Consider the following 57,671-nt stretch of genomic DNA (forward strand, 5'->3'; position numbering starts at 1 on the left):
TTCTTCTTTTGTACTTTTTTGTTCCTTATGTGCAAAAAACGATGCTCGATTCAACAGAAAAAATAATTGAAAATAATTTAAATAATGTAAGAAAAATACAACAAAACACCATAAGCCCACCGCAAGAACAACTCAAGACAAAACATTCGCAACCCTCTGGATGTGTGATTTTTAAAGAAAGCTGCAATTGCTACAATAAATTTAGTAGCCGCCTAGAAACTACGCAAGAAGAATGCCGAAAATATGTAAAAGATGGAATTTACTAAGGAGGATGAAATGAGATTTCCAAACTTAAGATACGGCAATAATTTTGAACTCCAATATTACTGCCAAGGAAAGTCAATTAAAGTAATCGCTAAAAGACTGCGCCGAACTGAAAGAACCATCAGTGATTGGTTGAATTGCAAAAAGAAAATGCCTTGGTGGGTCTGTGAGGTTTTGCGATTACAAGACAAAGAGCATGAAGAAATGATGCGGCAAATGTTTTGGGCTACTCACAAAACTAGGGCTAAATTAGGCGTGGTATCGACAGATGCAAAAATAATACCCTTTATAAAAAAAGAAAAGAAGGAATTAACTGAGGAAGAAAAACTATTTACATTAAATCGTGAGCCGCTTTCGGCACCTGCTCCTGGCGGTCAAGCCGCTGCGTCGCATATACCAAAAGCGAAGGTACTATAATGTTCCGCTGAAAAAAGAGATATATGTATTAACGAAAAAGCGGTTATTTAGTATGGGAGCAGTTGTTCAGCTTTAACATCCCTGCCCTTCGCATACTACCGCGGCATCAACCGCTTTTCGATTTCCTATGCTGGCCATGAGAGGCCGCAACCACTGAGCCATGCATCACCTCTATAGGATGCCTTCGGCCATGTCCCAAAAACGACGGAAATACGAACCCTATGGGACAGCTTGACGAATCGTTACCAATGCTCAGGTTTCAAAATTGGTTTTTTATTAGTAGACACCATACTTGGCAATTGCGCCAAACTTAATTGATCGTCTGTAAGATGCGTAATAGCCCAGTCAGAATGATTGCTCAGTGAGCCGCTTGCTCGACGGTTTACTGTTGATCCTGGCTTTGGGGGATGAATTGGCATAACCACACCGATCATAATATGCGGAAAGTCTTGACGAATTACCTGTAGCGCTGGTTCTGCATCGCTATCATTAGACACTAAAATAATGCGGTCATAAAGACCCTTGGTAGCATCACGATACATAGAGAGGGCTAAATTAACATCGGTTTTCTTTTCTTCCAACTTCCAGACTCTAACTCGATTCGTTCTGTTATAGGGTTGGCCGGAAGTAAATGCAGGTAGTAATGTGCCCTTACTATCAAAAGTATGTGTACCGTTGGTTATTTCGAGGCGATCACCATGTAGTTTTTTTAATGCTCGATGGTATGCAGATTGTGCATTTACGGAGGCGACGCCATGAGTAGCAAAATTGGCCAATGCAGGAGCAGTAAAAAAATTAACTTTTTCCAAATGTTCGTTTTGACTGCGTTGAATAAGCAGTGCCTGAAATAATTGAACTATATCAAGCCATTTAAAAGAGGTTCCACGCAATCTACCGTAATACAAGTTGTATCCATCAATGTAAATGGCGGTCTTTATTGGGATATTTTCTGTTGTTGGCACGATATTTTTGATCTTCCAGATGTGAAAAAGCCGCCCAAAAGAGCGGCTATTTCGTCTCAAGTAGAAGCCAACTTAATGACATCACGAGAGATGAGTGGTGAACAGATTGTACATTAAATTGAATCAATTCACAAAAATTTTCTTAAGTCACCCATAAAATTTGGCAGCCCCTAAGATCGACGCGCTTACGGCGCCTTTAGGGTATCGCGATTTGCTCAGGATTTACCTGCCTGACTACATTAGGCCAAATACACATCATTAAGTCAATAGTAGTATTTCAAGAATTAATGTGACATGTCACGAAAATTAACGCTTACGTAAAAGCTGAGAGCGAATCAAGCGCTCGATCACAACATCTTTAGACAGCCCTTTGAACTGGACAAACTTGTCCAGTCCGTCGATGAGCTCAACAGGTAAAATCACAGTAAGAGAGCTCTTGCCGGAATTACGCAGACGCTCACGTCGTTGTGCCTGACGTTGAGCAGCAGTTAAAGCGTTAACTTTAGGAGGCCGACCACGAGAGGCAGTTAAAAAATCTAAAGTAAACTTATCGCAAGCTTGTTTCATACGTACTCCTGATTTTTAGTGACAAATCACGACTATTCTAAATGGGGCTAAATACAATCCCCGCTACCAATGATTATTTGTGACGAATCACAATAAATCATTTTTTGATACTTGATTATTTTGTTGATTACTATCTTTTTGCTGCTGGCCGTTAACATCAAAATCCTGAAAAAATCCGTTTTGAACGATATTCAGGCACATATTGGCAGAAACGTTTATTGGGGTTCCCTGCTGACTAAAACAGCGGCATGTATTTTTAGTTTCGACACAGCCGACAGGAGTTGGTGCAATTGTTGGTTTGGTTAATTCGTCATATTTTGGCGCAGTGTGCGGTAAATCTTGGAAGCGTGGAGTGCTCAAATAAATATATTGTTTTGCTTCTTCCATTCCATTTTTGTAGCTTAGGACAGTAGCTTGAGAAGCTCCTGGAGCTATTCCATTTAAGGATGCAAGTTCTGTCGTTGGATTTGATTGTTTTTGCGTGTAACCGTACATATACCAAACGCCAAATGCGATCGCTATTGGCGCAGCAATTACCAAATAAATCCGAAATGGGACAGAAGTTTTTCCGGTGTGTAGTTCGGCAGACTTATAGTAGTCATAAACTTTTTTATCAAATCGCCACTTTGTTTTATTTGAATCAAGCCTACCGCTTGTTTTATCGCAGGAATCTTTTACAGAGCCCCACTGGTGAATCGTAGCGTTTGCAGTGCCCCATATTCGAATGATGTGACGATGATCACCAGTTAGCCGTCGAATCGATGAATCAGCTAATAATGGATGCTGAGTGATTAAAACTAAATCAATACCTAAATGCCGATGCGTTTCTAATTTTGAGACGTATTCAGGAATTTCTTTTGAAATTGTTCTTGGTCTGAAAACGCGCTGACATTCATCGATTACGACGATTGAACCTGTCGGGCATTTATGCCAATCTTCGGCTTCGATTTTTGTCCAGGGCAGTAACTCTTCATTTAATTCAATCCCACTATAAAACACTGGGCGACTGTCTTTTTCAGACCATTCCTTAACGTGGGAAATGGCGTAAAGAGTTTTGCCGTTACCTGGCAGTCCGGTAAATAGAGAGATCATTTGGCTTTAAATACCATTTTAGTAAGTGAGCCTTGCGCTGTTTTGATGGCTAGTGAAGCGGTGAAGCTAGAAAACATTAGCGCAAGTGCTTTATCGACCCAGCACCACGCAAGAAAGCTTGTGATATCTGATGGCATACCCGATAAATTATTTTTGATTAAATTCATTAAAAAATCAGTGCCGATATTGAAGCCTTTATAGGTTACAAAACCAATACCAAGCGCAAGCAAAACTCGGCCAACCAATGAAGGCAAAACAATCGCCAAGCCACCCCAAATAAATCTAACTAAAATAGCTAATATTGGCATATTAAATCCTTAAAATTGTACCGCTCATCATTTTGTAACTCTGAATTCCAGCTAAAACCATAATCAGGTAGCGCAGTGCTATGAGATATTGAGCCATGTCAGAAAATGGAATTTTGATTGAGTGACCATTGATGCTGATGTATTTATCGGAAAAAAACGCGCCGCCACCCATAAAGCCAGTTTGATCTAACTGCCCTGTCGATAAATCTAAAACTTGGGCATTATTGGGGGATGGATAAGTTTGCGAATCACCTTTCATTAATTCGTCGCCCAACGCGTAGGCTTTATCTTTTTTGTCGGTTAATTCACAGTACTGTTTTTGCGAAGTTTTCAGGATGGCGCATTGAATCGCGTCACCATCACAGGTGGTTGATGCACAGGTACCAGAAACGGAGGAATTCATGCATGCGGTGAGATCTGGATGCAACTTGCAAATATCCTCTCCATCTTTCCCATCTTTTCCGTCTGCTCCAGCTTTACCAGCGGTTCCCGTGCCACCGGCAACACCGGCGGCACCGGTTTGACCTGAAGAACCCGTTGCGCCAGTAGCGCCCGTTGCTCCGACTGCCCCATCTGATCCGTTTATACCGTTCTGACCAGCCTGCCCCGTCACTCCTTGCATGCCAGTGTCGCCTTTAACTCCTTGCTGGCCTTGAGTGCCTTGCAGCCCTTTATCTCCTTTATCTCCTTTGTCACCTTGCTGACCTTGAATTCCTTGATTGCCTTGTAATCCCTTATCGCCTTTGTCGCCCTTATCGCCTTTGTCGCCCTTATCGCCTTTGTCGCCCTTATCGCCTTTGTCGCCCTTATCGCCTTTGTCGCCCTTATCGCCTTTGTCACCCTTATCGCCTTTGTCGCCCTTATCGCCTTTGTCACCCTTATCGCCTAGCCCGTTGTCATGACCACATAGACCGTCTGAATTTAATTTTGATGGGGGTGGGCAAATTTTTGCAGAGCAAATACGATCACCATTTGCATCGATGCCGCCATTTACTGTGCCTGTCGGACAATCTGGAGGAGGAGGTTTTGGAATGCAGTTAAAATTTTTATCACGTACTTGACCAGGTGGGCACGAAGGCATTACACAAACATTTTGATAATTAAGTGCTTGACCAGGTGGGCATATTTTTATACTGCAAGATGCTTTTATGAAAGTAGTGTAATAATAAACAGGGGCAATTTTAGTGAAACTACATCTGCCCTGATCCGGATAATATTTAACAATAATTTCTCCTCGGTAGTTGTGGACAGATGAAAGAAAATTTTCAGAATAAGCATCGCATGCACCTTGAAACGATGCTGATTGACTACTCCCTGATGTCGAATAAGTAGGCTTTTCACCAGCAGCACAATCAGCAGAAAAAGTAGGTGTCGACAGTAAAACCAAGGCTAATCCGAAAATAAAATGTAGAAGCCGACGAGCGTAACCACAAGAATAAAGAGTCCCATTTTTGCACCTTGAATTCATAATTAGACCTAAAAATGAAGGGGGAAATAATCCCCCCTCAAAAATCAAAAATTACAAAGCGCGAGCGATAAACTTATACGCCTTGATTGCTACCTGAACGGTCAACACGATAGCGCCAACAATTGCTACAGCGGCAGCAGCATCTGTCAATGCCGAAACAACCGCACCAGTATCAATCGCAGCATGGGCCGATTGAGCCAGCACAAGCGTCGAGGCTGCCACTGTTGATAAAACAGCTTTTTTAGTGAACAAAGTTTTAATCTGAAACATGGGTATCACCTTTAATAAAATTAGCCAATTGCTTAAATCCCCAAGCAGTTCCCCAAACAAGTAAAACGAAGCTTGAGATGTGGCTTGCTTCGGCTGGCGTGAGTTGCAAGAATTGGCTATTAATCACCTCACTACCACTCATCACAGCAAACTGACACTGTGATAAATCCGGTTGTGTGGGCATAAGCACTAGGCTTAGAGACCCATCAGAATTGCTGACTTGATTGGCGCACGTTGCCATTACTAATCTTCGATTACATCAAGTGTGTGATCGACTGGAACGACGGTTTTGATTTCGCCAGATTCTTTATCTTTGGCTTGATACGCCTTGCGTTGGTAACCGCCGAGCGTGCAACGCAGAGTCACTAAATCGCCGTTTTCGCCAAGCCGATTTTTGCTGCGAACTTCCAGAATTTGTGGCCGCGAATATTCGTCGGCCGCTGGCGTCATTATTTTGGTGGCGCGTTTGCCTTCGTAACTGCTAGAACTTTCAATCCGGCCCTTCACTGCTACTTGCATGAATCCGATTTTTGAATTGCTGCTTTGTGTTGCTGTCGCTGGTTCTGCCATGATTTTTCCTTAGGCGGCTTGCCGCATTGTTTCCCTGCTTACGTTGTACATTTCACGATTGCGAGCAGGTAGGTAGCACAACCGTTTATCCGAACGAATCGGCGAAAAATCGTGTGGAATTAATTTGTCATTGGCGATGATTTGAATATCTGTGCCGCGCCAGCTCACGCCGGCATCTTCGAGTTGTTTACGGTTGCGATAAAAAACCGTTTTAGGAAATTGCTCTTTGGTGACTTCATCGCCAAGGGTGCAGAGCGACGACCAGAAGCCATACAAGCGCGTTCCGGATGATTTACCGTAATTCATCTGTAATCTGCGCATAACGGCCCTAGTCTCTTTTACTGTGTCCATTCCTTGTTTTCCTTCACGTAGCAGCTTTTCGACTTCCTTGTCGTAAACTTGCGCTAGATATGAATCGGTTACTTCGTCGACCCGTGGGTTTTTCTCATAATCGTATTGCAGTTTGTCGGAATGAATTTCCACTTCTACGCGCAGTCGATTGTCTGCGAGACGTTGAAGTGCTTGAATTTTGCGTTCGACCCGTTGCTTATTTTTGGGGTCGTCTACGCCATGAAGGTGATTGAATAAATTGAAGAAGAAATTGCGAAGACGTGCTTTTTCGTGGACGGCAAATTCACTGCCTTTGTGGTAGAACTTGACTGTGGTGGTTTTGCCAGCGAAGTAGACCGCCATTGCATATTTTGCGGAACCTTTTTTCCGTCTTGGGAAGCTGATTAATTGCATTCCGTCGAAAAATTCCTTGCATGCTGGCTTTGATAATTTGTAGACGAGTGCAACATCAACGCGGTGTACTGTCCACATTCGTGCATTTGGTAGCTCTACATTTAACAGTGTGGCGATTAATTTTATGAATTTGGCGCACACGTCTTGAAAATCTGTTGGACCGCCGTAGACGTTGTGCCCTGTGAAAATTTTATGTACTGATGCTTCAATGACGAGGTAAGGCTCGCACGGTACTAGAACTGGACGCCCCGCTGAGTTCAAAACAAAATCTTCGTATTTTGGAATGACGGAAATTCTGGCGTCCCAGGAGCCCAACAGCTCGCCGGCGAATATTTCATAACGAACATCACCAGTTTGCATTTCCACGCCAGTGCGGAGGAAGCATTGATTTTGCACGTGATCTACGACGTATTTTAATAAAGCTGGGCTTTTTAATTTGATCGTGTCGTAAGCCATATTATTTTTTAAGAAAAAATAAAAGTGCTTTATCGAATGCAAAATCAAAAGCATCCAATTCAGGAGAGCCAAGAAGTAGATCTTTCCAACCGGATGTAATGAATTTTTGGTGAATGATTTTTTCAGCGGCATTTACTACGCCAAGTTGAAAAAAACTGCTTCTGTCTTTATAAGAAAATGGAAGTTGATTTAACAGCGATTCGACGGTTTCCATAATGGCCCCTAAAAACGAGTAAATTCCCTAAATCGGGACTGTCAGGCGGTGCTACCACGCTCGCCTGACTAAAAAAATTTCGCCGACTGGGGCGAAAATGCAACTTAAAAACTAGAAATACAGATAACAAAAAGAAACAAATTAAAAGCATTAGCAGTTTTATGCTAATGTTCATCTATAAACCGAATGGATATTATCCAATCGGTTAATAATGTATAACCGTTTGGTTAATAAGGCAATGGAGAAAATACTATGTCATATGCAGAAATGATAAAAACTGCTCTTAAAGGTAGGAGTGTTTACGCGGTGTCAAAATTGTGGGGGGTTAATAATATGACACTAAATAGGTATATACGCGGTGAGCGAATGCCTGATTTTGTAACGGCAAAAAAAATGGCTGAAGAGGCGGGAATTGACCTTGCAGATGCCTTTAAATTATTGGCAGAAGAAGAGCAAAAAAGACGTGGTAAATTAGCAAAAATTTCAGAGGGTTTTAAGAAACTGTTATGCGCAGCAAACGTAAGCTGGGCAATGGCTCCAGCAACGGCATAACAGATTAATTTGCAGAAAACGCAATATAAATTATGCGAAAATTGTAGTAGGTAAAAAGATCGAATTAAACCGCTTTTAAGCACCTTCATTAACTCTAGGTAATTGTCCAAGCACCTCTTGGACAATTACCTTAGCTGGCCAGGCGTTGGCAAATGCGCGCATATACATTAGATTACTACGCGACAAACCTTTCATATCGGGGAGCTCCTGTTTTAGATCTTTGGTTAATCGATCTATCACTTTTAGCCGTGAAAACAATCCGAGTTTGTGTTTCACGGATGCGAGTTTTAAGCTTTGCAAACCAATCTCTATATTAGGTTATTTTGGTATTTTTTCATTTCCGACCTTCCTAAAGTAACGTTGTTTTACGTCACCTTCAGGGAGCGCTCATTATCCTTAACGATAAATTTCGCGTCTTGCCGATTGCCAACGAGTCCCTGTGGTTGCCCGACTCAGTTCTCTTTTATTCCACATCTGCTGATCTGCGCACGACCTTTTGCGCCGGAATGAAAACAGAAAAACAGCTGCCGCGCCCCGCGATAGAACGAATTCTAAGTTGATAGCCGCATTGCTGGCATAGATTTTTTACGATGAATAATCCCAGTCCGTAGCCCTCGCCTTCGACTCCTTGTCGGAAAGGCTGCAGCAGGACTTCTTCGATTTCTTTAGTAATGCCTGGACCACTGTCGCAAACCATAATCTCGATTCCATCAGCGCGGCGTCGCGCGCCCAGTACGACCCGCCCTTTTTGCGTGTAACGCAGTGCATTGGCGAGCAGATTCGTCAGCATGCGATATAAAAGTATCGGGGAACCTTCATAGCACAGGCTGCTTTTCTGAACCGACAAACGTAGTCCCTTATGTGCGGCGATGCCAGCAAATGCCTGCTTCAACTGCATGAATGTTGCGTTGAGCTCGATCTGCTCTGGCGGCAGATGTTCATTGCGCGCTTTTTCAAGCAGGTCCTTCAGCAAGGTCTGCGCGTACCGCACCGTATTATCCATATGGTCGGTCAGCGTATTTGTTTTGGCCTGCTGACTTAACGCTGTGATGGCAAAACTGAGTGATGCCAGCGGTTGGGCAATGTCGTGACTGACTGAGGCTAGGTGCAGTTGCTGCTCGCTAGCTTTTTTCATGGCACACGTTTTGTCGCGCTCTGCCTGCAGCAACTGCTCGATTTCGGCGATGCGCACTATGCGTTGATCAGATTGATGCTGATTGAATTGGCGCATCTGGCTGATTACGGCAGCGCCGAACATCACGGTTTCAAGCAGATATACCAGTTTGGGATAAGCCAGGATCGATAGTTCCGGAAACGGATTGAGCTGCGTGACCGTTACGATAGCAAGCATCAATGGAAAAAAGAGCAGTAATAACGCACCAAAAAAATAAAAAGATGCGGCACCGATGCCTTGACGAATGCCCTGTAGTGCGCTGTAACAGGCAATCATAGGATAAAAAAGCATAACCACATCAGCTGCATAATCGAGATTGAACATGAGATGTAGTGCAATGACCAGGCTCACCAGTCCAAGCAAAAACTGGTGCAGCCGGTACAGGTGCGGCATGCCTGATTTCATGCGCAAAAAATTCATCGCAAACAGAATGTGCGCCATCGTCGACAATAAACCGAACACGCCGGGCGAGAGCATGGTCCATCTAGGAGAATTGGGCCAGATAAAGGCAAACAGATATCCTTCAATGTCGGCGATAAATAAAAAATTTGCCAGCACCATTAAACCGTAAAGCCGAAAACTGATTTGCCGTGACGTTGAAAATCCCAATGTCAGAACCGGTATCAACGTCAGCATGATGCCGTATATGATGCCGTTGAACAGATTGGAGATCGTATCGTTGAAGATGAATTGCCGTTCATTGGACAATCGCGCAAACAACATGATGTCGCCGTGCGAGTGATCGTAAACATAGACGGTAGCGGGCCCAGCGCTCAATTGTAGTGGAGCAAACAGTTCACGGTGCTGTACCGGTCTGTCGCTAAAACTACTGGCTTCGTCGAGATTCAGCACAGTCTGCACCTGGCCGTTTTGCACCAGATAAACCTGTACTTTATAGGAATCGGGTATGCCAAGACTAAGTTTTAGTCGCTCGTTCTGGCTGGCCAGCAGATCTATCTGGAACCATTTTCCGTTGTCGGTCGTTCTGTCCTGCAATCCTGGAAGCACTTTGTCAATTTCAACCGGGTTGATGCGATGCACGCAATCTGCCAGATGGACGGGCAACTGAGTGCCGTCAAGGACATTGACTTCGCAGGGGGCCGAATTCGCTTTGTGAAGACACCCGTATAACAACAGCGTCGCCGATGCAAAACCTATTATGCGGATTAGACGTTGACGACTCTGGGGCATGCTTTAGGTGTGTGGCTGTCAGAAAAATTCAGTTGATAATGGGTGTATTTGTTGTGCCACGATGTCAGACAAGTCCAAGCAGCTTCGCTTTGTGTATGAGTTGGGCGATGTTGCTCACCTGGAGTTTGCGCATCAGATTTTCTCGATGTTTGTCTATCGTCTTGGCGGATAGGTTGAGTCGCTTCGCCATATCGGTATTGGTCAATCCGTCATTGATCATGTTCACCGTTTGGAGTTCGCGCGGAGTCAGGTTGGTGATACTTTCGGCGATACGTTCCTGGACATCTGCCGATACCACGACCTGCCCGGCCATAACTTTTGTGATGCACAGAAGCAGTTCGGAACCGCTTACATCTTTGCGGAGCACGGCATCGGCACTGGCGTCCTGTAATTGTTTTAGCACGATGCCTGATTCTGAACCGGTTAGCGCAATCACTTTCAGATCGGCATAGCGATGCTTGCAATAAGACAGCACCGCCGTCGAGTCGCCCCCCGGCATGTTGTAATCCAAAATCATCAGGTCAATCGGATGTTGTTGCAGTAGTGACGACACAACATCTAAGCTGGCCGCTTCTGCTACGACCTGATAACCACACTGACTGTCCAGTAAAAGTTTGAGCCCGTGCCGGAAAATCGTGTGGTCGTCAGCGAGCAGTATGTTCATCGATGCCTTCTTATCCATGCATTGTTGTAAGCTATTTTCGTTTTCTTCCTGATTTCCATGACATTTATCTAGCATTTTCGACAATTTTTTGCCGTAATGTGAAATAGATTTGTCAGTACTTTATCACGAGACATGTAAATTTTTAAAATTACGGTAATCACCGTATCTACATCTGTGTTGAAGCAGATTAATGTTCAGTATGTTGGATTAATAGTAATGATCTAGCACGTTCATTGAATAACTAACCTGGAAATTAATATGGCTGACACATCTTTCCCCATTGGCACCATTGTTTCAATATTTGGCGCAGACCCAAATAATCCACCAGAGGGTTGGTTACCTTGCATTGGTGGAACGTTTTCATCAGATCAATATGAACAACTTTCCATTTTGTTGGGTGGAACCACATTGCCCAATTTTGCTGGGATGACGTTAATTGGCGCAGGTACTAACTCGGCGAACGTTGCCTGGCCGACTTCTAATACCAAAGGCGCTACCAATCAAAATAGTGACGGCACCTACGGCGCGAGTACTCATCAGCTTTCTTTGGCTGAAATACCACCACATCAACATAATGGGGTTGGCGATAGTACCCAAAATGGTTGGCCATACGGGTTTGATAGTGCTGGCAACAACAACCGTGGCTTATCGGGCACTGATACTGACAACGGTTTCTACCCGTCGGGTTGGGCCGGTGGTCAGGGTACAACTGCGAGTTCGCCTGGAACAACTAATTCCTTCAAATTAATGCAACCATCCTACGCGCTGTATTTTTACATCTATGCAGGTACATCAGATGAAAGCACCGTTTCAGGAAAGGATGTTGATCATGTTTAAAAAACAGGACCCTTATTCCTTTACCCAATACGTCCTTCTTTACGGTGTCATTAACGGGACGCAAGAAGCAATTGGAACTCTCGCAACGGAATATCGGGTGGCCTTATACAACGATGTACTGGGGTAAAAGATTTATATGCCCAACGATCTTTGTACCTATGCAATCAATTCCTTATCAAATTAATTTTCATGATCCAATCCGTCTGGTCTTTACGCAGTAGAGCAAAAATAGACTAAAGCGTGTTGACCTTCATTTTGGTTATGCAAAAAATGAAGCTCAACACGCCCTCGCCCAACTATACTATTTATTGTTGAGTAACTATCCACTGATTGATCACATTGTTTAATATTTCCAATGGAAGTCCGCCATGATCAACAACCTGGTTATTAAATTTGCGGATATCAAACTTTGCCCCCAATGTCTTTTCCGCTTTATTACGCAACGCAATGATTTCCAATTGTCCTAGCTTGTAACCAGTTGCCTGCCCTGGCCACACTATGTAGCGATCAACTTCCGCAACGGCAAAATCATGCGTTACTGCCGCATGCGTTATCAGGTAGTCGATGGCTTCTTCACGCGTCATACCAAAAGCATGTATGCCGGTATCAACCACCAGGCGGCAGGCACGGAAAATTTGCGAACTTAAATAACCGTAACGTGTGTATGGACTGGTATACATGCCCAGATCGTACCCCAGTGATTCCGCGTAAAGTGCCCAACCTTCGCCATAGCCGGAATTAAAATAGGCACGGCGAAATGTAGGGAATCCGGTTAATTCCCCGGCACGTGCGATTTGAAGATGATGCCCAGGTACAGCTTCATGCAATACCAGGTCTTCCATACTCCAGTTGGCGCGTCGCTTTAGATTATTGACGTTGGCTTCAAAATAACCGGCCCGGCTGCCATCCAGAGCGCCCGTCGTGTAATGTTCCGGCCCATCTCCTTCCGAGGGCATCATGGCACGTATTCCATAAGGCAAACGCGGCAGTGTTTCAAATTGCTCGGGTAAGCGTGCATCGATACGTTTTGCAATATCCCGGTAGGAAGCAAGCATTGCTTCTGGATTGGAAAAGAAAAATTGCGGATCCGTATTCATAAACAAATTGAACTCGGCCGGAGTGCCTTTAAAACCCGTTTCTTTCATTACATCCAGCATGGCTTTTTCAATCTTATCCACTTCACTCAAACCGATTTGATGAATTTCTTCCGGGGTCTTGAGCGTAGTATTACTGGAAACGAGCATAGCCTGATAAAAAGCTAGTTTGCCTGGAAGCTGTGAAGCTGCAATATGCTCACTTGCCGCTGGCAGATATTCTGTCGCAAGGAATGTTTGCAGTTTGCCCAGCGCAGGAAGTGCGTGTTGCAAAATGACTTCTTTGGCTTCTTTACGTAATTTATCCTGATCCGCTACTGATATGCCGTTCGGTAATTTGATAAATGGCTGAAACATGGGATTATTTTCCAACGCGGTGGTCAGCAATGGATCAAACTGGCTGGGCACTTTTTTCAGCGTAATTGCAGCAGGCATCCAGCCGCTTTTCACGCCTGCGCGCAGTACATAGGTCAGTTGGTCTATGTAGACTGGCAAGGCGTCCAGCCTTTTTATCAGCATTTCGACGTCCTTAGTTGTTTTGAGCGAGGTAGCTCGCAACAACTGGGGAATTCCAAGCTGGAGACCATTCATTTGCGTAATGGCAAACGGCAAATCATCCGCTGAAAACGGTAAATCTCCAAAAATGGCATCTAACACGATGTTTTTATGGGTTTGATAACGCAAGATAGAAAGGGAAATTTGATCTTCCGCATTCAGACCTTGCGTATCGATGCCATTTAATCTTTTTTCAAAACTGAGGCGATCACTCTTACGCTTGGCTGTAGCTTTAGGTGACAGATCGTGTAGACGGTCTGAATAGCGATTGTCTCCTAAAAGCGTGGCACGTTCGGGGTTGTCGATCAGTTGATCTTGCCAATATTCTTCAAATACGGATTTCACTGAGGCAGTCGCTGCGCTGTCAGTTCCGGCATAACTTTGCATTGGCGACAATGCGAATGTAATCAATAGTGCGGATACTACTTTAAAAGACTGCTTAATCATTGAATCTCCTTTTTTAGAAAATAATTGATCACTATAGTAAAAGTTTTTACTGAGGTAATTCAATAATTCGCTGCTGCGCGGACTTCCTGAACTGGTTTATTCAAGTCCTGCAACAGCTCCGGACCAACAACCGCAAATGGAGTTGTTCCATAAGACAGCAAGCGGTCATGAAAATCATGTAGCGAACCGTTAGCACCCGTGCGCAACATATATTCACCCAACAAAGTCTGTAGCTGCAAGCGCCCTACCGTATAAGCAATCATATAACCCGGATTTTTGGCAATGCCGGCGACGGCGGCCTTGGCGGCATCAAGAGTAAAGCCTGACTGTTTGGAATAGAACTCAGCAGCTAGTTCATAGCTCCATTCACCGGTAATGAATTTATAGTCGACAATGGCACGCGCACCACGCACCCGCTCCCATCGTGCAGTGAATAAACGCCCGTCTAAATTGTCGCCATACATACCTAACCGCACGAACATTTCCTCGCCATAAAATGCCCAGCCTTCGGCAAATACACCGCTTTCCTGGATGCGCCGGATGTAATTTGAATGACGCTTGGCTATCGACAATTGCATGAAGTGTCCTGGCATAGCTTCGTGCGCGGCGGTGGACATAATGCGGTCACTGTCGAAATCCTGATTCATATCCAGCCGTTCGGCAGCCTCTTTCAGCGATTTGGGTGGCGTGATGAAGTAAAAGCCAGTGGTGGATGTGGAAAATAGTCGTGGTGAATTCATCGAAGCGCCGGGTGAAACAGATTGCAGGAACGACGGCGTTTCGATGATTTTCATTGATCCTAACCAGGCAGGCACAGTAACAACATCATTGTCGACGACAAATTTGCGCAGGTCGGCAATGCGGTCGCGATAATAATCGATCAGCGCAGCACCATCAGGTGCAATGCCACCGCCGCTTAATGGTCCGAACGGCAGCCCCGATTTCACCGAACGTGATTTCAACCAGGCTTCTTCTGCCCATCCATGGGAAAGTTCGTCCCAACCCATGCGTTGCACGTCCACGCTTTTAAAGGGCAGTAACTGTTCGTCACGCAACATCATGTCGTACGTTTCTGGAGTGATGGTGTGATTCTCTGGCCAGCTTTTTAAATGCGCATCGATATACGATTTAGTGACAGATAGAGTTTGTAAAACTTGATCACGAGCCTGAACGAAGCGACGATATTCTGCCGACTGTTCTCCTAGCTGACTTTTGGCGGCTCCAGTTAATGCCTCATTTAAAAATTCAGGCGCACCACCAAGCTGTTCGCTACTAATCACACCAAACAAATGACCTGGCGTGGTAGACAACCGCTGACCCCGGACAATATAGTCGGATGCCTTACTCATGCGGGCAATGATGTCGTTCCATGCGCTGGTAACATCAGCATTGCTCGCACCTTCCACACCATTGACGGGCAAATGTAAAAATTGGTCATAAATTACACCGACTATATTTAACGCCCATGACCCGTAGTCCTTGCGATCTTGTCGGTAAATAGTCAACTGATTCAGCTCCCTGGCAATTTTGGATTGCAACAGTTTGGCGTCGTCCTGATCAACTAGTGACATCGTTTTACCTGCCCCGGCAACAATCGTTTTTAATTGTTTTTGCCACAGGTTCATCTGACCAATATAGTGTTGCCGATACGCTTCGCTGGGTTGTTCGAGTTCGCCATCATGCCCGGTTATACCCATCATGGTCGCTGAAATTGGATACAGTTTGGCCGTGGTTTGCGTCATATCCTGGGCTAATTGCACCAGTTGAACGTGGGTTTGAGTCTCCTGAGCGGCAGAGACGCAAGTTACAAATCCCATCAGGCATGTCGCTAGGAATAGTTTGGATTGAAACATGAGTTATTTTCCTTAAGAGTTACGCAAATTGCAATATGGCCCTGCTCGTCTGTGAATGCATCGTCCCAACACGAAAATATGGTTACGAAATATCTCGAAGGATGTTGAAATCTACATCAAGGTGAACGCGCAGCAAAGCTTATTCAACTTTCTGTTGTATCTATTCCACGACCAAGGCCTGCAAGTCCCGCGCCCGTCCCGCCCTTGTACCAGAGGCTCATACCTCGGCGACGTCTAGCACCGTAGGCTAGGTGTTATTCGTCGAGTTCAGCACACAAATTAGCTGGAGTTATGTGTGTTGGCGTACTGATTCAGAAAATTAAAAAGATTATCGTGACGTTGGCATCACACAAGCTGATTCCTAATTAGTCGCTTAGATGATTTGTGGCAAGATTTTATTTTAAAATTGAAGGAGAACTAAAATGAATGCAGACAGTGATATCGTCCGTACACATGTTGTCGATGAACGCTCAGATATGGAAACTGAATTAGCTGTAAATCGCGGTTTAGCAGTTGCTTTATTGGATGGCGTTCGGGAAGGAGTGAAAATAATGCAAGATGAAGGAGTTCCAATAGAAATTTGCTCAAGGGTGCTCAAGAATAAAGCGAATCGACGAGCTTCTGACTGGAAATAGTGTAATTGAAATTTAATCCTCAAATTACTTCCGATATTATCATCAGCACAATTCAAAACTTCTTCCTGAATTTTTGCTAAGGAACAAGGCAGTATCAAAACGCATGCTCGCGCTGGCATGGATTTCTGTCTTATAAAAACACGATCAATACATTTAATCTCAATTTACTGTGCGATTTTTACCTATTTTTTAGTCAAATTTTTCAAATAATTCCAATTTAATTAATGAGGGCTAAGGCCTACATAAGGGCAACACACGCCGAATTCTTACGTGTTGTAAGGAAAGTAAAAGTCAGGATTAATTTAATGCGTCACCAATCGTCATCATTTTTATTTCCACCAAATGCTCCAAAGCGTCGTTATTAAGATGAATAACGCAATCAGGTTGATCAATGCCATCCACCGTCACACTTTGTTTTGCAACATCAGAAGCGATTTGCACAACCGTAATACGATATGTCGTATCTCGATAACGATACTTCAATGTGAATGATGTCCAGTCAGCAGGAATACAGGGCTTGAATGTCAGCGTATTGACCTCTAAATGTAATCCGAGCAAGGATTCGATAATCAAGCGATACATCCAACCAGCTGATCCGGTATACCAAGTCCATCCACCCCTTCCGATATGCGGCGACACTGCATAGACATCCGCAGCGAGGACATAGGGCTCGACCTTGTAAGTTTCAACAGCGTGAGCAGTTTTGGCATGATTGATTGGATTAATCATGTCCATTAATTCCCAAGCACGTTTGTTATCCCCCATTTTTGCAAATGCCATGATCGTCCACACCGCAGCATGTGTATATTGGCCACCATTTTCACGGACACCTGGCGCGTAACCTTTGATATAACCCGGGTTCAGATCCGATGAATCAAAAGGCGGCTCAAGTAATTGAATCAGCCCTGATTCACGTTGAACTAAACGTTGGCTGACTTCATACATCGCCGTTTGAGTTCTGCTTATTTCTCCAGCACCGGATAAAACTGCCCAGCTTTGCGATATCGAATCAATCTGACATTCTGCATTGCTAATTGAACCTAACGGCGTGCCGTCATCGAAATACGCGCGGCGGTACCAATTCCCGTCCCATGCATTGGCTTCAATTTTTTGTTGCAGTTGCATGGCTTGATCGACACATTGTCCCGCAAACGAGAAATCGCCATGTAATTTCGCCACCTCAGTAAACCGCATCAATACGTCGTAGAGGAAAAAGCCGAGCCAAACACTCTCGCCTTTGCCTTCCGCCCCTACCTTGTCCATACCGTCGTTCCAGTCACAAGAACCAATCAGCGGTAAGCCATGAACGCCAAACCGCAGGGCTCTTAAAATAGCGCGTACGCAATGTTCGTAGAGGGTTCCTGATGTAGTCGAGATAGTTGGTAAATCATAATAAGAATCTTCTTCAGCATTCACTGCCCGGCCTTCTAGAAAATGTGCATGTTCATCGAGAATGCCCGTATCTCCGGTACTTTGTACATAGCGGCAAGTTGCCAGCGGCAGCCAAAGATAGTCGTCAGAACAATGGGTACGTACGCCGCGATCTGTTGGTGGATGCCACCAATGCAAGACATCACCTTCAACAAACTGGTGAGCAGCAGACAGTAAAAGATGTTCGCGTACCAGATGCGGCTCTGTATGGATCAAGGCCATCACATCCTGCAATTGATCACGGAATCCAAATGCGCCACCCGATTGATAAAATCCACTCCGCGCCCACAACCGGCAAGCAATGGTTTGGTACATTAACCATCCATTCGCAAGCAGGTTCAGGGCAATATCCGGTGTTTCTACCTGAACCGCGCCAAGTGTATTCTGCCAATACGCCTTCACTGCTTCCAAGGCTTTGCGAGCCGCCGTAGCACCACGATAACGATACACCAGGCTACTGACATCAGCGCTTCGACGGCCAGCAACGCCCAACATAAAGACAATTTCTCGCTCTTGTCCTGCTGATAGTTCGAATGGTACCTGGATTGCTGCACACGGATCCAAACCTGCTCCTACCCGGCCTGTTAAACGGGTACGGCTTAACGCGGCGGGATTGTAAAGCGCGCCATTTCGTCCAAGAAATTCGGCACGATCACCGCTCACCGTACGGTTCATGGCATCGACATCGAAAAACGCAATCCGATCGGCGAACTCGGTGTTGTACGAATTATGTGCAAATATCGCACCGCTGATCGGATCCGACTCCGTCACAATATGCATGGCCGATTTTGAGCGCAGGTCGCCAAGTAATAATTCAACATAACCTACGGCGGATAATTTGCGTTCCGTTTTCGAGTCATTGCGTATCTTTAGTACAGAATATTTAATTGACGCATCGATAGCGACATAAACCCAAAGTTCAGAATGTATTCCATCTTCGGTATGTTCAAAAACACTATAGCCATGCCCATGCCGGCTTACATATGGCCCCTGCCCTCGGCAAGGTAATGGGGTTGGCGACCAAAAATGTCCACTCTCTTCATCGCGCAGATAAAAGGCTTCGCCGCAGCTATCGGATACCGAATCGTTATTCCAAGGCGTCAATCTGAATTCATGTGCATTCTCGCCCCAGGTGTAGGCTTGTCCGCTTTCAGATATCACCGAGCCAAACCGCGGATTTGCCAGAATGTTCACCCAAGGTGCAGGTGTTGTATTACCCGTTTCGGTCGTAATGATGTATTCCTTACCATCCGGCGAAAAGCCGCCCAAGCCATTAAAAAATTGAAGATTATTTTCTTCGGCTTGAATAGCATTTTGTATGCTAATCGCTCGCGGATGTGTTGGATTAAGTTGTGGCATACGCAGCTCCGGAATACTGCGTCGATTCAGTTGCTCAGCGAGTGTGCCTCGACTATCGCAAAGTACGACACGTGCCACGGTTTGCAGCAAAATACGATCTTCGCTCGACATCTGGTCTGCTAGCCGCACAAAAATCCCGCCAGGACGATCAATAGAATGCGCTTCAATTCCGGAAGCGATCATTCCCATTATTTGATCCTGTAAAATTTGTCGATAACCGGCATGATCTTCATTCCAGATCACTAAATCGACAGCCAACCCTTTTAAGCGCCAATAAGAATGCGCTTGCACCATCTGTCGCACTAAATCAATATTTTCTAAATTTTTAACTTGTAATAACACAATCGGTAAATCGCCGGAAATGGCGTAACTCCAGAGACCGGATTGGCCCCGGCGATTTTTCAATAATATGCTTGCCTCTGCACGCAATTGATCGTTTGCGTAGATGATAGAACTGGCCAAACGTGCGTAGAGTTGGGCATCTGCTTCGGTCGCATTCAGCTGACGTAGCACAACCTGGCTATGCGTCCACGCCAGTTCAAATACCCGATCAGCCAGAAAGCGATCCTGGTATTTCGCAATTAATTGCAACGCATCTTCACGGGATTCCGCCGCGCCGATCACCATATCAATCACCGCTATTTGCTGTGGGGCGAGATCAATTTGAAAACGAATTGAGGCAATTGGATCAAGTACCGAACCTTGACTTCCAGAGAGCTTGCCGCAAACACGCATCGCCGCCGGTGCTACTGTTGAGTTACCGCGCCCAAGAAATTTAGCCCGATCTGTTTCAAAAGAAATTTGTTTTATTTCTTCACCATGCGCCACAATCAAATTCAACATCCACGGCATTTTTTCATCACCGGAACGCGGTCTACGGCTGGACAAAATGGCATTTTGCGATTCCAAAATTTCAGTTTGCACGAACAAGTTGCTGAAGGCCGGATGTGCGTTGTCGGCGGCCGCTGGGGCAAGCACAATTTCCGAATAACTGGTCACTTCGATTGTTCTGCGTACCCGTGAACGATTCGTAATATGAGTGCGGCGCATTTCAATATCATCTTCCGGCGACACGACTATTTCCGTATGCATTTCAATATCATGATCGCGACGGCGATATTCAGCCCTTCCTTCCGAAAAAATCACCTCGTAAAAATCGGGTTTAACTAACGTCGGTTGATACGTCGTGGACCAAAATTCCCCGGATTCGCAATCACGGACATAACAAAATGAACCCCAATTATCGCTAGTGCCATCTTCACGCCAGCGGGTCAACGCAAGATCTTTCCAATGGCTGTTATTACCACCCGCATTCGTCACCATTAAGTTATAACGGCCGTTGGACAAAAGCTGCACTTCAGGAACCCGTGTTTCATGTCGATTAATAATACGCATCGGCATGCTTTGCTCCTCGCTATTGGTGCGTATATCAGCAAGTTCAATCGTATTGGCATAAAACGCCGATGCTTTAGGAATTTTTTCTTGCAATAGCAACATCGTTGCCTGAAATAATGGATCAGATTCAAAGCGTTTTTGCATCGGCCGATCACGCAGGTAATATGCCAGGGACAACAACCCCATACCTTGATGATGTGCCATGAACGATTGAATTAATGCATAGGATTGGCCGCGCTGCAAACGCGACGTAGTGTAATCAATGGCTTCGTAAAGGCCGTATTTCCCTTCAAATCCTTCTTTAGCAAGTCGCTGTAAATTGCTACATGCTTGTTCTGGGTCGACCATAATGGCCAACATACTTGCGTAGGGGGCAATCACTAAATCGTCACCCAAGCCACGTTTCAAACCCAGCCCTGGCACACCGAAGGCGCGATATTGGTAGTTCAGACTGGCGTCGAAAGTATGGAAGCCTGATTCAGAGACTCCCCACGGCACATCCCGTTGGGCACCATATTCAATTTGGCGTTGAACGACTGAATGATATGTTTGATCAAGCAAGGTATTTTCAAACGTCGGCATGATCAATAATGGCATCAAATATTCAAACATGGAGCCACTCCACGACATGAGAATCGGATCACCGCCCGCTACCGTGAGTTGTCTTCCCAGGGCGAACCAGCTTTCCTGCGGCAATTGGCCTTGTGCAATCATCACAAAAGTACATAACCGGGCTTCTGAAGCCAGTAAGTCGTAGTAACTGCTATCGCAGCGTTGCTCTGCAACGGCATAGCCTATCGTCATCAGGTGCGTTGCTTTGTCATAGAGAAAACTGCAATCCATTTGCGCGAATTCAGAAGCTTGGAGTGCCAGACTTTCTATTTCCTTAATCCGCGTGGCGGCTCGAAGGCTTCCTAAAGCCAGCAGCTCACCGATACCCCGAATTTCTTCATTGCTATTTGCTTCATTGTGATTTTGCTTTGGAATTATATTTCCGCTCAGCCAAAGCGCCTCTAACCCAGCTAATTCACGTAATGTCGGAATAAAATCAATTTTGGAAAACATGATATTTTTCTCAAGCGAATTGATCCAGCTACTCCAAGGTGCAAGAAACAATAATTCATCGTACATAGCACGACATTGCCGTAATAATGCCGAAACCCACCAAGTCAACTGATCATCTTCTTTACCGCCGAATACGGCGACCAAATCTTCTGCGCCAATAGTCAGTTTCTGCAGCATTACCTGACAATTACTCAATGTCATCATGGACGCATCGGAAGTAAAATCTAACAGCGTCTTAAATTGCATCAATTCAATTTGTGAACTTGCGCCTGATAGACTTTGAAAAATCTTGAACGTATCTTCTATGCCACCGATCAGGCGTTGATTGACGATAGGTTGATCAATCAACATCAGCAAGCCGGGCCGTAATGTTAAAAGATGACCGGCTAAGTTCCCGCTGTCCACGCTAGAAATGTACATAGGCAACAGCGGTTTCAGGCTTTGGGTATCGTACCAATTATAAAAATGCCCGCGATAGCGCTCCATCCTACGCATGCTGAGTAAGGTATTACTTGAGCGTTCGAGTAATTGACCGACTGAAATGTAAGCAAAGTCGTAGGCTGTCAGATTAGCGAGTAAAGCTAGCCCGATATTCGTTGGCGAGGTGCGATGTGCTACAACGGCAACCGGTCGCTCCTGGATGTTATCCGGCGGTAGCCAGTTATCTTCAGGCCCGACCAATATTTCGTAATAAGACCAAATTTTACGTGCAAGGCGATACAAGAAAACCGTTTGATCGTCTTGCAATTGCGCTTCTGAACGTGCATGCGGCTCGCTGATATACCACGCAATGGCCGGTGCTATTAACCATGCAAGTAAGAATCCCGCGGCGGCGAATAATGACGCGGGGTGAATTAAGAGCAAGACAATAATCAGGAAAATTGACAACGTGGACGTGAACCACATGATGCGAAATGAGCTGGTCAAGCTAAGGTCGGAATTCGAATTGCTTTGATTTGATGGAGTCCATTCGAGCAAATGTCGACGACTGATCAGCAGGCGCCAAAGCGTCCGTAAGATGGCATCTAAACTGAAAAACGCGTCATAAGGCAAAAATATTAACGTGAGCGCGGCATGGAAAAGATGCTGCTTAGTCGATCGTAGAGACGCACTCAAATGTTGTAGCACGAGGATGTCGTTTGACTTTCGCAGCAAATCTAGCAAAGAAGTCGTTAACGGTGGAATCAACAAAATGCTTAAAACGATGCCGCTCCAAAACCACGGCGACGGTGACATTATCCATCCGCACACTAACAATAAGACCAGGCTGGTTGAAACCAAGCTACGGCGTAAATTATCAAATAACTTCCACCGGGATAATGCTGAAAGTGGGTTGTGTTTACTCAGCTCTTCCGCATTGACTTTCGGGGCGTGAGGCAACAACCAGCCAATTAATTGCCAATCACCGCGTATCCATCGATGCCGACGTTGTACATCGTTGCTATACCGTTTGGGGTAATCTTCAATGACATGTACATCCGTCAGTAAACCAGAACGAGCATAGCAGCCCTCTAATAAATCATGGCTCAAAATCTGGTTATCTGGGCAGCACCCGGCCAGCGATTGTTCGAACGCATCAACGTTATATATACCTTTACCAATAAATGAACCTTCGTCAAAAATATCTTGGTAAACATCCGATGCAGCTTGGGTATAGGGATCAATGCCAGAATCACCGCTACATAGGCGTTGGTAAAGGGATGCATTAGCAGATGGCAAACTAGCCGAAACCCGCGGTTGTAAAATACCGTAACCCGCAGCGACACGTTGCTGACCGGGATTGAAGCGCGCCTGATTGAGAGGATGTGCGATAGTCGCAATCAACTGCCGCGCTGAATCGCGTGGTAACTGGGTGTCCGTGTCCAAGGTGATGATGTACTTAACCGAGGATAAATTATCTGAATTACCCACCACACAGAAAAATGGATTGAACCCGGTGTTGCGTAAAAAAGCATTCAAATCGGCTAATTTTCCGCGTTTTCGTTCACGACCCATCCAAATTTTTTCTTGCGCATTCCAGCTACGTGCACGATGCAAAAGTAAAAATCTCCCCTCGCCGCCACTCGTATACTTTTCATTCAACTGCTCTATTTTGTGCCCTAATTGCAGCAGAAGCGAAGCATCCTCCTCTGTCGTTTCCGTTGCCGCATCAAGAAAATCCGTCAAAAGACAATAATAAATATGTTCATCCTGATTCGCGAGAAACCTGACTTCCAACGCTTCACAAAGACTATTGATATTTTCCACGGAAATAAGCATCGTCGGCACCACAACCAAGGTCTTGCACTCAGCAGTAATGCCTTTAGAAAAATCCAAACGTGGAAGTTGGTGCGGTGTGACGATGATAGTGACAAACCAGTTAACCAAACCAATTGCTAACTGACTTACGCCTAATAGAGAAAGTATGGCGACTACGACTAATTGCCAATCCTGCATCGCTTCGAGATGGGCTTTTACAAGAATACCGATGATGATCAATGACGACAATAAGGAAATAGCACCTAAATAAGTGAGCAATGGTGATTTGCTACATGATCGACATAGCAGCCCATAGAGCGAAAACTTCATTGGGACAGCAAGCTCCAAGAGCGGCACCCCATCACCGATTAAAAAATAACCGATATGTGCGGTGACGGCATCCTTACCATACGTCATTGCTGCTTGCTCAGCCAGAAACAGCGCTTGCTCTGCAATTTGAATTTCGCTTAACTCACTACGCCGGCTAATGCTTTCAATGACATGCCGATAGCGATCGCGGGTAGCGAAATCCATTAAGCGGTATACGTCATTCGGATCACGCAAAAGAACTTGTTCAACCACACTCATTGTTTCAACAAATTCACGCCAATCCATTTTCCCTAATAAGCGCAAACTACCGATGCTATTACTGATCGTCACCTGATCAGCGGCCATTTGTTGGCCCTCTATTTGAATTAACTGTTCGACTGTCAGGCCAATTTCAGAAAGGCGCGGCGCAATCCAGGTGAGCGGTAACGTTAATGCCGGGCCCTGACCTTGCAGGCGGCGCGCCAATTCAGCGACAAATGAACCAACCATCGGTGGATCTGAACGCGCCATATCGGCAACTAATAAAATAAGACTACTAGGGTCTTTCTCAACGGTTTCCACCATTTGATCGGCCCATGTATCCGCTAAATTGCAATTAATTCTATTGGCAACCAGACGTGCAGCCACCCGCCTGAGATTTTCAATCAGGGCCAGCCGCAACATAATTGGAATCGCCCATAATTCGCCTAAGGTCAGCGGAGTGATCTGTTGATAGGATGCGACGAAACGGGATAAACCTTCCGGATCAATCCGACCATCACCATGCGATATGGTTTGTAACGCGATGTCGTAGACACGTGGATGTGAATCTGAAGTACCACTGATGAGGCGCGGTAATTCTTTGCTATAACCTTTCGGCAAATGCCTTTTCGCAGTACGAATTTGCTCTTCAATCAGGTAAAAATTATCTAGCAACCATTCTGCAGCCGGGCTAATTTGACGGCCCTCTTTCAGTGCCACGGTCAAAACATTACAGGCTTCGCTGAGAACGATTTCATTATCTGCTAAGCGAGCTAACAACAAATCTTTCGATTTTCCTTTGCTGACTTTATGTAGCCTGGCCAATACCTTGCCGTGCTCTTCCATCTGGACAATCCCAAACAGCTCGGCGCGCAAAGGTAATTCCCCCTCGTCAGATATTCCTTGCCAATCGCTATGACGTGTAATGCCAACCAGCCTCAGCAGATTGGAGAGAGAATTTTTATCGATAATCTTCAATGAGTGCTCCTCTTTCTTTTAAGCCTGAAATCTCAAACAAGTCTAATACGTCAATAACAACGACTCCGTTCGTTACCGAACATATAAAAAACCTGAGCTTTTCAAAAGACGTGTAATAAACAGGTGCAATACAGGGCGCCAATTAAAGCTATTCCTTTGACTACGGCTTGGTATGTGCGATAGCGCACGGAGTAACTGGATGTAGATAGGCAAACTGCTATAAACGGATGCAAGGCAATTTCTAAAGCAATGCTCTAAAAATCAATTTTGACAAGATTAGGACTTACGCAAAATCGTCATCCTCGCGCAGGCGGGGATCCAGGGGCACGTGAGTACCTGCAACGTTAATTAAGAATGCAGATACGTATCCCATTACCAAATCATCAAAAACCGCTTTGTTTATTTGGCGATTCTCCGTGTCAATCCTGGATTCCAGCCTGCGCGGGAATGACGTTAATGGCGGTGTGGCTTAAGCAACTAAAGATAAGAAATAAAAGAGGGTCGAGGCTATGAGTAAGACCAACACAGGTAAAGGGCATGCGGATGCATTAGTCATTTTCGGCGTGACCGGCGATTTGGCACGTAAGATGATTTTCCCGGCACTCTATGCAATGGTTAAACGCGGTGTACTCACTGTACCGGTAATTGGCGTTGCCTCATCGCCGTGGACGATAAGCAAGTTACATAAGCAAGTCATCGATAGCCTTAAACAGGCAGGGAAAATTGATGATCAACCTGCGTTGAACCGACTTCTTGAATTATTAAGTTATGTAAGCGGCGATTATAACGATCCGAATACTTTCCAAGCGCTAAAACAAATATTGGGGAAATCACGCCGCCCGGCACATTATCTCGCCATCCCCCCTGCCCTTTTTTCCACCGTAATTAAAGGGCTTGCTGCTTCAGGTTTAGCGCATGGCGCACGGGTTATTGTTGAAAAACCTTTCGGACGTGATCTGGCTTCAGCACGCGAACTTAACCGGATTGCGCTATCCGCTTTTCCTGAAGCAGCCATTTTCCGCATTGATCACTACCTAGGCAAAGAAGCGATTATGAATATTCTTTATTTTCGCTTTGCCAATTCCTTCCTGGAGCCAATCTGGAACCGCAATTATGTGAAAAGCGTACAGATAACGCTGGGGGAATCATTCGGCGTAAAAGGCCGCGGTGCTTTTTATGAAAGCGCGGGTTGCTTGCGTGACGTCGTTCAAAATCATTTATTCCAAATCGTTGCGTTGCTGGCGATGGAGCCACCCGCGTTTCAAGGTTTTGGTGCAGTTCAAAATGAAAAAGCCAAAGTGTTTCAGGCAATGCGGCCCTTGCGTCCAGACGATATAGTCCGCGGCCAATATTCCGGCTATAAAAAAGAAGCCGGTGTGGCAAAGAACTCTAAGGTAGAGACATTTTGTGCAGCGCGCTTGCACATTGATTCGTGGCGTTGGCAAGGTGTGCCTTGGTATTTGCGTGCGGGTAAATATCTTGCAACAACCGCAGCTGAAGTCGTGATCGAACTAAAACCACCGCCGCAAATGCTATTTGACGACGCAATTTCTGCACACGGTCGATCCAATTATCTACGGTTTCGTCTTTCGCCCAATTCCGCTATCGCATTGGCTGCCCGCGTCAAACGGCCCGGTAAAGAGTTTGTTGGCGAACAGCAGGAATTATTTCTGCTGGATGAACAACACGGAGCAGAAACCCCTTACGAACGCTTACTGAGTGACGCCATGACGGGTGACGCTGCCCTATTCACACGTGAAGATGCCGTGGAAGCAGCATGGTCGGTCGTTGAAGGGGTTCTTGATACGCATAGTCCTTTGCATACGTATCAACCAGGTAGCTGGGGGCCAAAGCAAGCCAATACACTCATTGCTGCCGATGGTCACTGGTATGACCCAATTTTGTAGAAAGTGACACCATGAGCGCACCAGAAAAAATAGTATTTCTACTCGACGTTGACAATACATTACTGGATGGGGACCGCATCATATCCGATATCGACAGTCATTTTTACAAAGTATTCGGCGACGAAGGACGCCTTCGCTACTGGGCAATCGCCGAGTCTTTACGCCTGGAATTAGGCTATGTCGACTACCTTGGTGCCGTACAGCGATTCCGATCAGAGTCAAAAGAAGATCCCCGCATACTGATGTTGTCTTCATTCTTCCTTGATTACCCATTTGCTGAGCGCTTATATCCACGCGCTCTGGATTTACTCAATCATTTGCTCCGATGGGGCAATACCGTCATTGTCTCGGACGGCGATATGATTTTTCAACCGCGTAAAATTCAACGATCCGGGTTATGGGATGCGGTTGAAGGCAGAGTCTTAATCTATCAACACAAAGAAAAAATGCTCGAAGATATCGAGCAACGATTTCCATCACATCACTACGTCATGGTGGATGACAAGTTACAAATTTTGACTGCGATGAAAAAAATTTGGCACAATCGCTTGACCACAATTTTTCCACGCCAAGGGCATTACGCATTGGATCCAGCAAATATCGCTGCATATCCTGCGGCCGACATGTCTATCGAATACATCGCTGATTTAATCAATACCGATGTTCCTGCATTGCTCCATCACACGCCATTATTTACGAGGAATAATCATGACGGATCAACATTCTGAATCAACAGCACCACCACGTGATGCACTTTCCCCCCTTCAATTAAAAAAGATGAATGCTTATTGGCGAGCGGCCAATTATTTATCGGTTGGTCAAATCTATTTACTGGATAACCCGCTGCTCAAAAAACCATTAACCTTAGAGCACATCAAACCACGATTATTAGGACACTGGGGAACGACTCCAGGCTTGAATTTTATTTATGTGCATTTAAATCGCATTATTAAACTGCATGATTTAAACGTCATTAATGTCACCGGCCCTGGTCATGGTGGGCCAGGGCTGGTCGCCAATACGTATCTTGAAGGCAGTTATAGCGAGCTTTATCCCAACATTCTTCAAAATGAATCAGGGTTAAAAAAATTGTTTACGCAATTTTCTTTTCCCGGAGGAATCCCCAGTCACGTCGCCCCCGGAACACCGGGCTCAATCAATGAAGGTGGAGAACTTGGCTATTCCTTATCACATGCTTATGGCGCCGCGTTTGATAATCCCGATTTATTAGTTGCCTGTGTCGTCGGTGACGGTGAAGCAGAGACTGGAGCAATGGCGACGAGTTGGCATTCGAATAAATTCCTAAACCCAGTACGTGATGGTGCTGTGCTACCGATTCTGCATTTAAATGGCTACAAGATAGCCGGCCCGACAGTATTAGCGCGCATTAGTCATGAGGAATTGGAGCAACTATTTCGCGGCTATGGTTATACGCCCTACTTTGTTGAAGGGGATGATCCTGAAAAAATGCATCAGTTAATGGCGGCTACTCTTGATATTGTGATAGCCGAAATTCAGCGCATACAAGACGATGCGCGTTTAAATGGATTTAGTGTACGACCGCGTTGGCCGATGATTATTTTGAACTCACCAAAAGGATGGACTGGGCCAAAAATAGTCGACGGCAAACCAGTCGAAGGAACGTTTCGGGCGCATCAAGTCCCGGTTGCAGAACTAAGAAATAACCCTGAACACGTTGCCATACTCGAACAATGGCTGAAGAGTTACCACGCCGAAGAACTCTTCGACAAAAATGGCCGACTGTTACCCGAGTTAGCAGAATTAGCACCGCGCGGGAAACGCCGCATGGGTGCCAATCCCCATTCCAATGGCGGTTTGCTGCTACGTGATTTGATATTGCCCGATTTTCGCGAATACGCAATTAAGGTTCCAAAGCCCGGCGTGGTGGATGCGGAAGCGACGCGCATACAAGGGCAATTTTTGCGTGATGTGATGAAACTGAATACAGTAGAAAATAATTTTAGACTTTTCAGCCCGGATGAAACAGCATCAAATCGCTGGAACGCGGTATTTGACGTAACAGACCGCTGTTCAACGGCAAGAATTATCGCCATCGATGACCATGTCGCCAACGATGGCCGGGTAATGGAAATGTTGAGCGAACATCAATGCGAAGGTTGGCTCGAAGGGTATTTGCTCACAGGGAGGCACGGCTTTTTTTCCTGCTATGAGGCATTCATTCATATTGTTGATTCCATGTTCAATCAACATGCCAAGTGGTTAAAGATGGCACATCAAATTCCATGGCGTCGTCCAATTGCATCACTAAACTACCTGCTCTCTTCACACGTTTGGCGACAGGATCACAATGGTTTCAGTCATCAGGATCCCGGGTTCATCGACCATGTTGTGAACAAAAAATCTGAAGTTGTTCGTGTCTATCTACCACCGGATGCCAATACGCTATTGTCGGTCACTGATCATTGCTTACGCAGTCGCGATTACATCAATGTGATTATTGCCGGCAAACAGCCTGAGCCGCAATGGCTTGATATGGCGTCCGCAGTGAAGCATTGCGCAAATGGAATCGGCATATGGGATTGGGCCAGCAACGATGAAGGCATTGAGCCGGATGTGGTGATGGCCAGTTGCGGTGATGTGCCGACGCTCGAATCGCTGGCTGCTGTAAAAATTCTTAGAGAGCATTTTCCTGATCTGAAAATTCGCTTTATTAATGTCGTTGATTTAATGGCGTTGCAGCCGCAGATTGAGCATCCGCATGGGTTAAGCGATCAAGATTTTGATGTTTTATTCACCAAAGATAAGCCAATTATTTTTGCATTCCATGGCTACCCCACATTAATTCATCGCCTTACCTATCGACGTACCAACCATCATCAATTGCATGTGCGTGGCTACAAAGAAAACGGTACCACAACCACACCATTTGACATGGTTGTACTAAACGATCTTGATCGCTTCCATTTAGCCATTGACGTCATTGACCGTGTACCTAGTTTAGGAGCCAAAGCGGCACATGCTAAGCAATTTTTACGTGGAAAACTACTGGATCACAAAGCATATATTGAACAGTACGGGGAAGACATGCCGGAAATCCAGAATTGGAAATGGGATAGCGGAAAATCAGGGATCAATTTGTAATTGCATCGTCAATAAAATGGGGGGATCTGTTGGGTAACGTACAGATTAACGCTACGTTTTCAACTAACTTGTAGATCAAAGCAGATTTCTCTCAACATAAGGTATCCGCTATACAACCGCTACCCCAAAAATTCTGGCGGCCTCCTTTTCATAACACTATTTAAGGTCTCACACTTCTATCATGCATATTCAACTTAATACAGACAATACAGTGGAAAGCCATGCTCCCTTAGTTGCGCATGTTGAAACGATAGTGGCAGAAACTTTGCAACGATTCAGCGAGCGCATTTCACGTGTCGAAATACATCTTAGCCTGATCAATGATCACAAACATAGCGGTGGTGAGCATAAGTGTGTCATGGAAGCGCGCATTGAAGGCCATCCACCGATCATTGCAAGCGACCATGCAATTAGCATGCATCATTCCATTCATGGTGCTGTTAATAAGCTACGAAGAGCGATCGAAAGTACTTTTGGCCGTATCAATGTTAATAATAAAAATGGCGATGCGGTTAACGATACGGATCCGCAATTTTCCTCTTAAAAATGCGAAATGATAAGGCGCCTGCAATTATTCAATTGACTAATTAAAGCGACTAAGTGGGATAACGAACAGATTGAATCTGACACTGAGCCTATGCTGAACCAGCCCCTTTTCATTTGAAAGAAAATTTTATCTAGCTTAGGAACATCATGCCTCCAGATATTACGGTTCCGGCGACGGCTCCAGCCTTATCGCTTGACGATTTATGTGTCAATACACTACGTTTTCTTGCAGTGGACGCGGTACAAAAAGCAAATAGCGGTCATCCAGGTCTGCCTTTAGGTGCAGCTTCAATGGCATACGTCTTATGGACGCGTTTCCTGAAACACAACCCATCTAATCCGGATTGGTTCAATCGCGATCGGTTCGTTTTATCTGCCGGACACGGTTCTGCCTTGCTATATAGCTTATTGCATCTTACGGGTTATGCGGTTCCGCTGGACCAGATCAAACAATTTCGTCAATGGGGCAGCATCACTCCCGGGCATCCGGAGCGCGGCGTTACTCCGGGCGTCGAAACGACAACCGGACCACTGGGACAGGGATTTGCTAACGGCGTAGGTATGGCGATAGCCGAAGCAAATTTGGCGGCGCGCTATAACCAGCCCGGCCTTAGCGTAATCGATCACCATACCTATGGCATCGTGAGCGATGGCGATTTGATGGAAGGAATTGCTTCCGAAGCAGCTTCGCTGGCGGGGCATTTGCAATTAGGTAAATTAATTTACCTTTATGATGATAATCACATCACCTTATCCGCCGCAACAGATATGAGTTTCACAGAAAATTGCGCACAGCGTTTCGACGCGTATGGATGGCATACACAAACCGTCGTTGATGGTAACGATTTAATGTCAATTGAAAACGCATTACGACGAGCCAAAGCCGAAACGTTACGTCCGTCATTAATATTGGTACGGACACATATCGGCTTCGGTTCGCCGCATAAACAAGATACCTTCGCAGCACATGGCTCACCTCTTGGCGAGGAAGAAGTTCGTTTAACTAAAGCGCATCTTAATTGGCCGATTGAACCGCCCTTTTATATCCCTGACTCCGCTCAAATTTATTTTTCATTTGCCCTTGATCGAGGGAAACTAGCCGAAACACAATGGAGCACCACATTTGCTAGCTACGAGCAAGAATTTCCAGAATTGGCTACAGAATTACGCCAATTAATGACCGGTAATCTTCCAATCGACTGGGATGTAGAGCTACCTCAATTTCCAGCTGATGTGAAGGGCTTATCAACAAGAGTCGCTTCCGGAAAAATAATGAATGCCATTGCAGGACGATTACCAGGGCTAATTGGCGGCTCAGCTGACTTAGACCCTTCCACATTTACGGCGCTGACCAACCTCGGTGATTTTCAACCATCCGTCAGCAACATCATTAGTACTGAAGACCGCCAAGGCTCCAACGGTGGTGGATGGTCTTACTCAGGACGCAATCTGCATTTTGGAGTACGTGAGCACGCTATGGGGGCGATCATGAATGGATTAGCTGCGCATGGCGGATTTACACCATTTGGCGCAACCTTTCTTGTTTTTGCCGATTACATGCGGCCACCTATGCGTCTTGCCGCACTGATGGGCTTACATGTCATTTATATATTTACGCACGATAGCATTGCCGTTGGCGAAGATGGATCAACGCACCAACCCGTCGAACAAGTAGCCAGCTTACGTGCAATTCCACGCTTAATTGTTATTCGTCCAGCTGATGCCAATGAAACGGCAGAAGCTTGGCGAATGGCACTGACATCGACCAAACAACCGGTCGCATTAATATTGACCAGGCAGCATGTGCCTACGCTTGATCGTATCCAATACGCCTCCTCCGAGGGGCTATCACATGGCGCTTATATATTAGCGGATGCGCCGAATGGCGACCCCGATTTAATACTCATTGCGAGTGGTTCCGAAGTTGGGCTGATCGTCGCTGCACGAGAGGCGCTTGTAAAGCAAGGGCTAAAAATCAGAATAGTTTCAATGCCAAGTTGGGAGCTGTTTGATGCCCAAGATGTGGACTACCGCAACCAAGTTCTACCGCCTTCCGTCACCGCCAGACTTGCTGTAGAAGCCGGAATATCTCAGGGATGGCATCGCTATGTCGGCACGAAAGGCGACGTACTTGCCGTTGATTGTTTCGGTGCATCAGCACCGGGGGAAGAAATGATGCTGAAGTATGGATTTACTGTAGAAAATGTCTGTGAAAGAGCATTGGCTATATTGAAATCGGGTTAAACCACTTAACGCAGTGTTTGTTTATTCAGGAGTTTTACTATGCAAATAGGAATGATCGGATTAGGCCGCATGGGCGCTAACATGGTTCGCCGCCTGGCGGATGGTGATCACAATTGTATCGTCTATGACGTACAAGATTCCGCGATACAAGCACTTGTTCATCACAACGTGGCAGGCGCTACATCGATTAGTGACTTGGTCAGTCAATTAGATCAACCGCGCGTCATTTGGTTAATGGTTCCCGCTGCGATCGTGGACGAAAGTCTGAAAACACTAGTTCCTTTACTCAGCAGTGGTGACATTATTATTGATGGCGGCAATTCCTATTACCACGACGATATTCGACGAGGTAATGAATTGAAATTACACAAAATTCATTATCTGGATGTCGGTACCAGCGGCGGGGTTGCGGGATTAGACCGCGGATATTGTTTAATGATCGGCGGGGAAAAAGAGATTGTTCAACATCTCTCCCCAATCTTTGAAACACTTGCGCCCGGCGTCGATGCGGCTCCCCTGACCGTTGGCCGAACAAACAGGAGCAGTACCGCGGATCATGGTTACTTACACTGCGGGCCACAGGGTGCAGGTCATTTCGTCAAGATGGTACACAATGGTATTGAGTACGGCATCATGGGCGCCTATGCCGAGGGATTGAACATCTTACATCACGCGAACATTGGCAAAAGTAAAGTTGACAGTGATGCCGAAACTACGCCGCTACGTAATCCTGAACACTATCAATATGAATTAGATTTAACTGAAATTACAGAGTTGTGGCGTCGTGGCAGTGTCATTGGTTCCTGGTTGCTTGATCTGACTGCAGCCGCGCTCGTTAAAGATCCAAAGCTCGAAAACTATACCGGCCGTGTCTCCGATTCCGGAGAAGGCCGATGGACAATTATGGCCGCAATTGATGAAGCGGTGCCTATACCCATTCTCAGCGCCGCCTTGTTTGAGCGTTTTAGCTCACGCGGCGCAGCTGACTTTTCCGACAAATTATTATCCGCGATGCGCCATGGCTTCGGCGGTCACATCGAGAAATCCGACTAGCTAAATTTACATCATTATTTGGAGATAGAATTCCATGAACACAACTCAACAATTACACGATCTTGGGCAAAGCGTATGGCTTGACAACATCACGCGTGAACTTTTACAAAATGGCACCTTGCAAAATTACATCGATAATTACAACGTCACAGGCCTTACTTCAAATCCAACGATTTACGAGCAAGCCATTCGACATAGTCATTTTTATGATGAAGAAATCAAGGAAAAAGCCACAGAAGGAAAAACCAATTCAGAAATTTTTTTTGAACTGGCGATAGAAGACTTAAGGCAGGCAGCTGATTTATTTGCCCCAATTCATAAAGCGACATCGGGCGTCGATGGCTGGGTCTCACTTGAAATATCGCCACTGCTGGCAAATGATGTCAACGCTACCATCAGCGAAGCAATACGACTTCATGAAAGTGCTCAACGGGAAAACCTCTTTATCAAGATTCCAGGCACACCATCCGGTTGCATCGCGATTGAAGAAGTCATCTTCGCGGGGGTACCTGTCAACGTAACTTTATTGTTTTCATGCGAGCAATATATGAAAGCAGGATCCGCCTATATGCGTGCGATTGAACGACGTATTGCCGCAGGACTCAACCCTAAAGTAGCATCGGTTGCTTCCTTATTTGTCAGCCGGTGGGATGTAGCGGTCAAAGATAAAGTTCCTGCTGATCTGCATAATAAACTAGGTATAGCGATAGCGCAGCGTACCTATCGGGCATATCAACACTTATTAGACTCACCGCGCTGGCTCGATTTGGCGAAGGCCGGAGCGCAAACACAACGACTTCTTTGGGCCAGCACGGGCAGCAAGGATTCAGCCATATCCGACACCTTTTATGTACAAGAATTAGCCTCACCAAATACCATCAACACCCTACCGGAAAAGACATTACTCACATTTGGCGATCATGGCTTAATCGGACACACCATGTCGGTTGATGGTGACAACGCAGAACAAGAAATTGCCTTGTTTATGAAAGCGGGGATTGATATTGATTTATTAGCAGGGCAATTACAAACTGAGGGTACCGCTTCATTCACAAAATCATGGAATGAATTACTGGCAATGATCAATAGTAAAAGCGTTACGCTCGCGAATGGAGAAGCAGAGAAACAACAACCTACGCCAACTATACCGACAGAACCTACAGCGCCCTCAAGGCCAACGTTAAGATTAAAAAAATATAGCAAGGAATTAACATGAAACCTGGCTATATAAAACCACTGTATTTACTTCCATTCGATCATCGCGATTCCTATGTGCGTGACATGTTTCATTTTCAGTTGCCACTTTCGAATGAGCAGCATAAAAAAATAGTCGCTAGTAAACAGCTCATTTATGAAGGGTTCTTGGCCGCATTAGATAGCGACGAGTTGAAATCACGCGCAGGCATTCTCGTCGATGAACAATTCGGTACAGAAATTTTGCAAAATGCGATTAAACGCACTTGTATCCGCGCAATTTCGGTAGAGAAAAGCGGCACTGATGAGTTTGAATTTGAATACGGTAAAGCATTTCCAGCACATATCGACTTATTCAAACCAACCTTCGCGAAAGTGTTAGTCCGTTATAACCCGGAAGGTGACGCGGCTCTTAACCTGCGTCAGGTTGCTCGACTTTTAAAATTATCCGAATATTGTCAATCAACTCAACGACCTTTAATGTTTGAGTTACTCGTGCCTGCAACGAAAGCGCAATTGAGTTGGTATAACGAAGATAAAAATGCCTATGATCGAAAATGCCGTCCCATGTTAATGGTACAAGCGATCTGCGCACTGCAAGATGCCGGTATAGAACCTAGCATTTGGAAAGTTGAAGGTTTGGATAGTCGAGAGAATTGCGAAAAAGTAGTCGATGCGGCACGGCGCCATGGAAGAAATGAAGTAAGTTGCATCATTTTAGGAAGAGGCGCGGATGAAAAAAAGGTTGCAGAATGGCTGGCAATTGCAGCACCCGTTCCCGGTTTCATCGGCTTCGCAGTGGGACGTACGACATTCTGGGATGCCATCGCAGAATTTGAATCGAAAACAATCAGCAGGGAGGTCGCCATCGCACATATCGCTCAACGGTATCGGATGTGGGTTGATATTTTCGAAAATGCGCATTCTGTCAAAAACGGTCAACCCAAAAAATTGAGTAATGCAACTTCTGCAAAGGCGCTCGCATGATAATCAGCCCTCTTGCTGGGAAATCAGCCCCAATCGACATGCTCGTCAATGTGCCCCGCCTTGTCTCTGCATACTATACAAATGTGCCTGACCCTTCGGTTCCTTCTCAATGTGTCGCATTCGGCACATCCGGTCATCGCGGGTCTTCCCTGGAAACCAGTTTTAATGAATTGCATGTCGTCGCAATTAGCCAGGCTATTTGTGAATATCGCGCCAAGCACAATATTACCGGCCCCCTATTTCTTGGCATTGATACGCATGCTTTGTCAATTCCAGCCAGTGCCAGTGTAGTGGAAGTATTAGCGGCCAATGGCGTCGATGTGATGCTGGCAAAACATGATGAGTACACCCCTACCCCAGCAGTTTCACTCGCCATTGTGATGTATAACCGTGGCCGCCAATTCGGTTTTGCTGATGGCATCGTAATTACGCCCTCCCATAACCCACCTGATAATGGCGGGTTTAAGTACAACACACCCAATGGCGGGCCAGCGGATACGTCCGTCACCGATGCAATTGAATTAAGAGCCAACGAACTTTTAAAAAAAGGCCTGTCCGAACTCAAGCGCATGCCGTACAGCAAAGCGTTACAGGCTTCGACTACCCACTACTTTGATTACCTGACTTCGTACGTAAATGAACTCACCCAAGTCATCGATCTGGATGCAATTCGTGACGCAAATCTTCGCATTGGAATCGATCCGCTCGGCGGCGCTGGTGTGCATTATTGGGGCAGAATTGGAGAACAATATAAATTAAATTTGAGGGTAATCAGCGAAGAAGTTGATCCTACGTTCCGTTTTATGACGCTTGATTGGGATGGCCGCATCCGCATGGATCCTTCGTCGAGTTATGCCATGCAGCGTTTAATCCATTTGCAAAATCATTACGATATTGCCTTCGCCTGCGACACAGATCATGACCGTCACGGCATTGTTACGCCCACATCAGGCTTGCTTCCACCTAACCACTATCTGAGCGTTGCTATCGACTACTTATTCAGGTATCGCCCCGCATGGTCAACAACTGCCGGAGTAGGAAAAACTATCGTCAGCACGCAAATGATTGATCACGTCTGTGTCGGATTGGGTCGAAAAATGCACGAAGTACCGGTTGGTTTCAAATGGTTCGTCGATGGCTTAAGTAATGGCTCGCTTGGATTCGGCGGAGAAGAAAGTGCCGGCGCCACATTTCTGCGACTGGACGGCAGTACTTGGACAACGGATAAAGATGGGATTGTGTCAGCGTTGCTGGCAGCAGAGATAACAGCTAAAAAAGGACGTAATCCAGGTGAAGAGTACCGACATCTCACGGAAAAGTTTGGTGATCCAGTCGCTAAACGCGTAGAGGCAGTTGCCACTCCAATCCAGAAAAAAAATCTCTCTAAACTATCGGCACAGCAAATTCATTCAACCGATCTGGCCGGGCAAAAAATTATCAGCATTCTTACCGAAGCACCTGGTAATGCAGCGCCAATCGGCGGAGTAAAAGTCATTACCGCTGATGGCTGGTTTGCGGCAAGACCATCTGGCACGGAGGATATTTATAAAATTTATGCTGAAAGTTTTCAAGGGCAAGATCATTTAGATCGAATCTTAAAAGAAGCGCAAGAAATTGTTGATACTGCCATTTCTGGTTGCAATGACGGCCAGTAATCGCTTAACAAAATCCGTAAATCGACTTTTCTTTGCAATTAAATATTAACTTAGGCGCCATGAATCACCGAATTTTATCTGAAGATGATGAACTGGAGATACTCCAACGCGAGTCATATCGCTATTTTAAACACGAGACTAATCCAGAAAATGGATTGGTAATCGACAAAAGCGCTCCAGATTGGCCATCCAGTATTGCCGCTGTGGGACTTGCATTGACAGGTTATCCGGTTGCGGTTGAGCGAGGCTTCATCACACGTGATGAAGCAATCAAACTTGTATCAACTACGCTGAGATTTTTTTGGCAGAGTCCGCAAGGGCCTGAGCCTGATGCCACCGGTTATCACGGTTTTTATTATCATTTTCTTGACATGCAAACTGGGCGTCGTACTTGGAATTGTGAACTATCGACGATTGATAGTGCTTTTTTATTGGCTGGCGCATTAACTTGCGGCGAATACTTTAATGCAGATAATGTAGATGAAAAGGAAATTCGAACCTTGGCCAACGCGCTCTATCAACGCGCCGACTGGCAATGGGTACGAGCTGAAGATAATACGGTCTCCATGGGCTGGACGCCAGAAAACGGATTCTTACCCTATAAATGGACAGGATACGATGAAGCTTTGTTGCTATACATCCTTGGTCTCGGTTCACCAACATATCCATTACCAGAAAGCAGTTATTTAAATTGGACATCAGGTTATCAATGGCAACACAGTTACGGCTATAGCTATTTATATTCCGCACCGCTATTTGCGCATCAGTTATCCCACATATGGGTTGATTTTCGAGGCATACAGGATGTTTATATGCAAGATAAGGGAATCGACTACTTTGAAAATAGCCGGCGCGCGACACTAATTCAGCAGCAATACGCTATTCATAACCCACATGGATTTGCCGGTTACGGTGAATTTTGCTGGGGCTTTACTGCTAGTGATGGCCCTGGCCCCAGAGTTGTACATATAAATGGTATCAAGCACGAATTTTTCGATTACATCGCACGGGGTGCTCCAAACGGCGTGGACGACGGCACTATTTCACCTTGGGTGGCAGTCGCATCGTTACCCTTCGCTCCGGAGATTGTATTACCCACTATTGATCACTTTGTGCATCAAATTGGATTAAAAGCGGGCAATCCCTATGGCTTTAAATCTACCTTCAATCCAACCTATCCGTGCAATGCTCATGCTGTATACGGCTGGATGTCGCCATGGCATTTCGCAATCAACGAAGGGCCGATTTTATTGATGGTTGAGAATTATCGCAGCGAACTAATCTGGAACTTGATGCGCAAAAATTCTTACATTATCCAAGGCTTGAAACGTGCCGGGTTTATTGGTGGATGGTTGTGATAGCTAAAAAAATTTAATCCGTAAGTGCGATGCCGCACAGATTCTTACACCGTTCAGTCACATACTTCCAATTAATCAGACAAAAAACATATTCATAAACAAATGCTGCTGTCTCAATCTCACAATAACTGAATGTGATGATTTGTATATGGTTACATTTGACGTAGTGATGTCTTATTCAAAGAAAACAGAATCTTTCGAATTTAACAATCTATTGTAAGGAACAGAAAAATGATCAGCAATAACCCCTCTTCTCTTAGTATTTCCAAACATAACGATGCTATTCATCCGTCACGATTGTTTACTCAGCGAGAAATAGCGGTAACCCATGCAGCGAATGCGCTCCCTTTAACGATCAAAATGTCATTAGTCGATCGCATAAAAAAGCAGTTGATGCGTGGTTTCAAGAAAAATGAAATTACACTGATCAGCCCCAAAAATTACGAGATACAAATAATGCCCACACCTAAGTTAACAAGCGGCGCACCCAGATTGGTGCGTAATGATCGCTTATTTTTTAGCGTAGCTGTCATATCGTTGATGAACCCAACTATCTCAAAAAGATATTGGTTAGCAAATAAAGTACCGCGTGACAAATTGACTAATACCTCTTCAAATCTTGGCTAGTTAATGAAACAAATAACATGATTAGGACTTACGCAAAGTAGCGTAGTTTTTCAGCAATTGTAGGTAACTTGGAGATGACATCATGAACCGAAAGCAAATTAGAGGAACCATACGTGGGCTAGCAGGAAAACTAGAAGAGGAAACAGGTAAATTTCTGGGCAATTGGAATTTACGGCGTAGCGGAATAACAAAGAGAATTTCAGGAAATATGGAAAGGCGCGCCGGTGATGCTGTTGAGATGATTAAAATTATGCTAAAGCAGCACTGAGCATTCAGGGTAGCGTTATCTGTACTAGTTGTGACTTTATAAGGCAGAAACTTTCAGATGACATAACATCGGTGCGAAACATCTCCAACGAATTCGCCGTCGGCACTTCTCTATGGCGCGAACCGTATGGCATCATGATCTTACTCAAGTGGAACACCATGCAATAGACTATGGTGCTGAAAGGCCTCGCAGATATTGTCGCGCAAGACTTTGTTGTCCCATGGCTTGGTGTAAAAGCGATAAATTGCGCCGCGGTTGATCGCGTTTAAAATGGATTCCACATCGATATAACCTGACAAGATAATCCGCAATGTATTGGGGTACATGTCTTTGACCAAGTCGAGGAAGACAGTGCCATTCATGGTGGGCATGCGCTGGTCGCACAGAATTACTTGCACCTTATGGAGTGCCAGTAATTCAAAACCCTCGGCGGCCGACTCTGCGGTCAGGATATGGTAACCATCCTGACGCAGGACGCGTTGCAGCGCGGATAATATGTGGGCTTCATCGTCCACCAGCAAAAGTGTCTTGCGCGGCGTGCCTGCCTCGTCATCCTGTTTCGGCAGTCGCCTTTCTTCGCGCAGCATTTGCTCTAGTTCCAGCACCGGTAGCGGCCGGCTGAAATAATAGCCCTGGATTTGATCGCAGCGATGACGTCGCAAGTACTCTAGTTGCGCTGCTGTCTCGACACCTTCCGCAATGACTTCAAGCTTCAGACTATGGGCCATGTCGATGATGGCCTGCACAATGGCGGCATCGTCCGGATTACTCGTTACTTCACGAATAAAAGCGATATCGATTTTTAATTTATCGATGGGGAAGCGACGCAAATAGGCCAGGCTCGAATAGCCAGTGCCGAAATCATCGACGGAAATCTGCACGCCCCGATTTTTCAAATTTTTCAAACTGGCTATGGTTCGATCGGTATTCGCCATCATGGAACTCTCGGTCAATTCCAATTCAAGCAGATCGGCTGTAATGTCGTTATCATCGAGCGCTTTGATGACATCCCCATCCAGATCGCCTTCGATGAACTGACGTCCGGAGACATTCACTGATACCTGTATCGGCCCGATTGAAGAATGGGCCCAAAGTCCGATTTGCTTGCATGCAGCGGCAATGACCCAACTACCCACGCGTACGATGAGGCCGGTCTCTTCCAATATCGGAATAAAATCTCCTGGAAAAACCAGGCCGTGCCCCGGCCGCTGCCAGCGCAGTAAAGCTTCCATACCGGTAACGCGACCACTATCGAGCCGCACCTTGGGTTGATAGTGCAATACGAATTCATTATTTTCAACGGCTTGACGCAAGGCTTTTTCCAGATCAAGCCGGGTCAACATCTCGACATTCATTTGTGCCGTAAAAAAGCGGAAAGTATCTCGTCCCGCATGTTTAGCCCGGTACATCGCCGTGTCTGCGTATCTGAGTAGTGTTTCAGGATCGGATGCGTCGGTGGGATAAATGGTGATGCCAATGCTGGCCGTTACAGTAACTTCGTGACCATTCAAGTCAAAAGGCCGGTGCAACGTATCTCGTATTTTATTGGCGACGATAACAGCATCCTGTTCGTCTTGCATCACCAGGACGAGAGCAAATTCATCACCACCCAAACGCCCGACTGTATCGCGAATGCGTACGCATTCGACAAGGCGGTTGCTGAATTGACGTAGTAATTCATCGCCAACTCCATGGCCCAACGAGTCGTTCACATTTTTGAAAAGGTCTAGGTCGATAAACATGACGGCGATCAACCAGCCGCTATTCGCGGTCTGAAGCATAATCTTCTTTAAGGACTCATAGAATAACGTGCGATTGGGCAAGCCTGTAAGTGCATCGTAGTGCGCCAGATGGTGCAGGCGCAGTTCTGCCTGCTTGCGCTCTGTGATATCACGTACGACGCCAACAATGATCCAGTCCGGGCCGGAGGGTTGGGTCTGTCTATGCATTTCTACCTGCAATTGCGTACCGTCCTTGCGGCGTAATTGAGTTTCGACCAAATCAGTCAAACTGTTACCAGTGATAGCAGCATAGTAGGCGCTTTGCAGCAGTTCTTGCGTGCCAGCCCCTAACTGCGACGGGTCCATTTCGAACAATTCTTCGCGTGTATAGCCGAGCATTTTGCAGGCTGTCGTATTGACCTCGATAAAATGCATGGTGGCATGGTTTAACAGGAAAATCGCGTTGGCGGTTGCATCCATCGCAGTACGGAAGCGTTGAAGATCAGCCATACGCGCCTGCACCTGTTGTTCCAGGACCAAACTATGGCTTTGAAGTGCGCAAAATGTTTTTAAGCGCAACAGATTACGCACCCTTAACCACAATTCTGCCCGGTCGACCGGCTTCGTCAAAAACTCTTCCGCACCCGCATTAAGACCGGCAAGGCGGGCGCTGCGGTCGATAAGAGCGGTCACCATGATGATCGGAATATTCGCCGTGGCGGGATTGGCCTTGAGGATGACAGCCACCTGGTATCCGTCGATACCCGGCATCATAATGTCGAGCAAAATCAAGTCCGGTGTGCTTTGCCCAATCGAGGTCAGCGCATCTTCGCCATTGGCCGCACTGAGAGTGCGATAGCCTTCAGGTCGCAGCAACGTTTCTAACAGCTTGCGGCTCTGTGGTTCGTCATCGACGATGAGAATAGTGGCAGCGGCACTGCTCATGGTATTTGACCGAAAAGATTTTCTTCGCTCGCCGCCGGTGGCTTTCGCTTGAGTAAGAGCGCATCAATCGCTGCATACAACTCCATATAGCGTAGCGGTTTGGCGATATAGGCGTCGCAACCGGCAATTCGAGTCTTTTCCTGATCGTCTTTCATCGCCATTGCGGTTAGCGCAATGACAGGAATGGAAGCAGTGCCAGGATTTTGCTTCAATAGAGCAGTCGCAGCCAGTCCGTCCATGTCGGGTAGTTGGATATCCATCAAAATAAGCTCTGGCTGGCTGTCGCGCGCCAGCGTTAAACCTGTCTCGGCATCGACAGCGCACAGCGCTGTATGACCGGCGTTACGCAACAGAAAAGAAGCTAGTTTCATATTCGCCGGATTATCCTCAATGATTAATATTTTCGCCATGGAACCTCCTTCAATTAGGTGACAATGCGCGTGTTACTTCCGCGATAAAGCCGACACGATTGAAACCGGCTTTTTCGATAATGCGGATGGCCTTGTCCGGATTGCTATTGAGCGCGGCACGATCTTGCACTGTAATTTGCTTGGAGGTCAACGCCAGTATCGGGATGCACGCCGTATCGGCATTGCGTCGGAGTGCTAAAACCACATCGAATCCGCTCACTTCTGGCATCATCAAGTCCAGCAGGACCAAATCTGGCCGGAGCCTCTGCGCCAGGGCAATTGCCTCGATGCCGCCATATGCACGTACGACCGAATATGCCGGCGGCGGCAGGAACGCGGCAATCATGTCGACTGCTTTAGGATCATTGTCTACGACCAATACTGTACGAATGTGCCCTTCGCCCGAAAGCACGCCCAAATTGGTCAGTGAGGCTTTCAACTGGTTGCTGCTAATTGGCTTTTGGACTAAGGGTAAAGTGTGCGCGGCTTGGGCCGAGGTGCGCAACGGCAACCAGACGGCAAAGCGCGCCCCGTTGCCTTCTGCGCTAGCTACGGCTACAGCGCCCCCTTGTAGTTCCGTCAGTTGTTTTACCATCGCAAGACCAAGACCGGTACCCTCGAATTTGCGCGCCAGGCTGCTGTCGATTTGACTGAAGGCCTGGAACAATTTCGCCATGTTTTCCTTCGAAATGCCGATGCCGTTATCAGTAACGCATATTTCAAGAAATTCGTTGAACTCATTGTCGGCGAGAGGAAAGCTATGCACCGGCCATATGCCGGGCAATGTGCCAACGGTATTGCGTGAAACGCGGCGCGCGCTTAAAGTCACACGTCCTCGGTTGGCGCTGAATTTGACGGCGTTCGATAACATGTTGTACACAATTTGCTTGGTCTTGCGCATGTCCAAATGGGGTACACCCAGGTCGTCGCTTGTTTCCAGTTCGAGATTGATGTGCTGGGCTGCCGCTTTTTCCCTGACGATCGACAGACTGTTCGACAGCAGATTGTTCAAGTCGACTTCTTCCAGTTCAAGCGCCATCATGCCAGCTTCGACCTTCGACAAATCCAGGATGTCATTGATCAGAGACAGCAGATGCTGCCCACTCGTAAAAATATCGCCAATGTATTCCTGTTGGGTAGCACTCATCTGCCCCATCAGACCGTCCTTAAGCGCCTCGGAAAATCCGATAATAGCGTTCAGCGGCGTGCGTAATTCATGCGACATAGTGGCTAGGAATTCCGATTTCATGCCGCTGGCATGCTCCAACTCGATATTTTTTTCCTGCAAGGCACGCTCGAAGCGCTTGCGCTCAGTCACGTCGCGTGCCGCCGCAAATACGCCTTGCAGCTTGCGTTCGCGGTCGTGAAAGGTCGCGGCGTTGTAGGACACAACCGTTTCTTCCCCGTTCTGCGCACGAACAGTCAGCTCATAGTTGCTCACTTTGTTCTCGGTAAGGACGCGCCTGATTGCCGCATCGGCACGAACCGGATCGGTAAAAAAATTCTTGCAGGGAGCGCCGATCAATTCATCGCGTGTACGCCCCGTAAGTGACATCATCTGCTGGTTCACATCCGAGATGATGCCCTGCGGGTCAGTCGTCATGAGCGCGTCGATATTCGATTCGATCAGAGAACGTGTATAAAACTGCTGGTCGCGTAGTCGTTGATCGGTCAGCGCCTTGGCTGCCTCGACCTGCTTGCGTGCGGTGTTGTCGGTACCAATTAGTAAATAGCCGATGATTGCACCTTGATCATCGCGCAATGCCGTAACCGACACGACCGCCGGAAAACGGCTGCCATCCTTGCGGATATAGGTCAATTCATAGATATCTTCAATCCCTCGTGCGGCCTTGAAAACCAATGCCTCAAAGCCCGGCGCTATCGTTGTCCCGACTTCAAGACTCAGTGCTTCGGCGCGCATAATAACTTCCTGCGAATCGGAAATGTCGGCCGGCGTAATCTTGTTCATGACCTCGGCTGCCGCGTAACCTAGCATGCGTTCGGCCCCGACATTGAATAATTGAATGACACCCTTTGCGTCGGTAGCAATACTGGAAAAATTGGCGCTGTTGAAAATTGCAGTCTGCAAGGCCCCCGCCTTGAGCAGCGCCTCTTCTGCCTGCTTGCGCGCGGTATTGTCGGTGCCGATCAACAAATATCCGATGATGTTTTCTTGTGCATCACGCAGCGCCGTGACCGAAACAATGGCAGGAAGACGGCTGCCGTCCTTGCAGATATACGTCAACTCGTAAATATCTTCGATGCCGCGAGAAGCCTTGAATACCAGCGCCTCAAAACCTGGCGTAATCGGCGTATCCAATTCCAGGCTCAGGGCGGTAGCCCGCGCAATCAATTCTTGTGGGTCGGAGATATTGGCTGGCGTGATTTGATTGACGACATCCACTGCCGCATATCCCAACATGCGTTCCGCGCCGACATTGAAAATCTGGATGACCCCTTTTTCATCCGTGGCAATACTGGAGAAATTGGCGCTATTGAAGATCGCGTCTTGCAACGCGCCTGTCTTCAACAGGATTTTTTTTCGCTTGGATTCCATGACACCATCAGGGCCGCCCGCCCCCTCACCGTAACCAGTTTTTGGCATAAATGCTTCCGTAGACAAACACACATCAGTAAATGACGTGCATGTGAAATGCACGTAACGCTACTGCAGAGCAGGCTCGCGGGTCGCCACATCGACCAGCACTAAAACGTGAACTGGCCGACGGCAAGAAGGAGGGAGTTGGAAAAATTTTCACAGGTTGCCATCCCGATATACAACGAAATATGTATGATCTGTGACAAGGAGGAGAAGATGCCTTGAGGTTGCTTATATCATGAATTTGAATCATGTCGGAGCTAATTTTTGATCTCAATCATAAATATCGGAATTAATTAATAACTTGGAAATTGCACAATACTCGTAAAAGGCGAGTGGAAAGCGTATCGGCGCGGGCATTGCGCACTAAGCCAATTTAAGACTGACCAAAAAATTGAAAAGACGCTTCTGCAAAGAAGCGCGTAGCTCATGTACGGTTGTCTGTTGTAAATCCCAACATAAACCGCACCTCCTTAAAATGACACAAAAATGCACAACCGATTTCAAATTGGCACAAAACAAAATCATCTTAGAACCCGCGTCGTTATGCGGATTCTTCAGAGTTTCATAGCAACTTAACCGGGCACTAGTGAAATCAAATGTGAATTAATCGTACAATTCAACGTCTTTATTTGATTCCTCATGCTCCCAGTAGCCAGCACGCCCGTAATGTTGGTGAATATCAACCTCCTGCTCTCGCCCCAACTCCACTGCTATGTCATATGGCGCAGCGTCTTTTACCTCCTGCCGGGTCAGATTGACGGTGACCGTTCTATCGAGCCATCGAACTTCTTCAACCCATAATGGTGCAATTAACACTTGATGACCCAGCCACCAATTGCTAGTGTCTACAATGAAGTAGCGAATGGCCCAGGTCTCATCGTCGACAAGCATGCCACTTACATGGCCGATATCTCCATCGCTCGCATGGATGTGATAGCCGATTACTGCTTTACAGCTACGCAGGTGACTACCGGAATTTTGATGTCGCTCCACTTCTTCAGGTCGACTGCCATTTATTACAGCTTCTTGGGGCAACGTATTTGTAGACGTATTGTCGCCAAGGTAACCTGGCATCATCATGTCTGGGTAAATCCCCGCGCCCCAAAGTCCGGCACCGCCCCAATAGATTGGATAACCGTAATATCCTAGATAATGGTTTTCGTGTTGCCGCGATACCGGCTTTTCGGTATCAATATCCGGACTATTTTTAACTTGCTCCTTCGTGATTAAAACTGGAAGTGTTTTTTCAGCCCAATTTGGTTTCCCAATAGCTATTGGTGAAATCAATACCTTACGGCTCAAAAGCCAACTACCCGTATCAACAATAAAATAGCGGATTGCCCAGCCCTCATCATCGAAATAGAAATCCTTCACATGACCAATATTGCCGTCCGTGGCATGAATTGCATATTCATTTAGATCAATCAAACTGCGTAACATGAGTTTTCTCCTTTAAGAACACCGAACGGAATGCAATCGGTGAATTGCATTTACACTGGCTTACTTGGATGCGCTTGCACAGTAAGCTTATATTCGAGGTTAGTCCGTGCGCTATCGCGCAGATATGTTCAGACCAATATCAAATAATAATTAATTCATTGGCCGGATCATTGAGTCTTTGCATCAGAATAATATTGTGGTGCTTCCCGCCGATCCTGCATCCCGTACATGCGTATCACTCGCACATGCCTGTGGCGTAACATGGAAACACCCGCGAATGATTTCGGCGTCCATGCGTGTGCTGCTCCAGCGTCCTTCCAATCAACCAATAACAAGTACTTATCTGGGATCGTGATACCTTGGAAAACGACGTGATCAACAAGCCCTGCTGAGCTCAGATCGAGGCCGAGATGCGCGGGGAGTAATTTGCCCAACCCACCTAGCGAAGCTCCCTTTGCGGGTATAACCTCAGTGATAGTGCAAACCTTTGCTTCTCCGATCACCGTTTCATCAAAGCGTTTTTCGTCCACCGTCCCACCTTCTGGAGGATGACTATCTGCAGTGACTTCACCCACTCTTAAGTGATAGTCCTTGAAGACGTCAAAACGCCCTTTCTCCTGGACCTGATGATGTTCGCCCTGCGTGCGCCAGCGTACGACGGCTTTTTCGTCGCGCCATGTTGAGAGCGACAGGACGTCACCTTCGGTACGTTTGCTTTCGAAACGTTCGTTATCGATGAAGCCATCAGTGCCTTCCAGCAGCGGCTTCAAGTGTTTGGCCAAGCCAAGATATTCATCCTTGCGACCGTCCTTTGGATGTACTACAAAAATCACGGCAAACATTGGAGTTTCCTTTATAGAGTAATGAGTTAAGTAGCAAATTTTTAGCTAGTACCTTTAGCTGGTGACAGATCTGGCGGCAGATCGCCGCCATGCAGAAAGCTAATCGACTCGCGATATAACGCAAATCGCATTGCCTCAAGATGCATCAAATGTGTACCGCCACTGATCTTAATGTCACGCTTATTCGGCGATGCGGTGAAGGCGTCAAATAACCACCGCGCATCTTGATCAGGAATTAGTCCATCCCATTCGCCGCGAATCAACGCGACAGGTGCTCGCACCATAGCTGGTTCATAACCGAGCTGCCCATGCCAAGCACGTAAGATATCGTTGACCGGGCCGGAAGGCACCATTACGCTGGCAGGATCGCGCAGCCTGCTACCAGGATCGCTATCAAGATAGTGTTCAGCCCAATCGTCGAAATGAACTTGAGACAGTACCGGCACAACTCCGGGAGGGACATCTTCAACGAAACGCTTCCACTGGTTTTCAATGGTCACTAGACCCCATGCCGTCGCAGTTGGCGCGACCTCATAGCGTCGCGGCCCTCGTCGCGCTATGGGCCCAAACAACACCAGTCGATCAATGAGCGTAGGGTAAATACTTGCCAAGCGACATGTCGGAATTGAGCCCCAAGAATGCGCAATGATCGACAACCTCGAAGCAGCATGGTGGGACAGAATAAATTGAACGCAGCAATGTAGCTGTTCAGTTGCATCGGCTGTATTGCATAGAGCTGGATTCAACTTAGCTGGGGCATCCATCTCGGGATAACGATCGGAAAAACCAAAACCCTGGAAATCCAGGCCCCAGACGTCAAACCCTGCTGCATTGAGTTCATCACGCCATGAGTGTCCATCAAACCGGTGAGCAATCGATAGTGCCGATGGAAAGCTAGCACCATGTACGTAAAGTACGATATGCGATGAGTGTGATGAGTTAGCGATAACTTGTGTCGCAGGAAGGTAACGCAAAAACAAATTCAAGGGCGCATGCGGCCCTGGTATAAAGAAATGCTGCTCACGGTGGTCAAGAGAAGGAATGTCCATCAGAAAAAAAACACACTTGGCAGCGTGTCGTAAATAGCTATCGTGCTAATCGCCTCACTCAAGAACCACGCGGGCTTGAGATCCTTCGTCGTCACAGCACGCTCTTTTCCTATCGAGGCGATAAGCCGTCTATACATTGCCGTGACGTTAGATTTTTTCATCCTTGATGCCTTTGCTTGGTCTTTACATTAAAAACTGTGTGTTTTCTCCAGCCTATGCTCGCCATTTTTACCCGGATGTCGGAGCGATTTATTGATTTCATTGCATTGGATCATCCAGCAAGATCAGGTTGCTCGATATTGAAAGATGCGTCTGTGCGGCATCGAACATTACTCCAAACGACAGCCTTAATAACTAAGGTAAATGTTGATTTTGAATTTACGAAAATAACTAGCCTAGAGAAATCAACATAGCTAATCCAACTAAAGGCCATTGCAACATTTTCTTGATTGATTCGAACATGGGAATAGGCTTCATCAACATTTTGACTGTCATCAAATAAGGATAATAATTACGAGCCAAGCGTTTCACCGTTTGATTGTAGCGACGCCAATCGGCTTCAAGATACGGTTGATTTGAATAACGATCGCCATGAACATGTTTAAATGCAATATAAACATCTTCACCGCGTATTTCACTTAAACGACGCCATATTGTCGCAATACTGGCGCCAACACCATGGCGCTCGATCGCGTTATAAGCTGTGAAATACTTACGAAAATATACATAGTGAGAAATTTCATCGGCTCGGATATGACCGATCAAATGACGTAGCACAGGCTCACGAACATACTGCTGCAATGCACGATAAAAACTTGACGTCCCAGTTTCAATGACACAACGTGCTAGCAGTTCCAACGCTTTACTGGGCTCTAGTTGCTCGACGGTACAAAGCGTACTGTAATGCATAAAAAATGCGTTATAGGCATTATCCCATTCAAAATCTGGCCAAACCGTTTGCACATAAGTCCTCAATGCTTGTCCGTGCTGCACTTCGTCTCGCTGCCAATATTCGCTCAGCCAATTAGTCAGTTCAGAATCTCCCTGAAAATGCTCGATCAAGTTAGCAGCATACATTTCGGAAAGGATTTCAACAAAAGATGCTGACGCTAATGTAAGGAATAAAAAATTATCGTCGCGCACCGACGCTATATCAATTGCATTGAAATCGATATCGTCAAGGTGCCAGCTCCGTCGTTGATAGCTATTTGGCAAATTCATCATTCATTCTCCATGTTCGTTATTCAGCAATTCGACATAGAGCACTGTATAGCCCAATCATTTAATGATTCTGTGCGCTATCACACATTACGTTGTCCCAACGAGTTTACCGGGCTTCACTAACCATTAAATTTTCATTCCAATATTCCTTAAAATCTCCTCACCGATTTTTTTGATATGCGCGCTGCCGTACAGACTTGATGGCGTTACGCATTTAGCCTTATCTGAATAAAAATTCGTCAGATATATATGTTTTTCGATCTTGGCTGTTCTTGTATTGACTTAATTACGAAAGGCAGCGTCCATGCATGAGGATGAACATGAGCTAGATTTGAATGACGATTCGAATCGCAATAACGAATCACGTCCGTCTGTAAAAGAAATAAATGACCTAGCTCTTGTTAATAAAAAACGACATGGGCGGCGCGCTACCGATCCAGTTTACAGCGTGCTCAGCCAACAGCCTGTTGAAGCCAACGCTGAAACTGGAATGGATTCCGAAAATGGTTCCAAAATTCAGGCTACACCCGTAAAAAAAGAAAAAACCGAGGACGCCGGCAAGCCAGAGGACGAAGATAAAAAAGATGACGCCAAGCCGCGCAGTAAAACACCGCTGATTATTCTGGCGATTGTAATCCTGATACTAGCGATCATTGCCTTCATTTGGTGGTTTGATACGCGCAATCAAATTTCTACCGATGATGCCTACACGGATGGCAATGCGGTCGTAATGGCCCCTATTGTGTCCGGTTATGTGTCCTCCTTATTGGTTAATGACAACGCCTTTGTGCATAAGGGAGATGTGCTAGTAGAAATTGACTCGCGTGATTATGCCGCGGTACGCGACGATGCAGCGGCTCAGGTCGGCTTGGCACAAGCACAATTAGAATCCTCAAAAATTGCGTTAGAGATGGCAAAAGTCCAGTACCCGATGCAATTGGCACAGGCTCAAGCACAAGAAAATTCAGCGCTGGCGAATCTTAAAAAAGCGCAATTTACTTATGACCGTCAACACGCAGTGGATCGCCGTGCTACCACCGATGAAAATATTGATAGCGCCAATTCGGCACAAGCTATTGCAAAAGCGAATGTTGACAGTGCGAATGCTCAATTGAAAATTGCTGCACTGGTGCGTCAACAATTACTGCAATCACAGAATAAAGTCACCATCAGTCAGGAACAATTGCGCCAGGCAAAGGCCAAACTTGCCGCGACTGAATTGAATGTCGCCTATTGCAAAATCATCGCCCCTTCCGATGGCTGGATCACAAAACGCAATGTGCAGCTTGGCAGCTTTCTAGCCGCTGGAACCCCGATGTTCATTCTTGTTAATACGGATATATGGGTTACTGCCAATTTCAAAGAATCGCAGCTTGAGCGCATGCATGTCGGTGATGAAGTCAACATGACGGTGGATGCCTATCCGAATCGACAATTACATGGTCATGTTGACAGTATTCAACTCGGTAGCGGATCACGCTTTGCTGCCTTTCCAACTGAGAATGCAACCGGTAATTTCGTTAAAATCGTGCAACGGGTACCAGTCAAGATCGTCATTGATCGCGGGCTAGATCCGCATCAGCCATTGTCGCTAGGCTTATCCATTTCACCGGTGGTGCTATTCAAATGAGCACAGCAGCAAGCGCAACTGCCCACGCTAATTGGAAGCCTGCGGGTAACCCGTGGTTAATCGCCGTTGCTGTCACTCTAGCGGCCTTCATGGAAGTGCTCGACACCACAATCGTCAATGTCGCTCTGCCGCATATCGCAGGTACGATGTCGGTCAGCTACGACCAGGCAACCTGGGCGCTGACGGCTTATTTGGTCGCCAACGGCATCGTGCTGCCCATGTCGGCGTTTCTGGCGCGTACAATTGGCCGCAAGCGCTATTTTCTGATCTGCATCATCGCCTTCACGGCCTGTTCGTTCGCCTGCGGGATTTCAACCAATTTGTATGAACTGATTCTTTTCCGGGTATTACAAGGCTTCTTTGGCGGAGGGCTACAACCGGTCCAGCAGTCCATCATCCTTGATACCTTTCCAGCTTCTCAACGAGGTCGGGCATTTGCAGTGACTGCAGTGGCCATTGTCGTGGCGCCCGTATTTGGTCCGACGTTGGGTGGATGGATTACAGACAACTTAAGCTGGAGATGGGTGTTTCTCATCAATGTTCCGGTCGGTGTGTTGACGGCATTTGCAGTGATGCGTTTGGTGGAAGATCCGCCATGGGAAAAAATTCCCAAGAAAATTAATTTTGACTACATTGGCATTGGTTTGATCGCGCTCGGTTTAGGTTCACTTCAAGTGATGCTTGATCGTGGTGAAGATGCTGATTGGTTTTCTTCTACATTCATTCGCATCTTTGCCACACTTGCTTTGATTGGGTTATCGACAGCTGTCGCCTGGCTGTTGTATACAAAAAAACCGGTAGTCGATTTACGTACGCTCAAAGATAAAAACTTTACTCTCGGCTGCTTAACTATCGCGGCTTTCGCTTCCATACTGTACGCCAGTGCTATCTTAATTCCTCAACTTACACAATTACACTTAGGTTATACAGCTTTGCTATCTGGCTTGGTGTTAAGCCCGGGCGCATTAGCTATCATCATTCTTATTCCAATCATTAATCACTTTATGCCTTACGTACAGATGCGCTACATTTTAAGTGTTGGGTTCTTTTTACTAGGCTGTGCCATGTTGTATTCACACGGATTGGTACCTGACATTGATTTCAACACGCTAGTCATGATGCGCATTACACAATCCGTTGCAATCGGGTTCCTGTTCGTTCCAGCCAGCACCTTGACTTACTTGACCCTGCCTAAATACTTGCAAGGTGATGGTGCCGCACTATTTACAATGTTTCGTAATATTGCGGGTTCAATCGGCATTTCGCTTTCTACTGCGGCCATCACGGCGCGTACTCAAGTGCATCAGGCAATTCTAGCTGCTCATACTGGGCCTTTAGAGGCTAACTATGCCGTGAGTATTGCGCATATCACTTCGGCCTTAAAAGGAAGCATGTCCGCCATTGGCGATCTTACTCAAACTGCTGCTGGAGTTATGTACCAAAACCTGCTCCAACAAGCTTCAATCCTGGCCTATATGGATGTGTTTGCAGCCTGTGCGATCCTTTCGTGGTGCTTCATTCCATTTACATTTTTCTTTTCACCGGCAAAAGGCAAAAGCGGGGAAGGCGCACACTGACATGGGCATGATAATAAAAACATTCGCCGGTATCGGCTTAGTATTTCTGACGGGATGTGCTGTCAAAGGCCCTAATTTTTCACCGCCTGAATCACATTTATCCACAACATGGAATGTCGATCAAAGCGTTGATACGCGCGCTGTAGTTACAACAAATGTCGCAACAAATCCGCTTGCCGATCCAGACCCTAACTGGTGGCACAGTTTTAACGATACCTTGTTGGATTCACTGGAACAACGCGCGGTTGCCGGGAATCTTGATCTCCAGGTCGCATTACTTCGCATTGCCGCATCACGTTCGCAAGAGCAAATCGCTCGTGCTCAAGGTTTGCCAAATTTAAAAGCCGCAGCCAGTTATGATCGTGAACAATTGGGCCTTGAGGGTATTCTAAAATCAGCCGGGCCACTACCGCCCTCTTTACAAAACAATCCAGCGACTGGCCCCATCGAATCACAATTGACTGATCCGATAAACCTATACACGGTGGCTCTTGATGCTTCATGGGAGTTGGATCTATTCGGTAAAGTAACACGGTCGGTGGAAGCTGCCGCTGCACAATCGCACGCTAATGAAGAGGCGCGTAATGGGGCTTTGGTTGCTCTGCAAGCCGAAGTTGCACAAACCTATGCCCAATTACGTGCAGCTCAAGCGTTACGAGCGTTAACGATAAAGGAGCTTAGTGATGAACAGCAAATTTTGGACTTAACCAAAGACCTGCAAAAATCCGGTTTAGGCAATCAGTCAGACGTTGAATCACTAGTCAGCCAGGTCGCGCAAAATCAAGCGCTTTTACCACAATATGAAATACAGATTACCCAGACCTGTAATGCATTGGCCGTGTTAATTGGCGTAAATCCCGGGACGTTAAACGCGGAATTAACGATTGATGGAAAAATAATTGCACTACCGGATGTGATCGCCATTGGTGTACCTGCCAGCCTGGCACGTCGTCGACCAGACATTCGCGAAGCGGAAGAAAATCTGCATGCGGCAACAGCAGAAACCGGCGTAGCAATCGCCTCCCTTTATCCAGATTTATCGTTGGGTGCACAATATGGATTACGCAACACGACCACCAAGTATCTGTTCAATTGGGCCAGCCGATTTTACAGCGTTGGTCCGTCCATTTCACTACCGATTTTTCAAGGTGGCTCCTTAACCGCCAATGTGCATTTAGCGAAAGCAGAACAAGCGGCTGCGGCGATTATGTATCGCAAAACTGTTCTCAATGCATTGCAAGAAGTAGAAAACGCATTGATCAGCTTCCATCAAGACCAGTTACGTGCTCAGTCACTAAAAACCGCAACACAGGCAAATAACCGTGCGCTGGCACTCAACAGCAACGCTTATCAACACGGCCTGATCAATTTCATCACGGTGTTAAATAGTGAGCGACAGGCAGTTCAGACACAAACACAATGGACTACGGCACAGGTTCAGTTGAGCACGGATTTGATCACGCTTTACAAAGCACTTGGCGGTGGTTGGGAAATAAACCCACCCATCATTGCGGCAGACATTGAAAGCAACGGATTGAAATAAAGAGCATGGTACGGCCAGAAAAATTACTATTCGCAGCTTTTAGTAACAGCGCCACTGTTCGTTAGCGTACATACAAAACAAGGGCGCTGGCATATCGTCCACTGTAGCAAATTGTTAATCGGAACCGTAATTCCAGCATCATTGAACGCTGACCGTGTAAGACCCTGACAAGATCAAAATTTCTATTGGAGATTCAATATGAGCGACATTAAAGTAGGCATACCGCCAGCTAAGTTAGTGCTGGTGACGGTACCCACCGCCATTCCCAGTACATTAGGTCGCGGTGATGAATTACATCAATCCATCGTTAGCGATTATCCTGCACTCACTACGAATCAAGGGGTAATAATCGCTGACAACCAAAATTCTTTACGCGCCACAGCACACGGCCCGACGCTGTTGGAAGATTTTATCTTGCGTGAAAAAATCACTCATTTCGATCATGAGCGCATTCCGGAACGGATCGTCCATGCACGTGGCACTGGGGTACACGGCTTTTTCGAGTTGACTGAATCGCTAAGCCAGTACACCACAGCTAAAGTATTAACCGAAGTAGGAGAAAAAACACCGCTGTTTGCCCGCTTTTCTACCGTAGCTGGAGGTGCTGGCTCTGCCGATACGCCGCGTGACGTGCGAGGTTTTGCCGTTAAATTTTATACCAAGCAAGGTAACTGGGATTTGGTCGGCAATAATATCCCGGTCTTTTTTATTCAGGACGCACTAAAATTTCCCGACCTCATTCATGCCGTCAAGATGGAACCTGATCGCGGATTCCCGCAAGCGGCGACGGGGCATGACACATTCTGGGATTACATTTCGCTGACCCCGGAAGCGATGCATATGGTTATGTGGATCATGTCTGATCGGACTTTACCGCGCTCATTGAGAATGATGGAAGGCTTTGGCATCCACTCGTTTCGCTTGATCAATGCCGAATATGAATCAACTTTTGTCAAATTTCACTGGCGCCCTAAACTCGGACTGCAATCGACCTTATGGGATGAGGCGGTTAAAATTTCTGGTGCCGATGCCGATTTTCATCGACGCGACATGTTTGAGGCGATCAGCAATGGCAATTTTCCAGAATGGGAATTAGCTGTGCAATTATTTACTCAAAAACAAGCAGACTCTTTCCCGTTCGATCATCTCGACGCGACTAAATTGATACCGGAAGAAATGATTCCCTTACAAGTGATTGGGCGAATGGTGTTGAATCGCTGGCCAGACAATTTTTTCGCTGAAACCGAACAAGTTGCATTTTGCCCGTCGCATATCGTGCCCGGTATCGATTTTTCGAATGATCCTTTATTGCAGGGGCGCTTGTTTTCCTACCTGGACACCCAACTTTCGCGGTTGGGGTCAGCCAATTTTAATCAAATACCAATTAATGCGCCAAAATGCCCGTTTGCCAATCAGCAGCGTGATGGCCATATGCAAATGACGCAGCCAGTTGGGCGCGTTGCCTATGAACCGAATACGCTGGCTACTGATTCGCCAAGAGAAAAAATTGCTGGCGGCTTTCGCAGTGCAATAGTTGTGGATTCCGGGGAAAAGAGCCGCATCCGCCCAGAAAGTTTTGCAGATCACTATAGCCAGGCGCGCCAATTTTATCGCAGCCAAACCGAATATGAACAAGCACATATTGCTTCCGCCCTGGTATTTGAATTATCCAAGTTAGAGCATCCACATATCCGGGAAAGCATCGTCGCTCACTTACGCAATATTGACGAACAATTAGCGGGTCGAGTCGGACATGGCCTGGGAATGAAGCAATTACCGGAAGCTGCGTTGAAGGCGGTTGCAATTCAAGACATGATGCTATCGCCATCTCTGCAAATTATTGGAAAAATGAAGGCGACCCTTGAAGGACGTGTAGTCGGCGTGCTCATTATGCGGGGATCTGACAGTACTCACATTAATGCCATTCGTCACGCTATTATTACAGCCGGCGCCGCGATTAAATTTATTTCTCCGATAATCGGTGAAGTTGAATTATCAGATGGATCATTACAAGTGATCGATGGCCAATTAGCTGGAACGCCTTCAGTGATTTATGATGCAATCGCCGTCATTTTGACGGAAATTAGCGTATCAACACTTTGTAAGGAAGCTACTGCTCTTGAATTTGTGCGCGATGCTTTTTGTCACTTGAAAGCAATTTGTGTTGATGAAGGAGGCAATACTTTGTTGCAAAAAGCTGGTATTGAAAAGACTTCCGGTGTGATCGGCATAACAGCGTTAGGAGACTTTATTGAAGCAGCCGCAACCCGTCAATGGGAACGCGAAGCAAGTATCAGAACTCTTGCTTAAATATGGCAGTAGTTGAGGATACCCAAAGATATCCTCAATTTTTTGCGAA

Annotated in this window: 44 protein-coding genes; 21 read left to right on the forward strand and 23 right to left on the reverse strand. The window is 46.3% G+C overall.

Translation table 11 applies throughout. The annotated features are described in order from the left end of the window. Both S2091_RS21090 and S2091_RS21095 read left to right on the forward strand, forming a co-directional pair. The coding region (locus S2091_RS21090) for a hypothetical protein (RefSeq protein ID WP_207769774.1) at positions 1–266 on the forward strand (266 nt) is incomplete at its 5' end. A gap of 10 nt (positions 267–276) precedes the next feature. Then, on the forward strand, positions 277–681 hold the full coding sequence (locus tag S2091_RS21095; protein WP_133166952.1) for a helix-turn-helix domain-containing protein: 405 nt from the start codon (positions 277–279) through the stop codon (positions 679–681). A 242-nt stretch (positions 682–923) separates the two neighbouring features. Here S2091_RS21095 and S2091_RS21100 read toward each other — a convergent pair whose 3' ends face one another. From S2091_RS21100 to S2091_RS21145, 10 genes are all read right to left on the reverse strand, one after another. After that, complete coding sequence (locus S2091_RS21100) at positions 924–1,643, reverse strand: NYN domain-containing protein (protein ID WP_207769775.1); 720 nt, start codon at positions 1,641–1,643, stop codon at positions 924–926. A gap of 306 nt (positions 1,644–1,949) precedes the next feature. After that, positions 1,950–2,210 (reverse strand): hypothetical protein, encoded by a 261-nt coding sequence (locus tag S2091_RS21105; protein ID WP_105533951.1) that lies wholly within the window; start codon positions 2,208–2,210, stop codon positions 1,950–1,952. An 87-nt stretch (positions 2,211–2,297) separates the two neighbouring features. Further along, positions 2,298–3,302, reverse strand: a complete 1,005-nt coding sequence (locus S2091_RS21110; protein ID WP_105533952.1) for a zonular occludens toxin domain-containing protein — start codon at positions 3,300–3,302, stop codon at positions 2,298–2,300. Next, complete coding sequence (locus S2091_RS21115) at positions 3,299–3,610, reverse strand: DUF2523 domain-containing protein (protein ID WP_105533953.1); 312 nt, start codon at positions 3,608–3,610, stop codon at positions 3,299–3,301. Before S2091_RS21115 ends, S2091_RS21110 begins: the two co-directional genes overlap by 4 nt. Position 3,611: 1 nt before the next feature. After that, positions 3,612–4,691, reverse strand: a complete 1,080-nt coding sequence (locus S2091_RS23890; protein WP_105533954.1) for a hypothetical protein — start codon at positions 4,689–4,691, stop codon at positions 3,612–3,614. A gap of 438 nt (positions 4,692–5,129) precedes the next feature. Beyond that, positions 5,130–5,348 (reverse strand): major capsid protein, encoded by a 219-nt coding sequence (locus S2091_RS21125; protein ID WP_105533955.1) that lies wholly within the window; start codon positions 5,346–5,348, stop codon positions 5,130–5,132. After that, positions 5,335–5,532, reverse strand: a complete 198-nt coding sequence (locus S2091_RS21130) for a hypothetical protein (RefSeq protein WP_165795058.1) — start codon at positions 5,530–5,532, stop codon at positions 5,335–5,337. The genes S2091_RS21125 and S2091_RS21130 overlap by 14 nt, the downstream gene beginning before the upstream one ends. A gap of 59 nt (positions 5,533–5,591) precedes the next feature. Next, entirely contained in the window at positions 5,592–5,918 is a 327-nt protein-coding gene (locus S2091_RS21135) for a single-stranded DNA-binding protein (RefSeq protein ID WP_105533957.1), read from the reverse strand. Between the two features lie 9 nt (positions 5,919–5,927). Then, positions 5,928–7,118: a phage/plasmid replication protein, II/X family gene (locus S2091_RS21140; protein WP_105533958.1), complete on the reverse strand. Its 1,191-nt coding sequence runs from the start codon at positions 7,116–7,118 to the stop codon at positions 5,928–5,930. 1 nt (position 7,119) lies between these two features. Beyond that, complete coding sequence (locus S2091_RS21145; protein WP_105533959.1) at positions 7,120–7,332, reverse strand: hypothetical protein; 213 nt, start codon at positions 7,330–7,332, stop codon at positions 7,120–7,122. A 252-nt stretch (positions 7,333–7,584) separates the two neighbouring features. On the opposite strand from S2091_RS21145, the gene S2091_RS21150 reads away from it, so the two are divergent. Beyond that, complete coding sequence (locus S2091_RS21150) at positions 7,585–7,884, forward strand: helix-turn-helix domain-containing protein (RefSeq protein WP_105533960.1); 300 nt, start codon at positions 7,585–7,587, stop codon at positions 7,882–7,884. 75 nt (positions 7,885–7,959) lie between these two features. On the opposite strand, the gene S2091_RS24560 is transcribed toward S2091_RS21150, so the two are convergent. From S2091_RS24560 to S2091_RS21165, 3 genes are all read right to left on the reverse strand, one after another. Beyond that, the gene (locus tag S2091_RS24560; RefSeq protein WP_341477016.1) at positions 7,960–8,160 is read right to left on the reverse strand and encodes a DUF1016 N-terminal domain-containing protein; all 201 of its coding nucleotides are present in this window, start codon (positions 8,158–8,160) and stop codon (positions 7,960–7,962) included. A 187-nt stretch (positions 8,161–8,347) separates the two neighbouring features. Next, on the reverse strand, positions 8,348–10,099 hold the full coding sequence (locus S2091_RS21160) for a sensor histidine kinase (RefSeq protein WP_165795060.1): 1,752 nt from the start codon (positions 10,097–10,099) through the stop codon (positions 8,348–8,350). Positions 10,100–10,313: 214 nt separating this feature from the next. Further along, complete coding sequence (locus tag S2091_RS21165; RefSeq protein WP_165795061.1) at positions 10,314–10,913, reverse strand: response regulator; 600 nt, start codon at positions 10,911–10,913, stop codon at positions 10,314–10,316. A 258-nt stretch (positions 10,914–11,171) separates the two neighbouring features. On the opposite strand from S2091_RS21165, the gene S2091_RS21170 reads away from it, so the two are divergent. Further along, the gene (locus tag S2091_RS21170; protein WP_105533964.1) at positions 11,172–11,750 is read left to right on the forward strand and encodes a tail fiber protein; all 579 of its coding nucleotides are present in this window, start codon (positions 11,172–11,174) and stop codon (positions 11,748–11,750) included. Between the two features lie 305 nt (positions 11,751–12,055). On the opposite strand, the gene S2091_RS21175 is transcribed toward S2091_RS21170, so the two are convergent. Together S2091_RS21175 and S2091_RS21180 are read right to left on the reverse strand one after the other, a co-directional pair. After that, positions 12,056–13,846 (reverse strand): DUF885 domain-containing protein, encoded by a 1,791-nt coding sequence (locus tag S2091_RS21175; protein ID WP_105533965.1) that lies wholly within the window; start codon positions 13,844–13,846, stop codon positions 12,056–12,058. Between the two features lie 59 nt (positions 13,847–13,905). Next, a complete protein-coding gene (locus tag S2091_RS21180; RefSeq protein WP_105533966.1) occupies positions 13,906–15,699 on the reverse strand; it encodes a DUF885 family protein in 1,794 nt (597 codons plus the stop codon). 422 nt (positions 15,700–16,121) lie between these two features. Here S2091_RS21180 and S2091_RS21185 point away from each other — a divergent pair, with 422 nt between their 5' ends. Further along, positions 16,122–16,334: a hypothetical protein gene (locus S2091_RS21185; protein WP_105533967.1), complete on the forward strand. Its 213-nt coding sequence runs from the start codon at positions 16,122–16,124 to the stop codon at positions 16,332–16,334. 297 nt (positions 16,335–16,631) lie between these two features. Here S2091_RS21185 and S2091_RS21190 read toward each other — a convergent pair whose 3' ends face one another. Further along, positions 16,632–25,370 (reverse strand): glycoside hydrolase family 94 protein, encoded by an 8,739-nt coding sequence (locus S2091_RS21190; protein ID WP_341477015.1) that lies wholly within the window; start codon positions 25,368–25,370, stop codon positions 16,632–16,634. Positions 25,371–25,879: 509 nt separating this feature from the next. Between S2091_RS21190 and zwf the strand changes: the two genes are divergently transcribed. The 12 genes from zwf (at position 25,880) to S2091_RS21250 (ending at position 40,332) form a co-directional block, all read left to right on the forward strand. Then, the gene (gene zwf, locus S2091_RS21195) at positions 25,880–27,277 is read left to right on the forward strand and encodes a glucose-6-phosphate dehydrogenase (RefSeq protein WP_105533968.1); all 1,398 of its coding nucleotides are present in this window, start codon (positions 25,880–25,882) and stop codon (positions 27,275–27,277) included. Positions 27,278–27,288: 11 nt separating this feature from the next. Beyond that, positions 27,289–28,005: an HAD family hydrolase gene (locus S2091_RS21200; protein WP_105533969.1), complete on the forward strand. Its 717-nt coding sequence runs from the start codon at positions 27,289–27,291 to the stop codon at positions 28,003–28,005. After that, complete coding sequence (locus tag S2091_RS21205) at positions 27,986–30,400, forward strand: phosphoketolase family protein (RefSeq protein ID WP_105533970.1); 2,415 nt, start codon at positions 27,986–27,988, stop codon at positions 30,398–30,400. Before S2091_RS21200 ends, S2091_RS21205 begins: the two co-directional genes overlap by 20 nt. A gap of 181 nt (positions 30,401–30,581) precedes the next feature. Next, positions 30,582–30,944 (forward strand): HPF/RaiA family ribosome-associated protein, encoded by a 363-nt coding sequence (locus S2091_RS21210; RefSeq protein WP_105533971.1) that lies wholly within the window; start codon positions 30,582–30,584, stop codon positions 30,942–30,944. Between the two features lie 149 nt (positions 30,945–31,093). Next, positions 31,094–33,190: a transketolase gene (tkt, locus tag S2091_RS21215; protein WP_105533972.1), complete on the forward strand. Its 2,097-nt coding sequence runs from the start codon at positions 31,094–31,096 to the stop codon at positions 33,188–33,190. A gap of 39 nt (positions 33,191–33,229) precedes the next feature. Further along, on the forward strand, positions 33,230–34,243 hold the full coding sequence (gene gnd / locus S2091_RS21220) for a phosphogluconate dehydrogenase (NAD(+)-dependent, decarboxylating) (protein ID WP_105533973.1): 1,014 nt from the start codon (positions 33,230–33,232) through the stop codon (positions 34,241–34,243). Between the two features lie 34 nt (positions 34,244–34,277). After that, positions 34,278–35,459: a transaldolase gene (gene tal, locus S2091_RS21225; protein WP_105533974.1), complete on the forward strand. Its 1,182-nt coding sequence runs from the start codon at positions 34,278–34,280 to the stop codon at positions 35,457–35,459. Beyond that, positions 35,456–36,424 (forward strand): 2-deoxy-5-keto-D-gluconate 6-phosphate aldolase domain-containing protein, encoded by a 969-nt coding sequence (locus S2091_RS21230; protein WP_105533975.1) that lies wholly within the window; start codon positions 35,456–35,458, stop codon positions 36,422–36,424. The genes tal and S2091_RS21230 overlap by 4 nt, the downstream gene beginning before the upstream one ends. Continuing rightward, positions 36,421–38,079, forward strand: a complete 1,659-nt coding sequence (gene pgm, locus S2091_RS21235; RefSeq protein ID WP_105533976.1) for a phosphoglucomutase (alpha-D-glucose-1,6-bisphosphate-dependent) — start codon at positions 36,421–36,423, stop codon at positions 38,077–38,079. The genes S2091_RS21230 and pgm overlap by 4 nt, the downstream gene beginning before the upstream one ends. 59 nt (positions 38,080–38,138) lie before the next feature. Further along, complete coding sequence (locus S2091_RS21240) at positions 38,139–39,437, forward strand: glucoamylase family protein (protein WP_105533977.1); 1,299 nt, start codon at positions 38,139–38,141, stop codon at positions 39,435–39,437. 231 nt (positions 39,438–39,668) lie between these two features. Further along, positions 39,669–40,064: a hypothetical protein gene (locus S2091_RS21245; RefSeq protein ID WP_105533978.1), complete on the forward strand. Its 396-nt coding sequence runs from the start codon at positions 39,669–39,671 to the stop codon at positions 40,062–40,064. An 82-nt stretch (positions 40,065–40,146) separates the two neighbouring features. After that, positions 40,147–40,332 (forward strand): CsbD family protein, encoded by a 186-nt coding sequence (locus S2091_RS21250; protein WP_105533979.1) that lies wholly within the window; start codon positions 40,147–40,149, stop codon positions 40,330–40,332. Positions 40,333–40,472: 140 nt separating this feature from the next. Here S2091_RS21250 and S2091_RS21255 read toward each other — a convergent pair whose 3' ends face one another. From S2091_RS21255 to S2091_RS21285, 7 genes are all read right to left on the reverse strand, one after another. After that, complete coding sequence (locus S2091_RS21255; RefSeq protein ID WP_105533980.1) at positions 40,473–42,998, reverse strand: EAL domain-containing protein; 2,526 nt, start codon at positions 42,996–42,998, stop codon at positions 40,473–40,475. Then, positions 42,995–43,408, reverse strand: coding sequence for a response regulator (locus S2091_RS21260; protein WP_105533981.1), 414 nt, complete (start codon positions 43,406–43,408; stop codon positions 42,995–42,997). The genes S2091_RS21255 and S2091_RS21260 overlap by 4 nt, the downstream gene beginning before the upstream one ends. Before the next feature lie 10 nt (positions 43,409–43,418). Continuing rightward, the gene (locus S2091_RS21265; protein WP_105533993.1) at positions 43,419–45,965 is read right to left on the reverse strand and encodes a PAS domain-containing sensor histidine kinase; all 2,547 of its coding nucleotides are present in this window, start codon (positions 45,963–45,965) and stop codon (positions 43,419–43,421) included. 648 nt (positions 45,966–46,613) lie between these two features. Further along, positions 46,614–47,450: a PRC-barrel domain-containing protein gene (locus tag S2091_RS21270; protein WP_105533982.1), complete on the reverse strand. Its 837-nt coding sequence runs from the start codon at positions 47,448–47,450 to the stop codon at positions 46,614–46,616. Between the two features lie 167 nt (positions 47,451–47,617). Then, complete coding sequence (locus tag S2091_RS21275; RefSeq protein WP_105533983.1) at positions 47,618–48,292, reverse strand: antibiotic biosynthesis monooxygenase family protein; 675 nt, start codon at positions 48,290–48,292, stop codon at positions 47,618–47,620. Between the two features lie 41 nt (positions 48,293–48,333). Further along, entirely contained in the window at positions 48,334–49,341 is a 1,008-nt protein-coding gene (locus tag S2091_RS21280) for an alpha/beta hydrolase (protein ID WP_105533984.1), read from the reverse strand. A gap of 390 nt (positions 49,342–49,731) precedes the next feature. Beyond that, positions 49,732–50,565 (reverse strand): ferritin-like domain-containing protein, encoded by an 834-nt coding sequence (locus tag S2091_RS21285; RefSeq protein ID WP_105533985.1) that lies wholly within the window; start codon positions 50,563–50,565, stop codon positions 49,732–49,734. Positions 50,566–51,052: 487 nt separating this feature from the next. On the opposite strand from S2091_RS21285, the gene S2091_RS21290 reads away from it, so the two are divergent. The 4 genes from S2091_RS21290 to S2091_RS21305 all read left to right on the forward strand — a co-directional run bounded on the left by S2091_RS21290 (position 51,053) and on the right by S2091_RS21305 (position 57,622). Next, entirely contained in the window at positions 51,053–52,192 is a 1,140-nt protein-coding gene (locus tag S2091_RS21290) for an HlyD family secretion protein (protein WP_105533994.1), read from the forward strand. Next, complete coding sequence (locus S2091_RS21295; RefSeq protein ID WP_105533986.1) at positions 52,189–53,769, forward strand: DHA2 family efflux MFS transporter permease subunit; 1,581 nt, start codon at positions 52,189–52,191, stop codon at positions 53,767–53,769. Before S2091_RS21290 ends, S2091_RS21295 begins: the two co-directional genes overlap by 4 nt. A gap of 7 nt (positions 53,770–53,776) precedes the next feature. Next, the gene (locus S2091_RS21300) at positions 53,777–55,312 is read left to right on the forward strand and encodes an efflux transporter outer membrane subunit (RefSeq protein ID WP_243405521.1); all 1,536 of its coding nucleotides are present in this window, start codon (positions 53,777–53,779) and stop codon (positions 55,310–55,312) included. Positions 55,313–55,510: 198 nt separating this feature from the next. Next, the gene (locus tag S2091_RS21305; protein ID WP_105533988.1) at positions 55,511–57,622 is read left to right on the forward strand and encodes a catalase; all 2,112 of its coding nucleotides are present in this window, start codon (positions 55,511–55,513) and stop codon (positions 57,620–57,622) included. The last annotated feature ends 49 nt before the right edge of the window (positions 57,623–57,671 follow it).

Source organism: Solimicrobium silvestre (genome assembly GCF_002976435.1).
GTDB classification, from domain to species: Bacteria; Pseudomonadota; Gammaproteobacteria; order Burkholderiales; family Burkholderiaceae_D; genus Solimicrobium; species Solimicrobium silvestre.

What these genes read in the sequence shown, in the direction of transcription:
- S2091_RS21150 (WP_105533960.1), top strand. Translation starts at nt 7,585, where the DNA reads ATGTCATATGCAGAAATGATAAAAACTGCTCTTAAAGGTAGGAGTGTT.
- tal (WP_105533974.1), top strand. Translation starts at nt 34,278, where the DNA reads ATGAACACAACTCAACAATTACACGATCTTGGGCAAAGCGTATGGCTT.
- S2091_RS21245 (WP_105533978.1), top strand. Translation starts at nt 39,669, where the DNA reads ATGATCAGCAATAACCCCTCTTCTCTTAGTATTTCCAAACATAACGAT.
- S2091_RS21305 (WP_105533988.1), top strand. Translation starts at nt 55,511, where the DNA reads ATGAGCGACATTAAAGTAGGCATACCGCCAGCTAAGTTAGTGCTGGTG.
- S2091_RS21170 (WP_105533964.1), top strand. Translation starts at nt 11,172, where the DNA reads ATGGCTGACACATCTTTCCCCATTGGCACCATTGTTTCAATATTTGGC.
- S2091_RS21260 (WP_105533981.1), bottom strand. Translation starts at nt 43,408, where the DNA reads ATGGCGAAAATATTAATCATTGAGGATAATCCGGCGAATATGAAACTA.
- S2091_RS21175 (WP_105533965.1), bottom strand. Translation starts at nt 13,846, where the DNA reads ATGATTAAGCAGTCTTTTAAAGTAGTATCCGCACTATTGATTACATTC.
- S2091_RS21290 (WP_105533994.1), top strand. Translation starts at nt 51,053, where the DNA reads ATGGATTCCGAAAATGGTTCCAAAATTCAGGCTACACCCGTAAAAAAA.
- S2091_RS21300 (WP_243405521.1), top strand. Translation starts at nt 53,777, where the DNA reads ATGATAATAAAAACATTCGCCGGTATCGGCTTAGTATTTCTGACGGGA.
- S2091_RS21130 (WP_165795058.1), bottom strand. Translation starts at nt 5,532, where the DNA reads ATGCCCACACAACCGGATTTATCACAGTGTCAGTTTGCTGTGATGAGT.
- S2091_RS21270 (WP_105533982.1), bottom strand. Translation starts at nt 47,450, where the DNA reads ATGTTACGCAGTTTGATTGATCTAAATGAATATGCAATTCATGCCACG.
- S2091_RS21205 (WP_105533970.1), top strand. Translation starts at nt 27,986, where the DNA reads ATGACGGATCAACATTCTGAATCAACAGCACCACCACGTGATGCACTT.
- S2091_RS21110 (WP_105533952.1), bottom strand. Translation starts at nt 3,302, where the DNA reads ATGATCTCTCTATTTACCGGACTGCCAGGTAACGGCAAAACTCTTTAC.
- S2091_RS21200 (WP_105533969.1), top strand. Translation starts at nt 27,289, where the DNA reads ATGAGCGCACCAGAAAAAATAGTATTTCTACTCGACGTTGACAATACA.
- S2091_RS21255 (WP_105533980.1), bottom strand. Translation starts at nt 42,998, where the DNA reads ATGAGCAGTGCCGCTGCCACTATTCTCATCGTCGATGACGAACCACAG.
- S2091_RS21240 (WP_105533977.1), top strand. Translation starts at nt 38,139, where the DNA reads ATGAATCACCGAATTTTATCTGAAGATGATGAACTGGAGATACTCCAA.
- S2091_RS21280 (WP_105533984.1), bottom strand. Translation starts at nt 49,341, where the DNA reads ATGGACATTCCTTCTCTTGACCACCGTGAGCAGCATTTCTTTATACCA.
- S2091_RS21275 (WP_105533983.1), bottom strand. Translation starts at nt 48,292, where the DNA reads ATGTTTGCCGTGATTTTTGTAGTACATCCAAAGGACGGTCGCAAGGAT.
- S2091_RS21210 (WP_105533971.1), top strand. Translation starts at nt 30,582, where the DNA reads ATGCATATTCAACTTAATACAGACAATACAGTGGAAAGCCATGCTCCC.
- S2091_RS21250 (WP_105533979.1), top strand. Translation starts at nt 40,147, where the DNA reads ATGAACCGAAAGCAAATTAGAGGAACCATACGTGGGCTAGCAGGAAAA.
- S2091_RS21095 (WP_133166952.1), top strand. Translation starts at nt 277, where the DNA reads ATGAGATTTCCAAACTTAAGATACGGCAATAATTTTGAACTCCAATAT.
- S2091_RS21230 (WP_105533975.1), top strand. Translation starts at nt 35,456, where the DNA reads ATGAAACCTGGCTATATAAAACCACTGTATTTACTTCCATTCGATCAT.
- S2091_RS21295 (WP_105533986.1), top strand. Translation starts at nt 52,189, where the DNA reads ATGAGCACAGCAGCAAGCGCAACTGCCCACGCTAATTGGAAGCCTGCG.
- S2091_RS21115 (WP_105533953.1), bottom strand. Translation starts at nt 3,610, where the DNA reads ATGCCAATATTAGCTATTTTAGTTAGATTTATTTGGGGTGGCTTGGCG.
- S2091_RS21125 (WP_105533955.1), bottom strand. Translation starts at nt 5,348, where the DNA reads ATGTTTCAGATTAAAACTTTGTTCACTAAAAAAGCTGTTTTATCAACA.
- pgm (WP_105533976.1), top strand. Translation starts at nt 36,421, where the DNA reads ATGATAATCAGCCCTCTTGCTGGGAAATCAGCCCCAATCGACATGCTC.
- S2091_RS21185 (WP_105533967.1), top strand. Translation starts at nt 16,122, where the DNA reads ATGAATGCAGACAGTGATATCGTCCGTACACATGTTGTCGATGAACGC.
- zwf (WP_105533968.1), top strand. Translation starts at nt 25,880, where the DNA reads ATGAGTAAGACCAACACAGGTAAAGGGCATGCGGATGCATTAGTCATT.
- S2091_RS21180 (WP_105533966.1), bottom strand. Translation starts at nt 15,699, where the DNA reads ATGTTTCAATCCAAACTATTCCTAGCGACATGCCTGATGGGATTTGTA.
- S2091_RS21285 (WP_105533985.1), bottom strand. Translation starts at nt 50,565, where the DNA reads ATGATGAATTTGCCAAATAGCTATCAACGACGGAGCTGGCACCTTGAC.
- gnd (WP_105533973.1), top strand. Translation starts at nt 33,230, where the DNA reads ATGCAAATAGGAATGATCGGATTAGGCCGCATGGGCGCTAACATGGTT.
- S2091_RS23890 (WP_105533954.1), bottom strand. Translation starts at nt 4,691, where the DNA reads ATGCCTTCGTGCCCACCTGGTCAAGTACGTGATAAAAATTTTAACTGC.
- S2091_RS21145 (WP_105533959.1), bottom strand. Translation starts at nt 7,332, where the DNA reads ATGGAAACCGTCGAATCGCTGTTAAATCAACTTCCATTTTCTTATAAA.
- S2091_RS21165 (WP_165795061.1), bottom strand. Translation starts at nt 10,913, where the DNA reads ATGAACATACTGCTCGCTGACGACCACACGATTTTCCGGCACGGGCTC.
- S2091_RS21140 (WP_105533958.1), bottom strand. Translation starts at nt 7,118, where the DNA reads ATGGCTTACGACACGATCAAATTAAAAAGCCCAGCTTTATTAAAATAC.
- S2091_RS21135 (WP_105533957.1), bottom strand. Translation starts at nt 5,918, where the DNA reads ATGGCAGAACCAGCGACAGCAACACAAAGCAGCAATTCAAAAATCGGA.
- S2091_RS21105 (WP_105533951.1), bottom strand. Translation starts at nt 2,210, where the DNA reads ATGAAACAAGCTTGCGATAAGTTTACTTTAGATTTTTTAACTGCCTCT.
- S2091_RS21265 (WP_105533993.1), bottom strand. Translation starts at nt 45,965, where the DNA reads ATGGAATCCAAGCGAAAAAAAATCCTGTTGAAGACAGGCGCGTTGCAA.
- tkt (WP_105533972.1), top strand. Translation starts at nt 31,094, where the DNA reads ATGCCTCCAGATATTACGGTTCCGGCGACGGCTCCAGCCTTATCGCTT.